At 73.1% G+C, this 56,594-nt stretch carries 49 protein-coding genes, 1 other RNA gene and 3 pseudogenes (1 of these 53 running past the window's edge); 23 read left to right on the top strand and 30 right to left on the bottom strand.

Annotation, left to right across the window (positions count from 1 at the left end; translation table 11 throughout):
* Positions 1-226, top strand: partial view of a MaoC/PaaZ C-terminal domain-containing protein gene (locus tag I003_RS0113020; protein WP_027771937.1) — the final stretch only. Its footprint begins 653 nt before the window's first position; only the last 226 of its 879 coding nucleotides appear in the window; its start codon lies beyond the left edge, outside the window; the stop codon is at positions 224-226.
* Between the two features lie 120 nt (positions 227-346).
* Here the strand turns inward: I003_RS0113020 and I003_RS32095 are convergent, their stop codons facing one another.
* Positions 347-1,603, bottom strand: a complete 1,257-nt coding sequence (locus I003_RS32095) for a hypothetical protein (RefSeq protein ID WP_486584201.1) — start codon at positions 1,601-1,603, stop codon at positions 347-349.
* Positions 1,604-2,006: 403 nt separating this feature from the next.
* On the opposite strand from I003_RS32095, the gene I003_RS0113010 reads away from it, so the two are divergent.
* From I003_RS0113010 to I003_RS0113000, 3 genes are read left to right on the top strand one after another with little or no spacing between them, the layout of a single operon-like run.
* Entirely contained in the window at positions 2,007-2,921 is a 915-nt protein-coding gene (locus I003_RS0113010) for a Nif3-like dinuclear metal center hexameric protein (RefSeq protein ID WP_027771936.1), read from the top strand.
* Positions 2,918-3,661, top strand: coding sequence for a CT398-like coiled coil hairpin domain-containing protein (locus I003_RS0113005; RefSeq protein ID WP_027771935.1), 744 nt, complete (start codon positions 2,918-2,920; stop codon positions 3,659-3,661). The genes I003_RS0113010 and I003_RS0113005 overlap by 4 nt, the downstream gene beginning before the upstream one ends.
* A complete protein-coding gene (locus I003_RS0113000; protein ID WP_027771934.1) occupies positions 3,661-4,923 on the top strand; it encodes a bifunctional RNase H/acid phosphatase in 1,263 nt (420 codons plus the stop codon). Before I003_RS0113005 ends, I003_RS0113000 begins: the two co-directional genes overlap by 1 nt.
* A gap of 175 nt (positions 4,924-5,098) precedes the next feature.
* On the opposite strand, the gene eda is transcribed toward I003_RS0113000, so the two are convergent.
* Positions 5,099-5,743 (bottom strand): bifunctional 4-hydroxy-2-oxoglutarate aldolase/2-dehydro-3-deoxy-phosphogluconate aldolase, encoded by a 645-nt coding sequence (eda, locus tag I003_RS0112995; protein WP_027771933.1) that lies wholly within the window; start codon positions 5,741-5,743, stop codon positions 5,099-5,101.
* Between the two features lie 88 nt (positions 5,744-5,831).
* Positions 5,832-6,629, bottom strand: coding sequence for a peroxide stress protein YaaA (yaaA, locus tag I003_RS0112990; RefSeq protein WP_027771932.1), 798 nt, complete (start codon positions 6,627-6,629; stop codon positions 5,832-5,834).
* A gap of 232 nt (positions 6,630-6,861) precedes the next feature.
* On the opposite strand from yaaA, the gene I003_RS0112985 reads away from it, so the two are divergent.
* Positions 6,862-8,805, top strand: coding sequence for a right-handed parallel beta-helix repeat-containing protein (locus I003_RS0112985; RefSeq protein WP_027771931.1), 1,944 nt, complete (start codon positions 6,862-6,864; stop codon positions 8,803-8,805).
* A 77-nt stretch (positions 8,806-8,882) separates the two neighbouring features.
* On the opposite strand, the gene I003_RS0112980 is transcribed toward I003_RS0112985, so the two are convergent.
* Positions 8,883-9,914 carry a chitinase gene (locus I003_RS0112980; RefSeq protein ID WP_027771930.1) on the bottom strand — a complete coding sequence of 344 codons (1,032 nt, stop codon included), beginning with the start codon at positions 9,912-9,914 and terminating at the stop codon, positions 8,883-8,885.
* Between the two features lie 161 nt (positions 9,915-10,075).
* A complete protein-coding gene (locus I003_RS0112975; protein ID WP_486584212.1) occupies positions 10,076-10,744 on the bottom strand; it encodes a chitinase in 669 nt (222 codons plus the stop codon).
* A 459-nt stretch (positions 10,745-11,203) separates the two neighbouring features.
* Between I003_RS0112975 and I003_RS0112970 the strand changes: the two genes are divergently transcribed.
* Together I003_RS0112970 and I003_RS0112965 are read left to right on the top strand one after the other, a co-directional pair.
* Complete coding sequence (locus I003_RS0112970) at positions 11,204-11,938, top strand: hypothetical protein (RefSeq protein WP_027771928.1); 735 nt, start codon at positions 11,204-11,206, stop codon at positions 11,936-11,938.
* A 284-nt stretch (positions 11,939-12,222) separates the two neighbouring features.
* Entirely contained in the window at positions 12,223-13,038 is an 816-nt protein-coding gene (locus tag I003_RS0112965) for an endonuclease (RefSeq protein WP_027771927.1), read from the top strand.
* Between the two features lie 172 nt (positions 13,039-13,210).
* Here I003_RS0112965 and I003_RS0112960 read toward each other — a convergent pair whose 3' ends face one another.
* Complete coding sequence (locus tag I003_RS0112960; protein WP_027771926.1) at positions 13,211-13,618, bottom strand: type II toxin-antitoxin system PemK/MazF family toxin; 408 nt, start codon at positions 13,616-13,618, stop codon at positions 13,211-13,213.
* Positions 13,619-13,830: 212 nt separating this feature from the next.
* Between I003_RS0112960 and I003_RS35540 the strand changes: the two are divergent.
* A pseudogene (locus I003_RS35540) lies at positions 13,831-13,952 on the top strand (IS701 family transposase); the annotation flags it as partial.
* Positions 13,953-13,980: 28 nt separating this feature from the next.
* Here the strand turns inward: I003_RS35540 and I003_RS0112955 are convergent.
* Entirely contained in the window at positions 13,981-15,357 is a 1,377-nt protein-coding gene (locus I003_RS0112955; RefSeq protein WP_486584200.1) for a hypothetical protein, read from the bottom strand.
* A 401-nt stretch (positions 15,358-15,758) separates the two neighbouring features.
* Entirely contained in the window at positions 15,759-16,124 is a 366-nt protein-coding gene (locus I003_RS0112950) for a metalloregulator ArsR/SmtB family transcription factor (RefSeq protein WP_037720764.1), read from the bottom strand.
* 159 nt (positions 16,125-16,283) lie between these two features.
* Between I003_RS0112950 and I003_RS0112945 the strand changes: the two genes are divergently transcribed.
* The 3 genes from I003_RS0112945 (at position 16,284) to I003_RS0112935 (ending at position 17,846) form a co-directional block, all read left to right on the top strand.
* Positions 16,284-16,739, top strand: a complete 456-nt coding sequence (locus I003_RS0112945; protein WP_027771923.1) for an ArsI/CadI family heavy metal resistance metalloenzyme — start codon at positions 16,284-16,286, stop codon at positions 16,737-16,739.
* Between the two features lie 182 nt (positions 16,740-16,921).
* Complete coding sequence (locus I003_RS0112940) at positions 16,922-17,215, top strand: hypothetical protein (protein ID WP_027771922.1); 294 nt, start codon at positions 16,922-16,924, stop codon at positions 17,213-17,215.
* 16 nt (positions 17,216-17,231) lie between these two features.
* A complete protein-coding gene (locus I003_RS0112935; protein ID WP_027771921.1) occupies positions 17,232-17,846 on the top strand; it encodes a hypothetical protein in 615 nt (204 codons plus the stop codon).
* Here I003_RS0112935 and I003_RS36430 read toward each other — a convergent pair.
* The 6 genes and pseudogenes from I003_RS36430 to I003_RS0112910 all read right to left on the bottom strand — a co-directional run bounded on the left by I003_RS36430 (position 17,807) and on the right by I003_RS0112910 (position 24,493).
* The gene (locus tag I003_RS36430; protein WP_078563976.1) at positions 17,807-18,583 is read right to left on the bottom strand and encodes a hypothetical protein; all 777 of its coding nucleotides are present in this window, start codon (positions 18,581-18,583) and stop codon (positions 17,807-17,809) included. The genes I003_RS0112935 and I003_RS36430 overlap by 40 nt on opposite strands.
* A gap of 35 nt (positions 18,584-18,618) precedes the next feature.
* Positions 18,619-20,028 (bottom strand): putative T7SS-secreted protein, encoded by a 1,410-nt coding sequence (locus I003_RS32085; RefSeq protein WP_051368220.1) that lies wholly within the window; start codon positions 20,026-20,028, stop codon positions 18,619-18,621.
* Between the two features lie 293 nt (positions 20,029-20,321).
* The gene (locus I003_RS0112920) at positions 20,322-21,791 is read right to left on the bottom strand and encodes an ATPase (protein WP_027771920.1); all 1,470 of its coding nucleotides are present in this window, start codon (positions 21,789-21,791) and stop codon (positions 20,322-20,324) included.
* A gap of 451 nt (positions 21,792-22,242) precedes the next feature.
* An RNA gene (gene rnpB, locus I003_RS34225) (RNase P RNA component class A) lies at positions 22,243-22,643 on the bottom strand.
* A 182-nt stretch (positions 22,644-22,825) separates the two neighbouring features.
* A pseudogene (locus I003_RS32080) lies at positions 22,826-23,542 on the bottom strand (DMT family transporter); the annotation flags it as partial.
* 120 nt (positions 23,543-23,662) lie between these two features.
* Positions 23,663-24,493, bottom strand: a complete 831-nt coding sequence (locus I003_RS0112910; protein WP_027771919.1) for an AraC family transcriptional regulator — start codon at positions 24,491-24,493, stop codon at positions 23,663-23,665.
* Between the two features lie 68 nt (positions 24,494-24,561).
* Here I003_RS0112910 and I003_RS0112905 point away from each other — a divergent pair, with 68 nt between their 5' ends.
* Positions 24,562-26,049: a pyridoxal-dependent decarboxylase gene (locus I003_RS0112905; protein WP_027771918.1), complete on the top strand. Its 1,488-nt coding sequence runs from the start codon at positions 24,562-24,564 to the stop codon at positions 26,047-26,049.
* Between the two features lie 62 nt (positions 26,050-26,111).
* Complete coding sequence (locus tag I003_RS0112900) at positions 26,112-26,984, top strand: MerR family transcriptional regulator (protein ID WP_027771917.1); 873 nt, start codon at positions 26,112-26,114, stop codon at positions 26,982-26,984.
* A gap of 898 nt (positions 26,985-27,882) precedes the next feature.
* Here I003_RS0112900 and I003_RS0112895 read toward each other — a convergent pair.
* Positions 27,883-29,664: an RNB domain-containing ribonuclease gene (locus I003_RS0112895; RefSeq protein ID WP_027771916.1), complete on the bottom strand. Its 1,782-nt coding sequence runs from the start codon at positions 29,662-29,664 to the stop codon at positions 27,883-27,885.
* Positions 29,665-29,780: 116 nt separating this feature from the next.
* A complete protein-coding gene (locus I003_RS0112890) occupies positions 29,781-30,326 on the bottom strand; it encodes an MOSC domain-containing protein (protein WP_027771915.1) in 546 nt (181 codons plus the stop codon).
* 141 nt (positions 30,327-30,467) lie between these two features.
* On the opposite strand from I003_RS0112890, the gene leuE reads away from it, so the two are divergent.
* Complete coding sequence (gene leuE, locus I003_RS0112885; RefSeq protein ID WP_027771914.1) at positions 30,468-31,154, top strand: leucine efflux protein LeuE; 687 nt, start codon at positions 30,468-30,470, stop codon at positions 31,152-31,154.
* Between the two features lie 144 nt (positions 31,155-31,298).
* Here the strand turns inward: leuE and I003_RS0112880 are convergent, their stop codons facing one another.
* A complete protein-coding gene (locus tag I003_RS0112880) occupies positions 31,299-32,456 on the bottom strand; it encodes a beta-1,3-glucanase family protein (protein WP_027771913.1) in 1,158 nt (385 codons plus the stop codon).
* Positions 32,453-33,406, bottom strand: coding sequence for a glycoside hydrolase family 16 protein (locus tag I003_RS0112875; protein WP_027771912.1), 954 nt, complete (start codon positions 33,404-33,406; stop codon positions 32,453-32,455). The genes I003_RS0112880 and I003_RS0112875 overlap by 4 nt, the downstream gene beginning before the upstream one ends.
* Before the next feature lie 143 nt (positions 33,407-33,549).
* Between I003_RS0112875 and I003_RS0112870 the strand changes: the two genes are divergently transcribed.
* Entirely contained in the window at positions 33,550-34,590 is a 1,041-nt protein-coding gene (locus I003_RS0112870; protein ID WP_027771911.1) for a LacI family DNA-binding transcriptional regulator, read from the top strand.
* A gap of 13 nt (positions 34,591-34,603) precedes the next feature.
* Here the strand turns inward: I003_RS0112870 and I003_RS0112865 are convergent, their stop codons facing one another.
* Entirely contained in the window at positions 34,604-35,077 is a 474-nt protein-coding gene (locus tag I003_RS0112865) for a DUF3574 domain-containing protein (RefSeq protein WP_027771910.1), read from the bottom strand.
* Between the two features lie 152 nt (positions 35,078-35,229).
* Between I003_RS0112865 and I003_RS0112860 the strand changes: the two genes are divergently transcribed.
* From I003_RS0112860 to I003_RS0112850, 3 genes are all read left to right on the top strand, one after another.
* Positions 35,230-36,402 carry a hypothetical protein gene (locus I003_RS0112860; protein ID WP_027771909.1) on the top strand — a complete coding sequence of 391 codons (1,173 nt, stop codon included), beginning with the start codon at positions 35,230-35,232 and terminating at the stop codon, positions 36,400-36,402.
* A 207-nt stretch (positions 36,403-36,609) separates the two neighbouring features.
* On the top strand, positions 36,610-36,867 hold the full coding sequence (locus tag I003_RS0112855; RefSeq protein WP_027771908.1) for a hypothetical protein: 258 nt from the start codon (positions 36,610-36,612) through the stop codon (positions 36,865-36,867).
* Between the two features lie 136 nt (positions 36,868-37,003).
* Entirely contained in the window at positions 37,004-37,750 is a 747-nt protein-coding gene (locus I003_RS0112850) for a DUF2382 domain-containing protein (RefSeq protein WP_027771907.1), read from the top strand.
* Between the two features lie 91 nt (positions 37,751-37,841).
* On the opposite strand, the gene ku is transcribed toward I003_RS0112850, so the two are convergent.
* Complete coding sequence (gene ku / locus I003_RS0112845; RefSeq protein WP_027771906.1) at positions 37,842-38,798, bottom strand: non-homologous end joining protein Ku; 957 nt, start codon at positions 38,796-38,798, stop codon at positions 37,842-37,844.
* A 31-nt stretch (positions 38,799-38,829) separates the two neighbouring features.
* On the opposite strand from ku, the gene ligD (I003_RS0112840) reads away from it, so the two are divergent.
* On the top strand, positions 38,830-39,753 hold the full coding sequence (gene ligD, locus I003_RS0112840) for a non-homologous end-joining DNA ligase (protein ID WP_027771905.1): 924 nt from the start codon (positions 38,830-38,832) through the stop codon (positions 39,751-39,753).
* Between the two features lie 265 nt (positions 39,754-40,018).
* Here ligD (I003_RS0112840) and ligD (I003_RS0112835) read toward each other — a convergent pair whose 3' ends face one another.
* The 3 genes and pseudogenes from ligD (I003_RS0112835) to I003_RS32075 all read right to left on the bottom strand — a co-directional run.
* Positions 40,019-41,023 carry a non-homologous end-joining DNA ligase gene (gene ligD / locus I003_RS0112835; protein WP_027771904.1) on the bottom strand — a complete coding sequence of 335 codons (1,005 nt, stop codon included), beginning with the start codon at positions 41,021-41,023 and terminating at the stop codon, positions 40,019-40,021.
* Between the two features lie 27 nt (positions 41,024-41,050).
* Positions 41,051-41,407 (bottom strand): group I truncated hemoglobin, encoded by a 357-nt coding sequence (locus I003_RS0112830; protein WP_027771903.1) that lies wholly within the window; start codon positions 41,405-41,407, stop codon positions 41,051-41,053.
* Positions 41,408-41,507: 100 nt separating this feature from the next.
* Positions 41,508-41,828: pseudogene (locus I003_RS32075) on the bottom strand (SHOCT domain-containing protein); the annotation flags it as partial.
* Between the two features lie 235 nt (positions 41,829-42,063).
* On the opposite strand from I003_RS32075, the gene I003_RS0112820 reads away from it, so the two are divergent.
* Positions 42,064-43,686, top strand: a complete 1,623-nt coding sequence (locus I003_RS0112820) for an alkaline phosphatase D family protein (protein ID WP_027771901.1) — start codon at positions 42,064-42,066, stop codon at positions 43,684-43,686.
* Here I003_RS0112820 and I003_RS0112815 read toward each other — a convergent pair.
* Genes I003_RS0112815 through I003_RS0112805 form a run of 3 tightly spaced genes read right to left on the bottom strand, consistent with a single transcriptional unit; the run spans position 43,607 to position 48,129 of the window.
* A complete protein-coding gene (locus I003_RS0112815) occupies positions 43,607-45,088 on the bottom strand; it encodes a hypothetical protein (RefSeq protein ID WP_027771900.1) in 1,482 nt (493 codons plus the stop codon). The two genes, I003_RS0112820 and I003_RS0112815, sit on opposite strands and share 80 nt — an antisense overlap.
* On the bottom strand, positions 45,089-46,753 hold the full coding sequence (locus tag I003_RS0112810) for an LPS biosynthesis protein (protein ID WP_027771899.1): 1,665 nt from the start codon (positions 46,751-46,753) through the stop codon (positions 45,089-45,091).
* Between the two features lie 47 nt (positions 46,754-46,800).
* The gene (locus I003_RS0112805; RefSeq protein WP_027771898.1) at positions 46,801-48,129 is read right to left on the bottom strand and encodes a glycosyltransferase; all 1,329 of its coding nucleotides are present in this window, start codon (positions 48,127-48,129) and stop codon (positions 46,801-46,803) included.
* Positions 48,130-48,250: 121 nt separating this feature from the next.
* On the opposite strand from I003_RS0112805, the gene I003_RS0112800 reads away from it, so the two are divergent.
* Positions 48,251-48,736, top strand: coding sequence for an adenylyltransferase/cytidyltransferase family protein (locus I003_RS0112800; protein WP_027771897.1), 486 nt, complete (start codon positions 48,251-48,253; stop codon positions 48,734-48,736).
* On the opposite strand, the gene I003_RS0112795 is transcribed toward I003_RS0112800, so the two are convergent.
* Positions 48,696-49,412, bottom strand: coding sequence for a CDP-alcohol phosphatidyltransferase family protein (locus I003_RS0112795; protein WP_486584199.1), 717 nt, complete (start codon positions 49,410-49,412; stop codon positions 48,696-48,698). The two genes, I003_RS0112800 and I003_RS0112795, sit on opposite strands and share 41 nt — an antisense overlap.
* Before the next feature lie 188 nt (positions 49,413-49,600).
* Between I003_RS0112795 and I003_RS0112790 the strand changes: the two genes are divergently transcribed.
* A complete protein-coding gene (locus I003_RS0112790; protein WP_027771895.1) occupies positions 49,601-50,584 on the top strand; it encodes an SCO2278 family lipoprotein in 984 nt (327 codons plus the stop codon).
* Positions 50,585-50,648: 64 nt separating this feature from the next.
* On the opposite strand, the gene I003_RS0112785 is transcribed toward I003_RS0112790, so the two are convergent.
* Complete coding sequence (locus I003_RS0112785) at positions 50,649-51,392, bottom strand: bifunctional DNA primase/polymerase (RefSeq protein WP_027771894.1); 744 nt, start codon at positions 51,390-51,392, stop codon at positions 50,649-50,651.
* 459 nt (positions 51,393-51,851) lie between these two features.
* Between I003_RS0112785 and ddaH the strand changes: the two genes are divergently transcribed.
* Positions 51,852-52,667, top strand: a complete 816-nt coding sequence (gene ddaH / locus I003_RS0112780) for a dimethylargininase (RefSeq protein ID WP_027771893.1) — start codon at positions 51,852-51,854, stop codon at positions 52,665-52,667.
* Positions 52,668-52,671: 4 nt separating this feature from the next.
* Here ddaH and I003_RS0112775 read toward each other — a convergent pair whose 3' ends face one another.
* Positions 52,672-54,096 carry a small ribosomal subunit Rsm22 family protein gene (locus tag I003_RS0112775; protein WP_199784291.1) on the bottom strand — a complete coding sequence of 475 codons (1,425 nt, stop codon included), beginning with the start codon at positions 54,094-54,096 and terminating at the stop codon, positions 52,672-52,674.
* A gap of 91 nt (positions 54,097-54,187) precedes the next feature.
* Positions 54,188-55,834 (bottom strand): hypothetical protein, encoded by a 1,647-nt coding sequence (locus tag I003_RS0112770; RefSeq protein WP_027771891.1) that lies wholly within the window; start codon positions 55,832-55,834, stop codon positions 54,188-54,190.
* Positions 55,835-56,594: the final 760 nt, after the last annotated feature.

The raw sequence follows: 56,594 nt of genomic DNA, 5'->3' as shown, positions 1-56,594 counted from the left end.
GGCGCTGAAGGCGGCGGTGGACACCGTGCTGGACGGGGACGCCGGGCGGGTGCGGGCGTATGCGACGCGGTTCGCGGGCGTGGCGTACCCGGGGGAGACGCTGCGGATCCGGATGTGGCCGGCGCCGGCGGGCCCGGCGGGCGGCGGGCGGATCCGGCTGACCGCGGGCGCCGTGGAGCGGGACGAGGCGCCGGTGCTCGCGGACACGGTGGTCGAGCACGACTGAGCCGACCGCGCGGCCCCGGCAGCGCCCCGCCCTCCCCCGCAGCGGCGCGGTGGCGTCGTGCGGGGGAGGGCGGGGCGTGCGACGCCGGGTGCGGTCGTCGCGGCGTGCCGCGTGGAAGCGTCACAGCGGGGCGTGCCGGAGCGGTACGGGGCGCGTGGCGTCCTCCTCGCCGGCGGCCCCGTCGGACGCCCAATCCCCCGCCGTCGCCTCTGCGTCCTGCGCCGGGTCGGGAACCGCGATCCGGGCCAGGCCGCAGGGATGCGCGGGCGTCGCGTACGGCAGCCGCAGCTCACCCCACTGTGTCCACAGCCCGCTGCCGATGATCCACCCCGGCAGCGGCGGCAGGTGGACGAGCCGCCGCGCCGCCGGGCGCCACACCCCGAGCCGGCAGCCGCCGGGCCCGTCGAGCCGCAGTGCCACCCCGCACTGCTCCGGCGTCAGTACCTGCCCCGGCTGCATCGCGAACGGCGTCACCGCCGTGTCCCGCGGGCACAGCGCCCCGGGGAACCGCACCGGCCGCCCGCTGCCCAGCACCCCCCACCCCAGCCGGTCGCACCCCGGGGCGTCGGAACACAGGAGCAGCAGCCCGCTGTCGGGGTCGGCCAGCAGCAGGCGGTCGTTGCTCTCCTCGGTGAGCTGGAGCAGCGGGCTGACCTCCACCCCGCCGTGCAGCCCCACCGTCACCGCCTTCGTCCGCCCGTCCAGCTCCTGGTCGACGGCCAGCGCCCGGCCCGTACGGTCCAGCCAGCCGCGGCCCGCGCACCGGCCCGGCAGTTCCCCGACCCGCTCCGGGTGCGCCGTGCCCGCACCCGCGAACCCGCCCCCGTACACCCGCCACACGGCGGTGGTCTCGCCGCCGGGGTCCGGAGGCGCCAGCGCGTACACCTCGACGCTCTCCGGCGCGGGGGGCACGAGCGCGAGCCGGGGCGCGGACACCGAACCGAGGGTCTGCTCGGTGGTGTCGGGCCCGGAGGGGTGCAGGAGGGAGAAGGTGTGCTCGGCGCCGCCGACGAGCCGGCGGATCAGCACCCGGCCGTCGGCCAGCGGCAGGACCGTGGTCCCGGGCTCCTCCGGCTGCGCGCAGGGGAGCGGAACCGTATACGCCTCGGGGCCGTGGAGGGTCCAGCGTTCGGGGAACCAGTTGCCGTCGGCGTCGGTGGCCAGACAGGCGCCGTACGTGCCGTCGGCGGTGAGGGTGAACCCGGCCCGGCCGACGGGGCGGCCGGGGGCCGCCGAGGGGGGAACGGAGGTGGGCGGGGCGGCGTGCCGGGGGGTCGCGGCGCGGGGTGAGGGAGGTGTCGTCGCGGTGACCGCCACGAGCGGTGGGGCCGCCGTCTTCTGCGCCTTGGCCGCCTTTGTCCTGGGCAGCGTCCCCACCCGGGTCCACCCCCCGGACCGGGACACCGGCCGCGCTCCCGCGGCGGGCGGTTCTCCCGTATCCGGCGGCTCGGAGCCCGCCGCCCCCGCCTCCGCGCCCCGGTCCGCCGTCCCCGGGCCCGCCACCGCATCCGCCGCCGTCGCGTCCACCGCCGCGGTCGCCGGGGCGGTCGTTGCCGCCGCCCCCGTGGTCGCTGACGGAATCGATTCTGCATTGTGCCTCATCCGGTCCCATCACCTCCGCACGTGAAGGTAGTTTTCGCACGTCAAAGCAATCGGCGCGGCGCCGGTCACTTCACACGTACGGGTGGCGGATCCGTCGTTCCGCTTCGCCGCGCCGCCGCGTTGTGCTTGCAGGTGGGCGCCGCGCCCGGCCCCTACCCGCGGAGGTAGCCTTGCCTCCGTGCCCGCACTTGCCGACGTCGTCGCCGCGCTCGAATCCCTCTGGCCCGCCGGCCGCGCCGAGCCCTGGGACGCCGTCGGCACGGTCTGCGGCGACCCGGACGCCCCGGTGGAGCGCGTGCTGTTCGCCGTCGATCCCGTGCGGGAGGTCGTCGAGGAGGCCGTCGGATCGGGCGCCGATCTGCTCGTCACGCACCATCCCCTCTACCTGCGCGGCACCTCGACCGTCTCGGCCGGCACGTTCAAGGGCCGCGTCGTGCACACGCTCATCAAGAACGACATCGCGCTGCACGTCGCCCACACCAACGCCGACCGCGCCGACCCCGGCGTCTCCGACGCCCTCGCCGGCGCCCTCGGCCTGCGCATCACCGGCCCGCTCGTGCCCGACGCCGACGATCCCGCTGGCCGCCGCGGCCTGGGCCGCCTCGGGGAGTTGGACGCCCCGTTGACGCTGCGGGAGTTCGCCGACCGCGCCGCCGCGTCCCTGCCGCGAACCGCCACCGGACTGCGTGTCGCCGGCGACCCGGGCGGCGAGGTCCGTACCGCCGCCGTCTGCGGCGGCTCCGGCGACGGGCTCTTCGACGCCGTGCGCGCCGCCGGCGTCGACGTCTACGTCACCGCCGACCTGCGCCACCACCCGGTCTCCGAGGCGCAGCAGCACGCCGCGCTCGCCGGCGGAGGCCGCCCGTACCTGATCGACGCGGGGCACTGGGCCACGGAGTGGCCGTGGTGCGAACAGGCCGCCGCGCAGTTGGACGCCATCTCGGACCGGAACGGATGGGGTCTGCGCACGCATGTCTCGCGTATCGTGACCGACCCCTGGACCACGCACTCCGCCGCGCCGACCGAGCGCCCCGCGCAGTCGCCGGCCCCCCACACCAGCCTTGACCCTACGAGCCCGGAGCAGCCAGCTTGAACGCCGCGCCCGCCGACCAGATCCGCCTGCTGGACGTCCAGGCCCTCGACGTCCGCCTCACCCAGCTCCGGCACCGCCGCCGCACCCTCCCGGAACACGAGGAAGTCGCCGGCCTGGAATCCGACCTCGCGCAGCACCGCGATCTGCTCGTCGCCGCGCAGACCGAGGAGAGCGACACCGGGCGCGAACAGGCCAAGGCCGAGAAGGACGTCGACCAGGTGCGCCAGCGCGCCGCGCGCGACCAGCAGCGGCTGGACTCCGGCGCGGTGACCTCGCCCAAGGACCTGGAGAGCCTGCAGAGCGAAATCGCCTCGCTGGCACGGCGGCAGAGCGACCTGGAGGACGTGGTCCTGGAGGTCATGGAGCGCCGCGAGACCGCGCAGGAGCGCGTGGCGGAGCTGACCGGGCGGGTCGAGTCGGTCCAGGCCAAGATCACGGACGCCACCGCGCGGCGCGACGCGGCGGTGGGCGAGATCGACGACGAGGTCGCCGCGGTCACCAAGGAACGCGCGGACATCGCCGGCGAGATCCCCGCCGAGCTGCTGAAGCTCTACGACAAGCTCCGCGAGCAGCAGGGCGGCGTCGGCGCGGCCCGGCTGTACCAGCGGCGCTGCGAGGGCTGCCGGCTGGAGCTGAACATCACCGAGATCAACGAGGTACGGGCCGCGGCCCCCGACACCGTCGTACGGTGCGAGAACTGCCGCCGGATCCTGGTCCGTACGCCCGAATCCGGCCTCTGATGCCCCGCCCGGCCCGGCGCGCCTTCGTCGTCGAGGCGGACGGCGGCTCACGGGGGAACCCCGGGCCCGCGGGGTACGGCGCCGTGGTGCGCGACGCGGACGGCGCGGTGCTGGCCGAGGACGCGGCGTACGTGGGGGTGGCCAGCAACAACGTCGCCGAGTACCGCGGACTGATCGCCGGGCTGCGGGCGGCGCGGCGGCTCGACCCGGACGCCGAGGTCCGGGTGCGGATGGACTCCAAGCTCGTCGTCGAGCAGATGTCGGGGCGCTGGAAGATCAAGCACCCCGGGATGCGCGAACTGGCCGCCGAGGCGGAGGAGGTCTTCCCGCCGGGGCGGGTGTCGTACGAGTGGATCCCGCGGGAGAAGAACAGGCACGCGGACCGGCTCGCCAACGAGGCGATGGACGCGGGCAGGCGCGGCGAGCGGTGGGACGCGGGGGCATCGCGCGCGGAACTGGCCGCGGGTGCGGGCGGGGCCGGTGCCGGTGCCGGTGCCGGTGCCGGGTCCGGGGCCGGGGCCGCGGAGGGCGCGGGTGTACCGGGCGAGGGTGCCGGCGTAGGGGCTGAGGACGGCGGCGCACGAGGTGAGGGCGTCGGGAGGTCCGCCACGCCCGCCGTGGGCTGGGGCACCGACCCCGGGGCGTCCACCACGTTCCTCCTGCTCCGCCACGGCGAGACGGACCTCACCCCCCAGAAGCGCTTCTCCGGTGCCGGAGGCAGCGATCCCGCGCTCTCCGCCATCGGCCGCGGCCAGGCCGCTGCCGCCGCCGGGCTCCTGGCCGCCCGCGGCACCGTCCAGGCCCTCGTCAGCTCCCCGCTGCGCCGCTGCCGCGAGACCGCGGACGTGATCGCCGGGCGGCTCGGGCTCGACGTACGGCTCGAAGACGGCCTGCGCGAGGCGGACTTCGGTGCCTGGGAGGGGCTGACGTTCGCGGAGGCGCGCGAGCGGCACCCCGAGGACGTCGCCGCCTGGCTGCGCTCCACGAAGGCGGCGCCGAGCGGCGGCGGGGAGTCCTTCGCCGAGGTCAGCCGCCGCGTCGCGGTCGCGCGCGACAAGCTCCTCGCGCGCTACGCCGGCCGCACGGTGCTGCTCGTCACGCACGTGACGCCGGTCAAGACGCTGGTCCGGCTGGCGCTGGGCGCGCCGCCGGAGTCGCTGTACCGGATGGAGCTGTCGCCGGCGTCGTTGTCGGAGGTGGCGTACTTCGCGGACGGGAACGCGAGCGTGCGGCTGCTGAACGACACGTCGCACCTGCGCTGAGTCTTCCTTCCGGAGTACGGCACGGCGACCGGGCCGGTGCGGGCCGCGCCGGGACGGGCGGGCCCGGTCGCAGGTGACGGTGGCGCTGACGGCGGCGAGGGCCGGGTGCGTCGCCGCGTCGCCGCCCGACCCCGCGCGTACGGTGTCCACGCCTGGCCGTGCCCGCGGCCCGCACTCAGTGCGTGCCGAGCGCCGCGGCCCCGGCGGCGAGCTTCTCCACCGTCGCCCAGTCCTTCGCCGCCAGCGCCGCCTTCGGCAGCATCCATGTGCCGCCCACGCAGCCGACGTTCGGCAGCGCGAGGTACCGGGGCGCCGACTCCGCCGTGATACCTCCCGTCGGGCAGAACCGGGCGCGGGGCAGCGGGGAGCCGAGGGACTTCAGGTACGCGACGCCGCCCGACGCCTCCGCCGGGAAGAACTTCATCTCCGTCACGCCGCGCTCCAGCAGGCCCATCGCCTCCGACACCGTCGACACCCCGGGCAGATACGGCAGGCCCGAGTCCTCCATCGCGGTCAGCAGCCGGTCCGTGGTGCCGGGGCTGACGAGGAAGCGGGCGCCCGCCGCGGCGGAGGCGGTCACGGCCCCGGCGTCGAGCACCGTGCCGGCGCCGACCACCGCGTCCGGCACCTCGGCGGCGATGGCACGGATCGCGTCGAGCGCCGCCGGCGTGCGCAGGGTCACCTCGACCGCGGGCAGCCCTCCGGCGGCCAGCGCGCGCGCCAGCGGCACGGCGTCGGCGGCGTCGTCGAGGACGACGACGGGGATGACGGGCGCGAGGGCGAGAACGGAGGAGCGCGCGGAGGCGGGATCAGCGGTCACGCGGTCATCGTGCCTTCGCGACCACGGTGGTGCAACGCGCGTTGCGTACCGTGCAATGCCGTGAGGGTGCCGGCGACGGAACCGCCGGCTACAGCTCCGTCACCACCACGTCCAGCTCCCACGGCTGCCCCGCCCGCAGCGGCTCCTCGCCCTCCACCCGGTACCCCAGGTCGCGCAGCGTCGTCAGCAGCGCCGCCGGGGTGCGGGGCTTCGCGCCGGAGGTCAGGAGGTCGCGAAGCAGCCGGCCCTTCGTCGCCTTGTTGAAGTGGCTGACCACCGAACGCTTTTCGACCCCGTGCACCACCGTCGCGTGCAGGACCCGCACCGCCGCCGTGCGGGCCGCCAGTTCGCCGCGGGGCCGCCAGGCCGTCGCGTACGCGGACGAGCGCAGGTCGAGGATGAGCCCGCGCCCCGCCGCCGCCGGCAGGGCGGCGTCCAGCGGGCCGCGCCAGTACGCGCCGAGCGCGCCGGCGGCGGGGAGGCGTACGCCCATCGAGCAGCGGTAGGCGGGGATGCGGTCGCCGATGCGGACGGCGCCCCACAGGCCGGAGAACACCAGCAGCGACGCCGACGCGCGCCGCTTCGCCGCGGGGTCGAGCGTGGCGAGGCCGAGCGCGTCGTAGAGGACGCCGGTGTAGATCTGCCCCGCGGGGCGGGTGGGCGCGGTGCGCAGCCGGGCGTTACGTGCCACCTCGCCGCGCAGGCCCTCGGTGAGGCCCAGCACGTCGGCGGCCTTCTCCTCGTCGGCGGTGCAGAGTCCGACCAGCTCGTCGAGGACGGCTTCGCGGGCGGCGGTGAGGCCGGGCAGGGAGAGCGAGTCGAGCTTCAGCGGGGCTCCGCGCCTGCCCTCGGCCTTGCCCTCGGACGGTGGCAGCAGTACGAGCACGAGTCCTCCCGCGGTGACGTTTCCGGTTCCCTCCGCCCTCCGGCAGCCTACCCGCGCGGCGCCGGGGGTCCGGACAGGACGGCGTGCGCGGGCCATTGACAAACCCGCGACCTGCCTCAAAACTCTGACTGCCAAACAGCAAGACATCGACTCGGTTACGCAAACTTACGTTAATCTCTTGCAAGAAAACAGCATGCGCACTCTGTCAGCCCCCCACAGAACAGAGGACACCATGAAGTGGAAGCAGCTCAGACGGCGCGTGGCCGTCGGGATACCGGCGCTCGGCCTGCTCGCGATCGGGGTCCTGCCCCTCTCCGGCCCGGCCTTCGCCGGCGCCGCCCCCGAGGAGGGCGGGGCCGGCTCCGCCGGGACCGGGGCGGTGGCCGCCGCCGCCGGCGCGGAACTGCCCTACGTCGCGTACGAGGCCGAGGCCGGCACGTACGACGGCACCCTGCTGGAGGCCGACGCGAAGCGCACCTTCGGGCACACGAACTTCGGCTCGGAGTCCTCGGGCCGCCAGTCGGTGCGGCTGGAGAACACCGGTCAGTACGTCGAGTTCACCTCGACCGCCCCGACCAACTCCATCGTCGTCCGCAACTCCATCCCCGACGCACCGGGCGGCGGCGGCCAGGAGGCCACCCTCAGCCTCTACGCGAACGGGGAGTTCGTGCAGAAGCTGGACCTGTCGTCCAAGCACAGTTGGCTCTACGGCACCACCGACGACCCGGAGGGCCTGACCAACAATCCGCAGACCGACGCCCGCCGGCTCTTCGACGAGTCCCACGCGCTGCTGGAGCAGAGCTACCCGGAGGGCACCACCTTCCGCCTCCAGCGCGACGCCGACGACAGCGCCGCGTTCTACGTCATCGACCTGATCGACCTGGAGCAGGTGGCACCCCCGGCCGAGAAGCCGGCGGAGTGCACGTCGATCACCGAGTACGGCGCCGTGCCCGACGACGGCAACGACGACACCGAGGCCCTGCAGGCGGCCGTCACCGCCGACCAGAACGGCGAGATCGCGTGCGTCTGGGTCCCGCCGGGCCAGTGGCGGCAGGAGCAGAAGATCCTGACCGAGGACCTCGCCGGCGGCCAGTACAACCAGGTCGGCATCAGTGACGTCGACATCCGCGGCGCCGGTATGTGGCACTCGCAGTTCTTCACCCTGACCCCGCCGCACGAGGCCGGCGGCATCAACCACCCGCACGAGGGCAACTTCGGCTTCGACATCGACAAGAACACCAAGATCTCCGACCTCGCCATCTTCGGCTCCGGCACCATCCGCGGCGGCGACGGCGGCCACGAGGGCGGCGTGGGCCTCAACGGCAGGTTCGGCGTCGGCACGGAGATCACCAACGTGTGGATCGAGCACGCCAACGTCGGGGTCTGGGTCGGCCGCGACTACTCCAACAGGCCGGAGCTCTGGGGACCGGCCGACGGGCTGAAGTTCAGCGGGATGCGGATCCGCAACACGTACGCCGACGGCATCAACTTCACCAACGGCACCCGCAACTCCGAGGTCGTCAACTCGTCCTTCCGCACCACCGGCGACGACGCGCTCGCCGTCTGGGCGAGCAAGTACGTGAAGGACCCGGCGACCGACATCGGCCACGACAACCACTTCAGCAACAACACCATCCAGTTGCCCTGGCGTGCGAACGGAGTCGCGATCTACGGCGGCTACGGCAACACCGTGGAGAACAACCTGATCTCGGACACGGCGAACTACCCGGGCATCATGCTGGCCACCGACCACGACCCGGTGCCCTTCTCCGGCGAGACGGTGCTCTCGGGCAACTCGCTGTACCGCTGCGGCGGCGCGTTCTGGGGCGAAGCACAGGAGTTCGGCGCCATCACGCTCTTCCCGGCGGGCCAGCCGATCCCGGGCGTGACGATCAAGGACACCGACATCCACGACTCGACGTACGACGGGATCCAGTTCAAGACGGGCGGCGGTGAGATGCCGGACGTGACCCTCTCGAACGTGTCGATCGAGAAGTCCGTCAACGGCGCCGGCATCCTCGCCATGGGCGGAGCCCGCGGCAGCGCGAACCTCACGAACGTCACCATCAGCGACTCCGCGGAGGGCGACGTCGTCGTCGAGCCGGGTTCCCCGTTCGTGATCAACGGCTGGCCGGGTGCGGAGAACGGCACGCCGGCGCGGGGCAGGGAGAACTGACCGGCGCGGAAACGGGGGCGGGACCGGCCGGGACGAGAAGTCCCGGCCGGCCCCGCCGTTCGTCGTCGTTCCCGCGCCTACGGCAGCTCGTCGACGTGCGGGCCCACCGTGTTCGACCAGCCGTTGCCGTTGCTGGCGTCCCAGTTGGTCGACCAGGTCATCGCGCCGCGCAGGCCCGGGTACGTCTTCTCCGGCGTGAACGAGCCGCAGCCGGTGCCCCGCGTCAGGCAGTCGAGCGCGTCGGTCACCACGCCCGGGTCCACGTACCCGCCGCCCGCCGCCTGCGGCGAGGCGGGGGTGCCGAGGCCGACCTGCGAGGGGTCGAGCCCGTTCTCCAACTGGATGCAGGCCAGGGCGGTGAGGAAGTCGACCGTGCCCTGGGAGTAGACCTGGCCGTCGCAGCCCAGCATGGAACCGCTGTTGTAGTACTGCATGTTGACGACGGTGAGGAAGTCCTTGATGTTCAGCGCCGTCTTGAAGTACTCGTTGTCGGGCGACTGCATGTCGATGGTCTGCGGCGCCATCGTCACCACCAGGCCGTCGCCGGCGCCCGCGTGGACCGCCTCCAGGGCCTGCGTCATGTACTGGGAGTTGAGCCCGTTCTCCAGGTCGATGTCGACGCCGTCGAACCCGTACTCCTCCATGAGCGACAGGATGCTGGTGGCGAAGGCGTCCGCGGACGCCGCGTCGTTGACGGCTACCGCACCGCGCTCGCCGCCGACCGAGATGACGACGGACCTGCCGGCCTCCTGCTTGGCGGCGATGTCGGCCTTGAAGGCGTCCTCGGTGTAGTCCAGCGCCGGGTCCAGGGTGAAGTCGACCTGGCCGGGGGTGCCGGTCGCGTCGGCGAAGGCCACGGCCACGATGTCGTACGCCTCGGGGACGTCGGCGAGGGTCTGGACGGTGGCGCCGTTGTCGAAGTTCTGCCAGTAGCCGGTGACGGCGTGCGCGGGCACCGCGGCGGCGCCGTGGGTGACCGGCTCGGGGTCGGCGGCGGCCTCGGTGACGGCCACGGCGGCGAGCCCGCCGGTGGCGAGCGACGCGGCGGCGAGGGCGCCGACGAGCCGTTTGCGGGTCTTTTTGATCTTGTGCCTGCGTAGGCGTGCCACGAATGCCTCCGGTGGGGGTGTGGGGGGTGGTTGCTTCGGGGGACGGCCGGGCGCGGTACCCGCCCCGGGAAGGGCGGGAACGGGCCCGCGCCCGGCCGCGCTCGACCGGACCGGCCCGGATCCGGGCGGCTCGGGTCAGCGGCTCGGGCCGGCAGCCCGGGTCAGCAGCTCAGGTTGTCGCCGGGGGTCGTGCCGAGGATCTGCACGAACTGCGTGTACTTGTCGATCCGGCTCTGCACCTGACCGGGGTTGCCGCCGTTGCACTCGATCGACCCGTTGATGGCCCGGATGGTCTCGCCGAACCCGTGCCCGCCGACGATCGCGTCGTGCGCGGGCATCGACCCGGGCCCGGACTGCGTCATCCAGTACCAGATCCCGGTCTTCCATGCGACGGCGGCGTTCCGCTCCACCTGCCAGGGGTCGTTCAGCAGGTCGATGCCGAGGGCGTCGCCGGCGGCCTTGTAGTTGAAGTTCCAGCTGAGCTGGATGGGCCCGCGCCCGTAGTACGCGGCCTGCCCCGCGGGGCAGCCGTAGGACTGGTTCGGGTCGCAGTAGTGCGGATAGTTGTCCTGGTTCTGCTCGACGATGTGCACGAGCCCGCCGGTCTCGTGGCTGACGTTCGCGAGGAAGGCGGCGGCCTCGCGCTTCTGCGTGGTCTCGTCACCGGTGGTGGCGAACGCGGGGTACGCGCTGAGCGCGTCGGTCAGCCCCTGGTACGTGTAGAAGGCGTTCCGCCCCGGGAACATCTGGTTGAACTGCGCCTCGCTGACGATGAACGCGGCGGCCGACGCCTCGTCCTCGCTCTCGCCGGCCGACGCCGTCACGGGCACGACGACGGCCAGCGCCGCCGCCAACGCCCCGATCGCGAGCAGGGCCTTGACCTTCGTTCCGAGTTTCCTCAGCACCTCATCACTCTCCTGGTGGGGGGTCACCGGCGCGGGAACGCCGGAGTTGGAGCTTGACGGGCCGCAGTCAATCACTTTGGTCTGCACCAAGGCAAGGTGTAGACCAATGGCTTCTGGCCAGGTCGACATGTCGCTGTATCAGTTCGCCGGAAGGCGGAGGGGGTGTGCATGAGCAGTCCGACTCCTTGGCATCCGGCTGCGGCGCCCGGGCCGAAAACCGGTGGGCGGGACGCGGTGGCCGCTGCTACCTTCGCGGAGGCCGTGCGAGAGAGCGAGGAGGTGGTACCCGTGAACGTATCGACATGGGTGCTCTCCTCCGGGGTCACGGTCGGGCGATAGGTCGTCCGGGAGCGCCGTTCAAGCGCACTCCCGAAAGGCACGACCGTGGACCTTCACTTCACCTCCGAACAGCGCCTCGACGACGGCGTCCGCGAGCGCACGTTCACCCTCGGCGGGATACCGGGCATCCTGTGGACGCCCGCATCCGCACCGGCGCCGCTGATCCTGCTCGGCCACCCCCCGCTCGGACTGCACGCGATGTACCCGCGGCTGGCCGCGCGGGCCCGGCACGCCGCGGCGGACGGCTTCGCCGCGGCCACCATCGAGCTCCCCGGAAGCGGCGACCGGCCCCGTTGGGCCGCCGCCGAGCAGGCCCGCGCCGACCTGCGCCGGGCCAGGGAGAACGGCGAGCCGGTCAGCGCCGAGATCATCGACGCCCTCATCCTCCCGCTCGTCGACAAGGCGGCCCCCGAATGGCAGGCCGCCCTCGACGCCCTCCTGTCGCTTCCCGGCATCGACGGCCCGGTCGGGTACTCGGGGGGAGTGATCTCCCTCGGGATCCGGCTCGCGGTGGTCGAGCCGCGCATCGTCGCCGCCGGTCTCTTCGCCGGGAGTTACGTGCCTCGCGCCGTCTTCGACGAGGCCCGCCAGGTCACCGTTCCGCTGCACGTCCTGCTGCAGTGGGACGACGAAGGCAACGACCGGCAGGCGGCCCTGGACCTGTTCGACGCCCTGGGATCCGAGGAGAAGTCCCTGCACGCCCATATGGGCGGGCACACCGGCGTCCCGCAGTACGCGGGGGAGGGTGCGGCCCAGTTCTTCACCCGGCATCTGAAGTGAGGCCGGGTCAGGGGAGTCCCGTCGGGCCGGTGTAGGGGACGACCTGGACGACGGCGGCGCGGCGTCGGGCGACGTTCTGGCCCGGCGCCGGTCCGGGAGGTGGCTTCTGCCCCGATCGGTCCCTGCCGGTCATCAGGTCTACGCGCGGCCACCTGCGGCGACGTACTTGTAGCCAACTGCCGCTGCTGTCACGCTCAATGAAGGTCCGGCACCCGGCCGGCCCACGTGCCGTGCCCCCCACACCCGGCAGCGGCAGGTGTCTACCCCCGGAGAGAGGTCCTTCCGTGGACACGTCCCGAATATCGCGCGCCGCGCTGATCTCCGCCGTGGCTCTGGCCGCGGCGGCCACCGGTACGCTGCCTTCCCTCGCGGCAACGCCCGCCGGACCTGCGACGTCCTCCGTCGCCGCGTACGACGACACGTACTACCAGGACGCGCTCGGCAAGGAAGGAGACGAACTCAAGAGCGCCCTGCACACGATCATCAGCGACCAGACCAAGATCTCGTACAGCCAGGTCTGGGACGCACTCATGAAGACCGACGAGGACCCGGCGAACCCGGACAACGTCATCCTCCTCTACAGCGGTTACTCGCAGAGCAAGGACTCCCACGGCGGCAACGCCGACGACTGGAACCGCGAGCACGTCTGGGCCAAGAGCCACGGCGACTTCGGCACCGCGACCGGTCCGGGCACCGACGTGCACCACCTGCGCCCCACCGATGTGACGGTCAACAGCACCCGCGGGAACAAGGACTTCGACAACGGCGGCAGCCCGGTCGACCAGGCCCCGGAAAGCTACACCGACAACGACTCCTTCGAGCCCCGCGACGAGGTCAAGGGCGACGTCGCCCGCATGATCCTCTACATGGCCGTTCGCTACGACGGCGACGACGGCTTCGCCGACCTGGAGCCCAACGACCAGGTCAACAACGGCTCGTCGCCCGCCATGGGCAGGCTCTCGGTCCTCAAGGAGTGGAGCGCCGAGGACCCGCCGAGCGATTTCGAGAAGAACCGCAACCAGGTGATCTTCGACCAGATCCAGCACAACCGGAACCCGTTCATCGACCATCCGGAGTGGGTCGACTCGATCTGGCCGTAACGATTCGCCACGCCGTGACCGTGCGGTAGCGGCCCCGGCAGCAGGCGCGGTTGCCGCGCTCTGGCGTAGAACACGGCCCTGCCCCGGGCAGACGCCCGGGGCAGGGCCGTGGGCGAACGAGTCGCCGTCTCTCGGTCATCGACGGAGTCGAGTCGGGCAGCAGAGGCGTCCGCTACTCATCGAGTCTTCCGCGACGGCGGGCGTCCTTGATCTCGTGGAGTCTGGCTGCGGCCATCGGGGTCCACTCCCTGCTCTGTCCAGCGGCATGGAGGGCTTCTCCCACCTCGCTGAGCTTCGCGGGGGACAACACGCCAGCCTGTTCGATCAGGTCGTCCCGGGTCACGGTGGTCAGCCATGTGCAGGGAGTGAAGCCCGGACGCGGGAACGCGACCCGCAGCACGCCTTCGAAGGGCACTCCTTCCAGGGCGCCTACGGCCACTTCAACGCCAAGGCCGCTGACGTCGACGCCCGCTGGAGCGACGACCTGCATCGCCTGGAACCCGGATGACTCCTCGTCCGACAGCAGCACGACCGGGCGTCGCTCGTCGAAGTCGACCCACCAGACTTCGCCGCGTTGCATGTCTCCTCCTGGCACGAGCCGACGGGTGAACCTGCGTGCCCCGAGTGGCACACGGAAGGAATCCGGCCCCGGCTTCGCACGACGTGACCGAGGCGCGGTGAAGACGGGGGCGGCCAACGGCGATCATCGGTGTGTGAAGACTGAAGATCAAGCGGTGACTGCAGGTCACAGCGTAGCCCCCTGGCCGCCGGCAGGAGGCGTACGAGGTGCTGATGGGCCGGGTAGCGGGCCGGTTCGGACGGGTTGAGCCCCGGCGCCGGGCAGGGGATTTGGTGCTGGGGCTGCTGTCGGACCTGACGCGCAAGAACTGCTGTTGCGCGCCGAGTGGGCCGGTGCAAGGCTCTGGTCGGACCAATAGCAGGTCAGCGGGCTCCTTTTCTGCGGACGGGCAGAATACTCAAAGCCATGACGCTGCCGTCGGGCTGGAACGAGACGGGCCCGTTCCAGCCGCTGAGGGGGTGGTTCCCGCGTCGGGACGGGCGCAGCTCATGGGCCAGCTTTCGGTACTCCTCCACACGCCCTTCCTTGAGCAGCTCGTACAGATTCCCGGCCATGCCGGAGAACGCCTCGACACGGAGGGTTCCCATGCGGAAGACGTGGTCTGTGCCCACGAATCTCGTATCGCCGATCTGGATCTCCGCGTCGTCGGTGATTGATGTGGCGGCGAAAGTGCGCACGTCGTAGTGCTTGCGACCTTGGCGGGGGGTGAGGTAGCGGGCGGTGTTCTGTCCTCCGCCGGAGAATGCGGTCAGGCCGGCCGCAGCGGTCCGGGCCAGGAGTTGGCCGAACCACCTGAGGTTCTTCTCGCCCACCTGGAAGCCGTCGACGGTCCGTGTTCGCCTGCCTTCCCGTGCCGGTATGCGGATGGCGTTGGGGTAAGGGATCCCGGACTTGTCCCTGATTTCCTCATCGGCGTTTCCGGGGGCACCCGGGACACGGAGGGGGAGGAGAGCCTCACCCGGTGACTGAAGCACGTTGATGACGACGCCGCCCTGCCCCATCAGTTGGGTGGACATCATCAGGCAGGGGACGCTGTTCCAGGGGCCGATCTGCATGCCCTCAGTCCGCTCGGCGCCCTTGACCAGTTGCCCGATAGAGATGCTGCCGACTCGGCCGGAGCGTCTGCTGGGCCGCTGATGGTTCCCACGGCAGGCTACGAGTGTGATTTTCGATGGCTCACCGGGCTTCCACGCCTCGATGAGGTAGTCGGGCCGGGGCCGGGCGGTTTTCTTGCGTTGTGAGACGCTCGGGGGCCAGCCGGCTCGCAGCACCGTGTTCGTGTCCACCACTGAGACGACGTGGTCCGGATAGCGCTCCTGCACGATGCACTCCGCCGCGGCCAGCCCGAAACCGACCGCCAGTTCACGGGCCTGCATGGACTTGTACCAGCGCTCCGGGATCCGGCCCTTCTCCGTGAGATCCATCGCGCCGCTGCGGTTGGCGTCGAGCGCCTCGCAGTAGTTGAGGCTCAGCCAGTGCTCCGCGAGGCCGCGGCCGATTCCCTGGCCCGCCGGCACGTAACCGCGGGACAGTGCGTGCAGTACCTGCCAGGGTGTCAGCTCGATTCTCCGGTCTGCCCGTGCCAGCTCGACTGGTTGTAGTTCGGGTTTCCTGCGCAGGGGTTCCGGGGACTTTTTGTAGCGCTTCTTGTCGATAGCTGCCGCCGCGGACTGGACCCGGGCGACGAGTTCGGCGGTTGAGTGGACGTAGACGCTCGTCGAGCGGCCCAGCGCGTCCATGGTCTGTCTCGCACTTCTTGCCATATGTCTCCCTCCACGAGGTCTGCCTGACATGCCGGCACGCTGAGCCTCATTCGGGGGATCCAGGCGCACGCAAGTGCGCATGCTGCGCCGGCGTGTGCAGGTGCGGGACGGAGTGCGGCCATAGCCAAGTCGCCACGACTGTTCTGGGGATACCGCAACTGATACGGAACCTCAGCCGCCGCAGCGTTTCGCCTCACCAGCCTCGTTCGAGCCGCCCGCTTCCTCGATCCGGCCGGATCGACACCGGAGGCTGGAGAGGCTCACCGCCTACCGGCGTGCGCCGGTGCTGCCCCGAAAAAGTGTGGCGCAGAGGGCTGAGGGCAAGGGTGAGGCCGGGCTGGGCGGGCAGGTGGAGCCGGTCTCGGTCTTCGGCTCGGTCAGGCGGCCTGTGCGGGGGCGGGAGTGAGGAGGCGGCCCATGGCTGCCAGGACCGCGGGCTCGACGCGGTAGTAGACCCACGTTCCGCGGCGTTCGGACGCCAGGAGGCCGGCTTCCTTGAGCTTCTTCAGGTGGTGGGAGACGGTGGGCTGGGAGACGCCGACATCGGCGATGTCGCACACGCAGGCTTCGCTGTCCGGGTGGGAGGCCACCTTGGAGAAGAGGCGGAGTCTGACGGGGTCGCCAAGGGCCTTGAACATCGCGGCGGTGAGTTCGGCTTCCTCCGCGGTCAGTTCGCGTTCGGTCAGGGCGGGGCAGCACGGTTCGGCCGGGAGTGCCGCCACCTTCTCCTGGAGTTTCGACATGTCTCTATGTTGACACCTGTCGAATCACTTGCCAAGGGGTGTGCGTGTGTCGAGCTGCCGCTCCGGCGTGCGGATTAGATGATTCTCTATGTTGACGACTGTCGATTCCGGGTGCATGCTGGGCGGTATCGAAGAGCATCGAATCAGGAGGAGTGGCTCATGTCCCGGATACAACTCGCCCTGCGCGTCCCCGACCTGCAAGCATCGATCGACTTCTACAGCAGGCTGTTCGGCGCCCAGCCGGCCAAGCTCCGTGACGGCTACGCCAACTTCGCCATCGCCGAGCCTCCCCTCAAGCTGGTCCTCATCGAGGGAAAGGAGGGAGAGGACACCCGCCTGGACCACCTGGGAGTGGAGGTGGCGTCAAGCGAGGACGTCCGGCAGGCCACGGCCAGACTGGGCCGGTCCGGGCTGGACACCGTCGAGGAGAACGACAGCACCTGCTGCTACGCCGTGCAGGACAAGGTCTGGGTACAAGGCCCGGGCCGGGAGCCGTGGGAGGTGTACGTCGTCAAGGCGGACGCGGACTCCCTGACGAAGGAGCAGAACAGCACCTGCTGCACTCCCGCGGCCACTGCAACAGAGCAAGCACCTGCGGCCGCTGGCTGCTGCTGACCGGTCGGTGAGCACCGGCACGCGCGGGGACACGGCCGCGGCCGTTCCGCGACCGCGCCCCTGCGCCGCCCGCAACCGGCAGGACGACCGCTGCGACGGGCGGTTTCGTCGTAGAAGGGCGTACACCCCCCGCTGGTACCGTGGTGGGAGGTTCTTCGGTGAGGCCGGAGGGGGAGCGTTCGGTGTCGTTTCTGAGGTTCGCCTACGACGAGGTCAGGGAGATGGCCCGCACCCTGGAGGAGAGCGGCAGCCGGATGAAGAGCGCCTCGAAGGAGATGACCCGGGCCGATGCCACCAGGATCGGGCACGAGGAACTCCACGCCGCGTGCGACGACTTCGCCGGATCATGGGACTACGGGTTCAGCCAGCTCTCGAAGATGACCAAGGGCGTGTCATCGTTCACCCACACGGCGGCCGACGAGTTCGCCAAGCTGGACGAGAAGCTCTACAACGAGCTGATGGGCAAGGGCGGCTGAGCGGGGGCGTCATCGGATGCGACGATACCTGCGCACAATGCTGGAGGAGGGCGACGCGCTCGGGGAGTTCAGCACGCCGATCCCGTGGCCGTCGGTCTGGCTCTTCGCCAAGTTCGCCTACTGCGCGGAGCAGTTCGGCTACCGCTACGCCGGGCTCGCCACCGGCGTCCCCGCCGATCTGCGGCCACCGCTGCACACGTTCCGCCGTCTCCCCGATGCCGGCCGCCGTGCCGAGCGCACGGCCCGTGACTATCCGCGCGCGTTCCGGGGCGGCCGGCTGCCCGGCATGTACCCCTGGCCCGTACCGCTGATCGCCCGCGGGCCCGCGCGGCGTGAGGTGCGGCTGCTGCACGCGCGGATCAAGGCAGACTACTTCGGTGTGGTGGGCCGGGAGCCGGTGCGGGGGCTGGCTTTCAAGGTCTTCGCGGTCGTGATGGTGGCCGTTCTGGTGAGCGGGGGAGTCGGGGAGCCGCTGGTGTTCGTCGCCGCCGGCGGGCTCGCCGCGGCGCTGATCCTGCTGATCGTGTTCTCGAAGGCGTTCATGCGCAGGCGCCGCGCGTCGTACCTCCGGCTGCTGGCCCGCGAGGGGATTCAGTGGCCTCCTCCGGTATCGGCGGCGCCGGAGCGCTGAGCCGCCTCGTTCTCCTCGTCGTCCCGCTCTTGCACGCTGTCGAAGGAGAAGGTCCGGCCGATGGCGGAGAGCCGCTCGGTGTACGCCGTCAGCAGGTCGACGCAGGGCGTGGAGACCGTGATGTACACGACGTAGTCGTGAGGTGCCGGGATGATGAGCTGGAGGGCGGCGAGGGAAACGGTGTCGGGCACCATCGCCGGGCTGCCGGCCGGTGGTGCGTCACCGTTCTGCAGGGACGCGGCTATGTCCGCCGACCGGACCGCGCGCACTGACGCCGACATCACCCCGGGGCCGCAGGGCAGGTGCACGGCGAGCAGCGTGTCCTTCGCTCCTTGCCGGCCCTTCGCCCGCGGGAGGTCGATCTCGGTCAGGTCCCGTTCCCCGGCGAAGAGGGCCTGCTCCTTGGCCCGGTAGATGCCCTCCGCGGCCAGCAACCGGTCGCCGTGCCGGCTCGGGCGGGCGGAGACGGCCAGCAGGCCCTGGGAGAGCCGGTAGCCGTCGTCGGAATCCTCGATCCCCAGGCACACCGCCACGTCCACGAGGGTCTCCTCGGCCACGAGCACAGTGGGCAGGCTCCGCAGCATCTGCCGGGCGTACTCGGCCCGTTCCACCTCGTCCGCCCCGGGGAGCAGCTCGACGGCCGCCTCCTGCCAGGCATCGAGCCGGATCGGGTCCCGGACGTGTACGAACGCGCCGGGGAGCTCGTAGCGGAAGGCGTAGCGGACGTTCTCCGGCATGGGCCCTGACGGGGCCGGCTTGACCCGCACGGCTGTCACCCCCCTGCCCGGGGCGATATGCCGTTGTCGAAGGCGGTGCCGGCAGAAGCGAGGGGCTGGCTGAGATCCCGGTCGGGCTCCACGAAATCCCACACCTTCGGCGCCGTGCCGACCAGGGGGATGTCCCCCGTGTTCCAGTCTCCGTACCAGGGCGCCCCGTCCTCGAAGAAGTACCGGCCGTTGATGTTGGAACCACCGGACAGGCCGACGCCGCCCTGCGTCCACCTCAGATCCTTCAACCGCCCCGACGAGATCATCGACTCACCCTGGCGGATCATGCTGTTCCCCTTGCTGATCCAGCGGTACGACTGGCGCATCTCCCGAAACGCCTGCAGGGAGTTCTGCGCGCCGGTACGCAGCCCCTGGAGCCCATCCTTCACCTTCCACGGCTTGCGCATGAAGCTGGACGCCATGGCCTTGAAGCCGGCCGTGTTCTTCAGGGTCCTGGCCGCGTTGAGGCTGTCTGTTCCCAGGGTCCTGATGGCGGTGCCGGCGCTCTTGAGGTCCTTGCCCGCCTTCGCCAGCCGCATTCCCTTCACCGCACGGAGGCCCGCGAAGAGCCCGGCCGCGTCCCAGGCGAGAGTCTGCCACCCCACGTCCTCCGCGCCGCCGAGGAAGGCGGCCCCGTGGAAGAGCAGCGCACCGCCCGCCAGGGCGAGGCCGATCCAGCCGAGCCCGGGGACGCCGAGGAGAGCCAGGATGCCGACGATCATCGCGGCGTCGGCCAGGAAGTCCCCGATGGCCTTCCAGAATTCGGGGTCCGTGATCGAGGCGAAGGCGTTCTCCAGCATCTTGCCGAGATCGTTGATCCGCCGCTCGAACCAGTTGGGCTTCGGTGGCGCGTCGTCCGCCGCGTCCCGCAGTCTCCTGGCGGCGTACCGGGCTTCGGTGTTGAACTCGCCGTTCAGGGTGCGCGCACGGGTACGGATGGCGTCCAGCTCGCCCTGCGCATCGCTCAGCGCCCGCTTCTTACCCTTGCTGTCCCGCTCGTGCTCTTCCTTCTCCCGGTCGGACATGCCCTCGGTGTCGTCGGGCAGCCCGTCCACCGTCCCCTGTGCCGTGCTCACCCGCCCGGCGGCCTCCGCGGCTTCGCTTTCCAGGCGGCGGGCCGCGGCCTGAAAGCGGGACAGAGTCGTGTGCCACGACGAGAGCGCTCGGTGTGCCTCGTCGAGGGAATCCAGCGCCTTCTTCAGGTAGGGCGGTATCTCGGAGACGCTCTCACTGAACTTGTTGGCGGCCTTTCCCACCCAGATGCCGTCCGAGGCGCCGATCTTGTTGACCTCGGTGTGTGCGGAGTTGCCCTCACCGCTCACCCGGCCCACCAGCGACACCAGAGTCGACAGGTCCTGGAGATCACCCGGGGCCGGGTCGAAGCCCAGATGGGGGAAGTCCCTCTCGATACTCACATGCCCTCCCAGCAGTCACCGCCTGAACAGAGCTGTTGCCTCGGCGAACAGCACGCTGCCATCGCCGGTTCGGTTCCACGTCGGGGACGATTCTTGCAAGTGATGCTCGCTGTGGTGGCTGCGTTGCGTCCGGGTGCCGCTTCCCCTCTCAGCAAGCCAGGCCGGGCCACGGACCCGCGGCTGCACCAGACCCATGGTGGGGCGGGCGCCGGCATGAGCGCGGAGAGGTCCTGATCCGTTTCGGCGACGGCGTTGCACATCCCGTGCACAGGGTGACGAGATCCGAGCGTTGATCAGTCGCCGTGGTAGAGGCGTTGCGGCTCGATCAGTTGGAGGGTGGGGTCGCTTTCGGCGCGGAGGCGCAGGTCGTCGGTGAAGCCGGCGGCGCTGTAGCAGTGCAGTCTCGTGGCCTCGGTAGCGATGCCGCGCGCCATGAGCAGGGAGCGGATGCGCTGGAGGCGGTCCAGATGTCTCTGTCCCATGACGTCGTTCCACTTGACTTCACCGATGGCCAAAAGCCCCTCGACGCCGTTGCCGGTCTCGCCGTGGACGGCGACGTCGACCTCGTGGCTCGTCTTCGCGGCGGGGTCGTTGACGGTGCCGCTCGCCACTCTGGTGGCCACCCCGTTGAGGGTTTCGGCCGAGGCGTGCCAACGGGCCCACTCGCGGCAGACCTGCTCGAAGTGCGGGCCGACGACTCTGCTGCGGAACGTGGCCTGGGCGCGGCGCCACACCGCACCGGCGCGCCCGGGGCGCTCCAGGTCACCCCAGGCAGGACGCATGACTGCGTGGTAGAAGGCGATGAGGGGTTCGGCGATGCGGTAGGCGGAGCGGTTACGGCGGAAGGCGTCAGCCTCGTGCGTGATCATGCCGACGTCCTGAAGGACGCTGAGCGGGTGGGCGAGATCGGTGGACTTACGGCCGAGGTAGTCGGCGATGCCGCCGCGGGCGGTGTTTCCGGCGGCGATGGCGGCCAGGACCGAGTGGTAGAGGGCGGTGTCGTGGAGTTCCGGCTCTTCGGCGAGCAGATAGCGGGCTTCCCGGAAGAGCGGGCGGGCAGGATTGAGCACTGCGCGGACGACCCAGGCGTCGAAGTCGTCGGGGCCGACGGGGGCGTCGCCTTGGGTGAACTCGCGGCGATAGGCGGGAGTGCCGCCGACGATGGCGTGGGTGAGCAGCGCGGTGCGCGGGTCGGCGATCTCCCAGAACTCGGCGGCGAGACGGAAGTCCAGAGTGGGGACGACAAGCTCCAGGCCGGCACGGCCGCGCAACGGGGCGTTTCCGGCGAGGAGCTGTCCCATGAAGGACAGCGCGGAACCGCACAGCAGGAGCCGCACGGGAGTATTGATGCGCTGGGCCGTCGGATCGAGGGCACGCTGGATGATCGACGGGAGAGCCGGGGACGCCTTCGCGACGAAGGGAAACTCATCGATGACCGCCGTGACGGGGCTGCCCCCGTCCGCGAGACGCATGAGCTCGGTGACAGCTTCCCCCCAGTCGGCGAAACGGAAAGGCGTTGGCTGATCGCGGTAGTGAGCGAGAGCCTCGCCGAACTGACGCAAGGCGTCGGCTTCCGTGGTCTCCGTAGCGGTGAACATGAACCCGCCGGTCGCGCGGACAAGGGCGTCGAGCAGGAAGGTCTTGCCCTGGCGGCGCCGTCCGGAGACCACGCCGAGGGCGGCCCGGAATCCTGGCAGGGCTGCGAAGCGAGCCAGTTCCGACCACTCGAAGTCGCGGTCGAACATCTCGGCGGGTTTGTCCATGGAGGCACGCATCCCTCGGGAAGTATAATTGCGCCTATTATAACTGCAACTCTTACAAGGTGCGCTCCCGGCCGTACAGACCACTGTGCAACCGGGGACGAGGCGAGGTCGGAGCGAAGACGAACGAGACCGCGCACTGCCGGCGCCTGCGGATGTCCGTCCATGGGCCCGGCCATGAGGTGGGGCGGGCGGGGCCGCGCCCGGGAGGACGCTGAGGCTCAACCCGGCGTGGCTGAGGGCCCAGTTCGGGCTCGGGAGTAGGCCCGTGGCGATTCTCAGCGCTGTCCAGCTACCCTCCGGCCTCACCGCTGCCCCGACACCAGGATCGCGTTACACGTCCCTTGCGCGAACGCGCGGGAGCTTCCGGGAAACCGCAGGTGGAGACGTGACGCATCGTGGTGTGGAAAACGGCCCTGACCCCGGGCAAAAGCCCAGGTCAGGGCCGTGAGGGCGGACGAGTCGGCCTGTACGCCGGGTTCTGTCTCCCGCGGGCCTTGCGGTCCGCGGGGAGGCGGTCATCCATCTGGGACCGGTGTTGCCACCGGCCTCGTGCGGTCTACCCGCGGACTCGGGCGGGCCGCCCTCGGTCGTCCGCGCAGGGCCGCTTGCGCGGCCCCTCTTGACCTTGCTCCGGGTGGGGTTTACCTAGCCGCCCGGGTCACCCCGGGCGCTGGTGGTCTCTTACACCGCCGTTTCACCCTTACCGGGAGCCGTGGCTCCCGGCGGTCTGTTTTCTGTGGCACTGTCCCGCGGGTCACCCCGGGTGGGCGTTACCCACCACCCTGCCCTGTGGAGCCCGGACGTTCCTCGGCGGTCCCTGGAGGGGACCGACGCGACCGCCCGGCCGGCTCGTCCGCCGTGGAGCCCATGGTAGTCGCAGCGAAGGGCTCCGCGCCGCCGCCCGGGTCCTGGTCGGGATCCGGGGCCGGATCCCGGTCGGGAGCCGGGACGGTGGTGGCGGTGGCGGTGGCGGTGGCCAGGAAGGAGCCGGCCAGGATGAGGACGAAGGCGGCGGCGATGGAGGCCGTCAGGGGTTCGCCGAGGAAGGCGACGCCCGCGGCGACCGCGACCGCGGGGTTGATGTACGTGAAGACCACCGCGCGCGTCGGGCCCACCTCGCGGATCAGCTCCAGGAAGACCACGAACGCCAGCGCCGTGCACAGCACCCCCAGGCCCACGAGCGACGCGAGTACCTTCCCCGACGGGGTCGTCTCCGGCCAGGAGGCGATGCCGGCGGGGGCGTAGACGATCGCGGCCAGCAGCAGGCAGGGCGCGATGAGCTGCAGCGTCGGTACGTCCTTCAGGCGGCGGGCGATGATCAGCGGGGCGGTGGCGTAGCCGAGGGCGGTGAGCATGACCTCCGTGATCGCCCACGCCGAGCCGCCGCTCAGCTCCGGTGCCGCCAGCACCGCGACGCCCGCGAGGCCCAGCCCGAGGCCCAGCCAGCGGCGGCGGCCCAGGCGCTCCTCGTCGCCGAGGAGGCGGGCGAGGATCACGCCGATCGTGGGTACCGCGGCGATCAGCAGGCCGGCCATGGCGCTGGACAGCTTCCGCTCGGCGTCGGTCAGGGTCCACCAGGGGCCGATGATCTCGATGCAGGCGAACGCCAGCATCGGCGCCCAGTGCGTCCGCACGGTACGGAACAGCCCCCCGCCGCGCAGCGCGAGCGGCAGCAGGACGAGCGCGCCCAGCGCGCACCGTACGAAGACGACCCCCGACGGCGACACCGCGTCCACCGCCACCTTGATCATCAGATACGGGACTCCCCAGATGACGCCCATGAGGAGGAAGAGAACCCAGCCGCGTGCAGTCATACCGGCCAGCGTCCGCGCCCCGGCGGCCCGTTGTCTTGAATGCCGTTGCGGCCGGGCCTACGTCCGTACGCTCCGGCGGTACGCCGCCGGAGTCGCCCCCAGCACCCGCCGGAACCACCGCGTCAGATGCGCCTGGTCCGCGAACCCCACGAGCCCCGCCACCTCCGCCGGCCGGTGCCCCGCCTCCAGCAGCCCCCGCGCCCGCTCCACGCGGTACTGCGCCAGCCAGGCGTACGGGGGCATGCCCATGGTGTCCCGGAACGCGCGCAGCACCTGGTAGCGGGAGAGCCCCAGGTCGCAGCCGATCGCCGCGAGCGACGGCGGGTCCGTCAGCTCGTCCGCCAGCCGGTCCCGTACCGCGCGGGCGACGCCGCCCCCCAGCGCCGCGATGGCCTGAGGGCGGGCGGCCCCGTGGCGGCGGGCCAGCGCGGCGAGCAGCCACGGCAGCCGTGATTCCGCCTCAAGCGGCTCCGCGCCGCGATCGACCGCCGCGTGTGCGGCGCGCAGCGCGCCGGCCAGGCCCGGGTCGTCGATGACGGGCTCGGCGAAGTGGGCGTCGGTGCAGGCGCCGTCGGTGAGCAGCGCCATGGAGGGGTAGAACGCGCGGTACCCGTAGCCCTCGTCGCCCAGCGGGCCGCCGGTGTGGGCCTCGCCGGGGGCGAGGACGACGATGCTGCCGGGACGGGCGCGGATCCGGTCGCCGCGGTAGTCGATGACCTCGGCGCCGTGCGTGCACACGCCGACGGCGAACTCGTGGTGGGCGTGCGGCGCGTAGCGGTGGGCGGTGAAGCAGGCCGTCATCAGGTAGAGGGACTGGCCCGCGCCGAGCGGCGTCCGCGTCCAGCGGGCGTACTCCTCGGCGCCCCTCGTGCCCCCCTTGCCGCTCATGCGTCGCATTGTGCTCGATGTCCTCGGGCTCTTGCCAGCGGGATTCCTGGGGTGCCTAGCATGCGCAGATGTCGCAGCGAGATCTGTCCCCGGAAGAATTCCGCGAGCTCGGCCACGCCTACGTCGACTGGATCGCCGACTACCGCGCCCGCGTCGGCGACCTGCCGGTGCTCCCCGGCGTCGAGCCCGGCTGGGTACGCGACCGGCTGCCGGCGACGCTGCCGGAGGAGGGCGAGCCGCTGACGGCGGTCCTGGCGGACATGGACCGGGTCGTGGTGCCCGCCACCACGCACTGGCAGCACCCCGGCTTCTTCGCGTACTTCCCCGCCAACGCCTCCCTCGCCTCGCTCCTCGGCGACATGCTCTCCACCGGCCTCGGCTCCCAGGGCATGCTCTGGTCGACGTCCCCGGCCTGCACGGAGCTGGAGCAGCACCTGCTCGACCAGCTCGCCGGCGCCATGGGGCTGCCGGCCGCTTTCACCTTCGCCGGCGGTGGCGGCGGCGTCATCCAGGACTCCGCGTCCTCGTCGTCGCTGGTGGCGCTGCTCGCCGCGCTGCACCGGACCTCCGGGGGCGCGTGGCGGACGGCGGGCCGGGACGGGCGCGAGGTGCTCTACGTCTCGGCGCACACGCACTCCTCGCTGGAGAAGGCGGCGATCGCCGCCGGGCTGGGCGCGGACGCCGTACGGATCGTGGCGGCGGGAGGGGCCGGCCAGGCGATGTCGCCGGAGGCGCTGGCCGCCGCCGTACGCGAGGACGTGGCCGCCGGGCGCCGCCCCGTGATGGTCTGCGCGACGATCGGCACCACCAGCACCGGCGCCGTCGACCCGGTGCGCGCGATCGCCGCGGTCTGTGCCGAGTACGGCGTGTGGCTGCACGTCGACGCCGCGTGGGCCGGCGCCGCCGCGCTCTGCCCCGAGCACCGTGCGCTCTTCGACGGCGCCGGGCTGGCCGATTCGTACAGCACCGACGGGCACAAGTGGCTGCTCACCGCCTTCGACTGCAACCTCTTCTGGACCCGCGACACCGCCACCCTCACCGGCGCACTGACCGTGCTGCCGGAGTATCTGCGCAACGCCGCCAGCGAGTCCGGCGCGGTCGTCGACTACCGCGACTGGCACCTGCCGCTCGGCCGCCGCTTCCGCGCCCTGAAGCTGTGGACGGTGCTGCGCCGCTTCGGCCTCGAAGGTGTACGGGACCACGTGCGCCGGCACGTCGGGCTGGCCGCGGAGCTGGAGTCGTGGGCGGTGGCCGACCCGCGGTTCGCGCTGGGGGTGCCGCGCAGCCTGGCGCTGGTGTGCCTGTACGTCGCCACCGGCCGCGGCACCGACGCCGACAACGCCGCGACGAAGGCGGCGCTGGAGCGGGTCAACGCGGGCGGACGGTCGTACGTCACGCACACCGTGGTCGACGGCCGCTACCTGCTGCGGGTCGCGATCGGCGGGCTGGAGACCGGGGAGCGGCACGTACGGGCCCTCTGGGACGACCTGTGCGCCGCGGCCGACACCGCAGGTCCCGCGGCAGGCGCCGCGGAGGCGGGGGAGCGCGCCGGCTGATCCGCCGCCTCCCCGGGGACGTCGCTTGACCTTGTCGCGACGTCAACGTTTCTACTGAGGCCATGCGAATCGGAGAGCTCGCCGCGCTCGCCGGGGTCACCACCCGCACGGTGCGGCATTACCACCGCATCGGGCTGCTGCCCGAGCCCGCCCGCCGCGCCAACGGCTACCGCGTCTACACCCTGCGCGACGCCGTCGAGCTGGCCCGGGTCCGCCGCCTGACCGAGCTGGGCCTCAGCCTCGACGAGGTGCGCGACGTGCTCGCCGACGACGCGGGCAGGGAGCTGCACGAGATCCTCGCCGAGCTGGACGCCGACCTCGCCCGGCAGGAGGCCGCCATCCGGCAGCGCCGCGTCCGCCTGGCCGAGCTGCTGCGGCACGCGGAGAGCGGCGGGCTGACGTCCGAGGGGCCGGTGTCGCCGGAGCTGGCGGCGGTGTTCGCCGACATGTCCCGCGCCTCCGCCCGGCTCGGCGTCCCGGAGCCGGCGAGCGCGGCGAAGGAGCGGGAGCTGCTCGCGCTGCTGGACACCACCGCGGACGACGCGCACCGGCGGTGGCTCGACGGGCTGCTGCACGCCCTCAGCTCCGACCCGGAGGCGATGACGCGCGCGTACGGCATCTACGCCCGGCTCGACGAGCTGGCCGACGCCGAGGCCGGCGACCCGCGCGTCGAGGAACTGGCGCGCGACGTGGTCGCCGCCCTGCCGGACCGGGCGCGGGAGATGGTCACCGCAGGGCCGGACGCGGCAGCCGGTGCCGGGGCCGGGGACGAGAGCGGGGAAGCCTTCGCGGAGATGTTCTTCGCGGACTTCCCCCCGGCGCAGGCCGCGGTCATGCGCCGGGCGATGGCCCTGCTCGGAGAGCGGTCGGGCGGGGCCGGCGAGACGGGCGGGGCCGGGCACGCGGACCGGCGGCGCGGGGAGAGTGCGTCGTGAACGCGCTGCGCCGTACGGTCCGCTGTGCCCTGGCCTCGCTCGTGCCCGGCGAGCTGGTGCTCGTGCTCTGTCTCGCCTCGGGCGTCCGCATCCCGGATCCCGTGCTGCTCGCCGTCGAGGCGGCCGTCCTGCTGGTCACCGCGGCCCTGGTCACGCTGCTTGCCGCCGACTACCGCCGGCATCGCGGCGCCGGCCTCGCGCCCCGCGCCGCGGGCCTGGAGGCCGTACGGGACGGCGTCCCGGCCGCCGTCCGCAAGCTGACCGTGCACGAGGTGAAGCTCTTCACCGCCACCCTGCGCTGGCTGGCCCGGCGGCCGAAGCACGGCGTCGGCCCCGGCGACACGCCCGTCCCGTACGCCTCCGGGCAGTCGTTCACGTTCTACGGCTTCCTCTTCGTCTCGGTCATCGAGACCGTGGCGCTCGCCCTCGTCATCCCCTGGCCGATGGTGCACGCCGTCGTTCTGGTCCTCGATGTGTGGGGCCTCTACTTCATCCTCGCGCTCCAGGCGGCCTGCGTGGTCCGGCCGCACGTCGTCGGCGCGGACGGCTCGCTGCGCGTGCGCTACGGGGTGCTGCTGGACATCCCCGTACCGGCCGGACTGATCGCGAACGCCCGGCTGGAGCGCCGCTTCCCCGACGCAGGCGGGCTGCTGCGGCTGGACGCGGACGGCACGGCGGACCTCGCCGTCGGCGGGCAGACGACGGTGACCGTCGAGCTGACGGAGCCGGTGTCCTTCGTCCGGCCGCTGGGCAAGCGGGCCGAGGCGCGGGTGCTGCGGTTCTACGCGGACGACCCGCGGCCGGTGGTCGACGCCCTGCGCCGGGCGTGCGCGGCGCGCGAAGGGGAGCGGGAGCGGGCGGGGGAGCGGGGGGACTCCGGCGGTGCGCCGCTGCCCGCTCAGAGTTCCGGCGCGAAGAGCACCGGGGACACCCCGGGCTCCGCCGCCGTCACCCGCACCCGCACCCGGCGGCCGAGCGGCAGCGGCTCGCCGGGGGCGGGCCAGCCGCCGACGGTGGGCTCCGCGCCGGCGGGCTCGGTGGAGTCGGCGGGCTCGGCGCCGAGAGCCAGCTCCGCGCCGAAAGCCAGCTCCGCCTCCAGGGTGGGCTCCGCGGAGAGAGCGGGTTCCGCTCCGGCGGCGGGCTCGGCGCCGGCAGCGGGCGGTGCGACTGCGGCGGGCGCGTCACCTTCCGGGCCCTGCCCGCCCGCAGCCGACTCCCCGCCATCCGCGGCCCTCCCACCGTCCGCGCCCTCCGCGTCCCCCGCGTCTCCCGCGCCTTCCGCGCCCTCCCCGGCCGCCGGCGGCGCCGGCGCGCCCGCGGGGTCCTCCGACACCACGTGGCCGAGGACGGCCGGCTCGTAGAGCTGGACCGTGCCCCGCGTCGGCCGGTGCGCGTCGACCTCCACCACGTGCCCGTCGAAGACCTCCCCGATCCGGCCGCTCATGAGCGCCGCCCCGACCAGGTCCACACACTGCCGCTCCAGCCGCTCCGCCCGCGCCGCGCCCCCGGCCATCAGCTCCGGGAGGCCGCCCAGCGCCTCGCGCACCCACTCCGGCGCCGCCTCGCCGGCCGACGCCGCCACGCACAGCTCCCCGGCGTACCGGTCGGCCAGCCGCCGCAGCGGTGCCGTGCAGTGCGCGTACTCGTCGCCCACCGCGGCGTGCGTCACGTCCTGCCGCGCCGGCGACCGGCCGTCGAAGACGGTGTACCCGGCGCCGCCCAGCAGCGACGTGCACTCCTGGAGGAACGCCGCGTGATTGGCCATCTGCGGGTTGAGGGAGCGGATCAGCTCGGGGTAGTCGAGACCCTCGGGCCAGTCGACGTCCAGCGCGCGGGCCACCCGGTGCAGACGGGTCAGCGCGCGGCGCCGGGCGGGCGGCAGCGTACGCAGGATGCCGGTGCCGGAGGAGAGCATCAGCTCGGCGGCGGCCATCCCGGTGAGCAGGGACACCTGCGCGATCCAGCCGTGGGCCGGCAGCGCGGCGCGGTACTCCAGCGTGTAGCCCCCGTCCCGCCGCAGCAGCTCCTGCTCCGGTACGCCGAGCGAGATCCCGCCGCGCTCGCGCTCCATCTCCTCGCGCAGCAGCCCGATGTCGCGCAGCAGCGCCACCGGCTCCTCCGCCGTGCCCTCGTCGATGGTCTGCTGTACGCCGCCGTAGTCGAGCCGCGCCCGGCTGCGTACCAGCGCACGGGTGACGGTGGCCTCGGCGATCTGCCCGCTGGAGTCCAGGTCGATCTCCCACAGCAGCGCGGGGGCCGGCTGGTCGGGCAGGAGGCTCGCGGCGCCCTCGGAGAGCTGTGCGGGGTGCAGGGGCACGTGGGTGTCGGGGAAGTAGAGCGTCGTCACGCGGCGGCGCGCCTCGTCGTCGAGGGCCCCTCCGGGGGTCACGAACGCGGCGACGTCGGCGACGGCGTAGCGGATGCGGTACCCGCCGCCTCCCCGGCGCGCGACGTGGAGGGCCTGGTCCAGATCGCGGGAGTCGGCCGGGTCGACGGTGTAGAGCGGGATGTCGGTCGCGTCCCGCTCGGGCAGCCGGGGCGCCTTCGCGGCGCGGTCGGCCTCGGCGAGCACCTCGGGCGGGAAGGCGGCGGGTACGTCCTCCGCGGCGCGCAGCCGGCGCAGGGCGGCGCGGAGCGGGGCGTCCTCGGCGTCGGCGGTGTGCAGGATGCGTTGGGGCACGCATAGCAGCCTAATTCGGGCAGCCATCCCGGGCGCGCCGCCGCGGCCGGACTGTCGCCCCCTCGTCCCGCGAGTGACCGCTCCGCCACCGGCCGGCCGGTGACGTGACCGGCGTGTCAGACCCTCTGCAGCGGGCGGTGCGGGGCATCCGGCAGCACGACGGCGACCGGGTCCCCGGGACGTACCACTCCGCCCGTCAGCACCACGCTCATCACGCCCGCCTTGCGCACCACGCGCCCCGCCGCGTCCCGGCCCGTGACCTGCTTCAGCAGCCCGTTCTGGAAGTCGTCGATCTGGTGGCAGGGGTTGCGCAGCCCGGTGACCTCGACGACCGCCTCGGCGCCGAGGTGCAGCAGCGTGCCGGTGGGCAGGCCGAGCAGGTCGAGGCCGCGGGTGGTGATGTTCTCGCCCAGCTCCCCGGGGCGTACCGGAAAGCCCGCCGCGGCGACCTCGGCGAACAGTTCCTCGTGGATCAGGTGTACCTGGCGCAGGTTCGGCTGGGAGGGGTCGCGGGCGACCCGGGAGCGGTGCTTGACCGTGACACCGGCATGCACGTCTCCCTCCACCCCGAGGCCGGCGAGCAGGGTGATCGACTCGCGGACCGGCTTGTGGAAGGTGTACTCGCCGCTGCGGCAGACCGCCGTGACTCTTCCCTCGTCCATGCCCTACGGGCCCCCTCCGCCGTTGACCGGTGATCCGCCACGAGCCTAACCGGACGGTGCAGAGGGCCGCTCCTGTCCGGCATGCGGGACCGCGGCTTATCCGTTCGTACGAACGGGCGGGCGCATGGCAGCCTGACCCGCATGCTTGGAGTCACCGATCTGTCGACGTACCTCGCCGGACTGGCCCTGATCATCCTGCTCCCGGGGCCCAACTCCCTCTACGTCGTCTCTGTCGCCGCCCGCCGCGGCGCCCGGGCGGGCTACCGCGCGGCCGGCGGCGTGATGTGCGGCGACATGGTGCTCATGGTGCTCTCCGCGGGCGGCGTGGCCTCGCTGCTGGAGGCCAGCCCGACGGCGTTCGCCGTCGTCAAGTTCGCGGGCGCCGGCTATCTGACCTGGCTGGCGGTCGGGATGCTGCGCGGGGCGTGGCGGATGTGGCGCGAGCGCGGGGCGCGGTCCGCCGTCCGGGCGGAGGGCGGCCCGGCGCCGGCGGAAACGGCGCGGGCGGAACCGGTGCGCGAGGAGATGGAGCGCCCGTACCGGCGGGCGTTCGTCGTCAGCCTGCTCAACCCGAAGGCGATCCTCTTCTTCGTCTCCTTCTTCGTGCAGTTCATCGATCCGGCGTACGCGCATCCGGAGCTGACGTTCCTCGTGCTGGCGGCCTGGGCGCAGGTGTTCAGCATCACGTACCTGACCGCCCTGATCTTCAGCGGCACGCACCTCGCGGCGCTCTTCCGCCGCCGGCGGCGGCTGACGGCCGGGATGTCGGCCGCGGCGGGCACGGCCTTCCTCGGCTTCGCCGCCAAGCTGTCGGTGAGCAGCGCGTAACCTCGCGGAGGCGGGGCGCGCCGCCGCGCCGCCGGCCGTGGGCTGCCCGGCCCTGACCACCGGACAGCCCCCGGCCCGCCGCGGTTTCCGCGGCCCCGCGGGAACCGGCGGGCTCCCGCTGCCCCCCGCCGGCTCCCGTGGGCGTCAGAAGGGCGTCAGCGTCAGCGTGAGCTGCTGCGGCGCCCGGTCCTCGATGTACGACGCGAAGCCGGAGACGTCGTCGAAGGCGAACCCGTACGCCCGCCCGTCCTGCGAGACCTCGTGCATCACCCGCGCGTAGTGGTTGGTGAGGTCGGTGCCGTAGAAGGCGGACGCGTCGGTCACCGGCTGGTCGGCGTGGTCGCGCAGCGTGGTGCGGTTGAGAGCGGCGCCGAGGATGGCGGCGACCGGTCCGGTGGTGCCGTCGTTCGGGGCGGCGAGCTTGCCGTCGCAGAACAGCACGTCGCGGGTGGGCGGCCGGTCGAAGGCCACGTCGGCGGGGCCGGTGAAGGACAGCCGGTCGCCGGCGACGCGTCCGGTGAAGGTACCGGCGTTCGTGGTGACCTTCAGATCCTTGCCCGCGTACGCCGACCACACCTCGTCCACGTACCCGTCGAGATAGGCGCCGTCGAACAGCCCGCCGTCCAGGCCGTGCCCGGGGGCGATGACCCGGAGCCCGTCCGCGTCCACCAGCCGGTCGAAGCCCTCGGTGCCCGCCAGGGTGTCGAACACCTGCGTGCGGGCGCCGTCCTTGAGCGTCCCGGTGGTCTGGTCGGCCTCGCCCGTCAGGTGGATGGACATCGGGACGCTGAACATGTCGACCATCGTGGTGTTGCAGAACATGCCGGCGTCGTTGAGCGTGAACTCCATGCAGTCGTGCACCACCGGGTAGTTGGGGTCGGTGGCCACCCAGCCGGCGGGGTAGGCGAGCGCCGCGTTGCCGGCGCCGTCCGTGACCGCCTTCATCTTCAGCTTGCCGCCGAGGGCGACGTAGAGGCGACCGGACATGTTCGGCAGCGTCAGGGACGTGTCGCCGCTGCCGGCGAAGGGGATCGCGTAGTCGGTGTAGCCGTCGGCGCCGTTGTCGTCGAGCGATATGGGCGCGAGGGTGCCGTCCGGCGTGAGACGGACCTGCCGGCCGCCCTCGTTGCCGACGACGTAGATGCTGATGGAGGAGTTCTCGTACGCGCCGGTCTTGTTGACGACGGTCACGTCGAGGGCCGCGGCGGCGCCGCCCGCCCGCGCCGCGGAGAGCACCAGAGGTGTCCCCGCGGCGGCGGACGCGACGGCCAGACCACCCAGCAGCCTGCGTCGCGAGATCATTCGGCGGTACCTCCGGACTGTTCGACGGACACGTAGTCGACGACCATCGGCACGCCGGGCCGGGTGGCGTCGGTGGGGGTGGCGTGGCCGGCGACGCCGTCGGGGAAGGCACCGCCCATGGCGACGTTGAGGAGGAGGAAGTGGCCGTGGTGGGCGAGGTTCGCCCAGGTCTCGGCGCCTACCTGGTCCGCGTTGACGGAGTGGTACTGCTGGCCGTCCACGTACCAGCGCAGTTCCTCGACGGAGCCGGTGCGGTCCAGTTCCAGGGCGTACTCGTGGAAGCCGGACTGGCACGTGCCGCCCGGGCAGGCACGGGAGGCGCCGAGGCCGTCGTTCTCGTTGCACGGGCCGCCGGGCGCGGTGCCGCAGTGCAGGACGCCCCAGACGCTGTCGATGCCGTTGACGTTCTCCATGATGTCGAACTCGCCGATGCCCGGCCAGTTCCAGTAGTTGCCGCGGTAGGCGTCGCCCAGGGTCCAGAACGCGGGCCAGTAGCCGAGGGCTTCGTCACCCGTGATGTTCGGCATCTGGATACGGGCCTCGATGCGCATCAGACCTCCGGCGGGGGCCTGGAAGTCGGTGCGCTGGGTCTCGATCCGCGCCGATGTCCAGCCGCCGGAGCCGTTGCGGCGGGGGGTGATGGTGAGGTTGCCGTTGCCGTCCTTCTGGAGGTTGTCCGGGCTGTCGGTGTACGTCTGGATCTCGCCGGTGCCCCAGTTGGCGGGGCCGCCGGGGTAGGACGTGCCGGTGTCGGTGATCCAGTTCGCGGCGTCCGGCGGGGAGCCGGCGGCGCCGTCGAAGTCGTCGCGGAAGACCTCGGCGAGAGGCGCCGGATCGTCGCCGCCGTCCTCGCCGGCCGTCGCGGAGGGCAGGGTCAGGGCGCTGATCGCGGCCAGGGCGGCGACCGCGCAGAGCAGGATCCTGCGCCACCGTAGTCGTGTTGCGTGCATGTCTGGCAGCTCCTCGGAGTGTGGGGGGATGAGGAGTTCTCCCCTGGGGATGCGCGTGTTTGAGAGCGCTCTCAGGTTGTGTTGAGGCACACTGCCGAGTGAGCGGGCTACTGTCAAGGCCCATCGAGCGAAGAGGAGTTGACGTGTCCGGGAACCGCCCCACGCTGGAGGCCGTGGCCGCCCGTGCCGGAGTGTCGCGGGCCACGGTGTCGCGCGTGGTCAACGGCGGCACGGGGGTCCGCGAGCCGCTGCGCGAGCGGGTGCACCGCGCCGTGGCCGAACTGGGCTACGTACCGAATCAGGCCGCGCGCACGCTCGTCACCCGGCGCACGGGCGCGGTCGCCGTCGTCATCGCGGAGCCCGAGAGCCGGGTCTTCGCCGACCCGTTCTTCGCCCGGCAGTTGCGGGGGATCAGCGGGACGCTGGCCGCCGCGGACACGCAGTTGGTGCTGCTGTACGTCGCGGACCGGGAGGACTATCCGCGCATCGGCCGGTTCCTGGCAGGCGGGCACGTCGACGGCGCGCTGATGTTCTCGCTGCACCGCGACGACCCGCTGCCGGGCATGGCCGCGGAGGCGGGCCTGCCGGTCGTCTACGGCGGCCGGCCGGGCTGGCCGGGGGCCGCGGCGGAGCAGGGGCTGCTGTACGTGGACACGGACAACCGGGCGGGGGCGGAGCTGGCGGTCCGTCACCTGCTGGACCGGGGGAGGCGGCGGATCGGGCACATCGCGGGGCCCCTGGACCAGACCTCCGCGGTGGACCGGCTGGCGGGGTACAGGGCGGCGGTGGGTGCGCACGGGGGTCCGTACGATGCCGGGGACGGGCCCGGACTCGTCGCGGAGGGGGACTTCACCCCGGCCGGCGGCGAGCGCGCGATGGCCGAACTGCTGGCCCGCGCGCCGGACCTCGACGCCGTGTTCGCCGGCTCCGACCTCATGGCCACCGGCGCCCTGCGCACCCTGCGCGCGCACGGCCGCCGCGTCCCGGCGGACGTCGCGGTCGTCGGCTACGACGATCTGGATCCGGCCACCTGGACCGAGCCGCCGCTGACGACCGTCCACCAGGACGTCGAGGGGATGGGCCGCCTGATGGCCCGGCTGCTGCTGCGCAGCCTGGGCGGGGGTCAGGAGCGCCAGGAACCGGTGGTGACGGTGCCGCGGCTGGTGGTCAGGGAGTCCGGCTGACGGGGGATTCCGTTCAGAAGCCGGCGCGGGCGGGTTCGTCGATCCGGGCCACCGACTCCTGCGCGAACCGCGCGGTGTAGGCGTCGCGGATCTCCTCGATCCGGGCGTCGTGCCGCCGCGCCCCGGCCTGCGGGTAGAGCAGGCAGACTTCGTACGAGCGCTCCCGCTCGATCGTGCCGTGCCGGTCGCGGTACTGGCCCCGTACCTCGTCCACCGTCAGCCCCGCCGGGAAGCGCGGCGTGACGACCTCGTCGACGCACGCGTGGAACTGCCGGTCCGTGACGTCAGGGCCGCCGTCGGGCCGCACCGTGCCGAACATCAGATGCGTCTGCACGTACGGGTCGAGGCCCGCGGCCTGCGACAGCGCGGCCGGCTGTGCGGCGTCGCCGTCCGCGAGGGCGGCGGGGGCGGCGGCCGCGGCGGCGCCGGCGAGCGCCGCGGCGAGGACGAGGGCGGCGAGCCGCAGGCGCGGCTTCGTCGGGTTCACGTTCACGACCGGGGCAACGAGCACCCGGACCGAAAGTTGCGCGGCCGGGCCGGGGGCGGTTTGTTCGCCGGTTGTTCGGCTTCCCCTCACCGGCCGGTGACCACGCCGTCGCAGAATCGGGGACCTCCTCCGGAACCACGAAAGGCCCTTCCATGCGGGAAGAGCAAGGCGCCGCGCCCACACCGCCGGGCACGCGGCTGCTCCACATCGGCCCCCACAAGACCGGCACCACCGCCCTCCAGGCCGCCTTCCACCACGCCCGCCCCGCCCTGCGGGAGCACGGCGTCGTCTACGCCGGGCGGGGCCGCCAGGCGAAGGACCCGGCCGTCGCGATCGCCAGGGAGGACCCGACGGCGGCCGAGCGGGAGCCGTGGGAGGCGTTCTGCGCCGAGGCGGCGGAGGCGGGCGACATGCGGTTCTTCGCGAGCAGCGAGTTCTTCGCGACGGCGTCCGCCGGCGCCGCACGGCAGGCGGTGAAGGAGCTGGCGGGCGGTCGCCCCGTGCACGTCGTCGTGACGCTGCGCCCGCTGCAGAAGATCATGCCGTCCCACTGGCAGCAGTACGTCAAGCACGGGCTCTGCGAGTCGTACGAGACCTGGCTCGACGGCATGCTGCGCAGGGCCCCGTACGCCGAGCCGACCCCGGACTTCTGGCATCTGCAGCGGCACGACGAGCTGATCGGGAGGTGGGCGGCGGCCGCGGGGCCGGAGAACCTGACGGCCGTGGTGGTGGACGAGGCCAGGCCGCTGTGGCAGTTCCGCGTCTTCGAGCAGTTGCTCGACCTGCCGGAGAGGGTGCTCGAACCGCAGCAGAGCGGCGGCAACACGTCGCTGACGCAGAGCGAGGCGGAGCTGCTGCTCCAGCTCAACCGCAAGCTCCGGGACCGCAACTGGAGCGCGTGGCGGCAGGGCAAGGTGATCCGCGAGGGCGTGGTCCCGCGGCTGCAGTCGCTGGAGCCGGCACCGGACGAACCGCGGATCACGACCCCGCCGTGGGCGGAGGCGGAGATCGCGGAGGTCGCGGAGCGCGTGGTCGCGGGGGTCGCGGCGTCGGGAGTCCGGGTGATCGGCGACCTGGCCGCCCTCGCGCGCCGGCCGCGCACGGCGGCGGAACCGGTGGTGGCGAAGGAGATCCCCACGGAGGCGGCGACGGAGGCGGTGCTGGGCGGGATACTGGCGTCCGCCGCCCTGGCGGCGAAGGCCGCCCCGCCGCCCCCGGCGCCGGAGGCGACGGGAGCCGTGGAGGACAGGCCGGTGCGGAACGTACCGGTCAGGGACCTGGTCCGGGTGGTTGCCCGCCGCGCGGTGCGCCGCATGCGGGGGTGACGGGCGGGGCGCCGCGCGTACGGGGCCCGCCGCCGGTTCCGCTGTGCGATGCCGCACGGACCGGCCCGGGGACCGCCCGGCCCCCGGGGCCGGCGTGTCCTGCGTTCGACACGCCCGTTCGCCCGCGTTTTCATGGAACTGTCGGGCTTCCCCCGATCCGTTCCCCCGGGGGAGGCGTATCCCCTGTTTCCGGGGCGGGAGGCATCCGTGCACACCACCGGCAAGCGTCCGACCGGCGGCTCCGGCCGCGACGGCGGTACGGGGCGCGAGGGTCACGGGCGTCCCGACGGCGACGAGCGCCGGGGTGAGTCCGCGCCCCCCGAGGCCCCTCGGGACGCGTACGACGACGAACAGGAACAGGCCATCGATCCCGACCCGCAGCTTCGCGAGGTCGGCCGCGCCAGGTTGCGCAAACGTCCGGGGCGGCGCGCCGGGGACGACCAGGGCGATGACGCGCGGCGCTGAGCCGCGTGCGAGCCGCTGATTACTCCCTCCGGTCGACACCTGAACGGCGGAGGCGTTACATGGTGGTATGTCGGTTTCGTCGACCGAGTCGGCGGGCCGCTTCTATCCCTGCACGCACCATCCAGCGGGAGGAACAGTGCAGACCCACAGGAACACAGCCAGTGGCGGCAAGAGCAAGGCCGCGAACGCCGCGGGGGTAGGGCGCGAGACCGACGCCGCCGCCGCGGCGGGCGGCGGCGACACGGGCGAGCAGATGGGCCAGTCCGGTCAGCAGCCTGAAAGCGCGCCGCAGGGCAACGCGCCGCAGGGCGATGCGGCGGAGGCCCAGCGCGTCGTCGCGTACCGCGAGCGGCTGCAGGTCGAGCCGGTCGAGCGGCGGCAGCCGATGGGCGAGGCCGAGGTCTCGGTCCGGGTGCGGGAGACCCCGCAGCGGTTCGAGGTCACCCGCGGCCACGACGAGTGCATCGTCCGGCGCAGCGACGTGGACGGCAAGGAGAGCAATCTGGTCCCCGGCGAGCACCACGAGTTCGTGGAGCGCAGCGTGAGGGTGCCGCTCTACGGCGAGGACGCCGAGGTCGTCGTCCACAAGGTGTCCGAGCCCTACGCCGTCGCCGACATCGGCACCCGGCGGATCGAGGACACCCAGACGTTCGAGACCGTCCTCAAGTCCGAGGAGATCGTCGAGAACATCCCGGCCGGCTCCAGCTCGTCGATGACCGTCCGCGAGGTGCAGGAAGGCTACGACCTGGGCGAAGGCGCCCGCCGCGAGCAGCGCGAGGAGAGCAGCGGCTCTCCCGGCCACGCCGCCGCGCCCGAGAGTGCCGACACCCCCGGCGCCGCCGAGGACATGGGGCGCGGCAAGCGGCGCGGCCGCTGGTTCTGACCGCCTTCCCGCCCTGCCTCCAGCGCGGGGGTCCGCCGAGGGGCGGGCCCCCGCCCTGTGCCGGCTCCGGGGTCCGGGGCCCCTGCTCCCCTCAGGCGGCCTTGCCCGGCTTCTTCGCCGTCTTCTTGCCCGCCGTTTTCTTCGCCGCGGCGGTCTTCTTCTTGCCCGCGGTCTTCTTCGCCGCCGGTGCCTTCTTCTCCGTCGTCGCCTTCTTCTTCGCGGCCGTCTTCTTCGCCGGTGCCTTCTTCTCGGGCCGGGCCGTGCCGCCGCGCTTGTCCCGCGCCGCCTGGACGCTCGCCTCCAGCGCCGACATCAGGTCGATGACCTGGCCCTTCTCCTCGCCCGCCGCCTCCTTCGGCAGCGGTGCAAGGCCCTCCTTGCTCGCGACGAGTGCTTCGACCGCTTCGCGGTACTCGTCCGTGAACTCGTCCGGGTCATAGCCGCCCAGCGCGTCCATGAGGGAGTCGACCATGTCCAGTTCCTGCCGGCGCACCGTCACCTTCTCGTCCGGGGCCACCGACTGTGCCGAACGCACCTCGTCGGGCCAGAGCATGGTGTGCAGGACGAGGACGTCCTCCTCCTCCAGCACCCGCACCAGCGCCGGCGCCTCGCGGTTGCGGAGCGCGACCTTGACCACCGCCACCCGCCCCGAGCGCTTCAGCGCCTCGCGGAGCAGGACGTACGGCTTGGCCGCCGCGGCGTCCGCGGCCTTGACGTAGTACGCGCGGGAGAACTGGATGGGGTCGAAGTAGCCGGCCTCCTCGAAGCCCACCACGTCGATGATCTTCTTGCTCGGCAGGGGGAGCTGGGCGAGATCCTCGGGGGTGAGCACGACGAGCTCGCCGTCCGCCGTCTCGTACGCCCTGGTGATCTCCGCGTACTGGACCTCGCGGTCCTCCAGCTCGCAGAACCGCCGGTAGCGGATCCGGCCGCCGTCCTCCGCATGGACCTGGCGGAAGGACACCCCGTGCTCCTCGGTGGCGGAGTAGAGCTGGACCGGAATGCTGACCAGCCCGAAGGAGATCGCGCCCTTCCATATAGATTTCATCCATATGTCCTCTCTCCCGGAGGTTCAGCATATGACGGTCACCGAGGTCGAAGGGCGCCGCCTGAAGCTCAGCAACCTCGACAAGGTGCTGTGGCCCGAGCACGGCTTCACCAAGGGCGAGGCGCTGCACTACTACGCCCAAGTCGCCGACGTCCTGCTGCCGCACGTACGCGATCGGGCCGCGTCCTTCCTGCGCTTCCCGGACGGCGTGGAGGGGCAGCGGTTCTTCGCCAAGAACGCCCCCGCCGGCACCCCTGAATGGGTGAGGGTCGTCGATGTCGAGCTGACCCGGAGCACCGTGCACCACGTCCTGGTCCAGGACCTGCCGACCCTGCTCTGGGCGGCGAACCTCGCCGCGCTGGAGCTGCACGTGCCGCAGTGGCGGGCGCAGGACCCCGGCGGGAAGAAGGAGAGGCGGGTCCGGGCCGGCGAACGGCTCGCCGACCGGATCGTCTTCGACCTCGACCCCGGCCCGCCCGCCACCGTCGTCGAGTGCTGCCGCGCCGCGCTGTTCGTGCGCGAGGAACTGCGCGCGGACGGGCTCGACGCCTGGCCCAAGACCTCCGGCTCCAAGGGGCTGCACCTGTACGTGCCCCTCGCCCCCGCCTCCGCGGAGGACACCAGCGCGTACGCGAAGTCCCTGGCGCGGAGGCTGGAGCAGGAGCATCCGGAGCTGATCCTGCACCAGATGGCCCGGAAACTGCGTCCGCGGAAGGTCTTCGTCGACTGGAGCCAGAACTCCCGGGCGAAGACCACCGTCGCCCCCTACGTGCTGCGCGCCAAGGCCAGGCCGACCGTGTCCACCCCGCTGACCTGGGACGAGGTGGAGAGCTGCACCGACCCCGACGAGCTGGTCTTCCTCCCCGGCGACGTGGTGGAGCGCATCGACGCGCACGGCGATCTCCTGCGGTCGCTGCTCGACACGCACTTCGACCTGCCGGATATGACCGATTAGTCCATTCGTGGGACAGTGGAAGGGAGCGGCGCGGTCATGGTCACGCACCACCGCGACCGTGCCGGGGCGAGGCGAAGCAGGACGACTCCGCGGGCCCGAACGGCGCGGTGCGCGCCGCAACCGCGGAGAGCGAACGATCCCGCCGCCGGATGGCGGGCCTTCCGCCCGGCCGTCCGCCGGCGCTGCGCGCGCGCCCCGGCGGTGTGCCCGGCGCGCTCGGGGCGCCGGGCACACCGGGCGTCGTGCGGTACGGGGCGGACGTCCGCTACGCCTCCGGCCTCCTGGCCTCCTCCGGCGACTTGTCCGGGCGCAGCCCCCGCCACACCGGGTGCCGCAGCACGCCCGTCTCCGTCCACTCGCCGTACGCCACCTCCCCCACCAGCTCCGGCTCCGCCCAGTGCACCGCCCTCGCCGCCCGCACGTGCCGGTCCGCGACCGGGCCCGCGAAGGGGCTCGTCTCCCGCGCCAGCGGCGCCAGCCTCTCCCGCAGCACCTCCAGCGTGTGCCGGGAGAAGCCGCTGCCCACCGTGCCCGCGTAGGCCAGGTCCCCGTCCTGCGTCCACACGCCCATCAGCAGCGCGCCGATCGCGTCCGACCTGCTGCCCGCGCCCTCCGTCCAGCCGCCGACCACGACCTCCTGGGTGCGGACGTTTTTGATCTTCAGCCAGAGTCCGCTGCGCCGGCCCGGCAGGTACGGCGACGACAGCCGCTTGGCGAGCAGCCCTTCCAGCCCGTACCGCCTGGTCATCTCCCACGCCTCGGTGCCGTGCCCCTCCCAGTGCGGGGGAGTGCGCCAGCGCGGTCCTTCCAGGTGCAGGCCGGTGAGCAGCGCGCGGCGTTCGCGGTACGGCAGGCGCAGGGTCGATTCGCCGTCGAGGTGGAGCACGTCGAACACCATGTAGTCGACCGGCACCTCCGCGGCGAGGCGCGCGATGACGGCGCCGCGGGTGAGGTTCATGCGGCGCTGCAGCGCACCGAAGGAGGGGCGGCCGTCGGAGCCGAGCGCGACGATCTCGCCGTCGAGCACGCAGGCGTGCCCGGCGGCGGCGACGGCCGCGCCGAGCGGGGCCAGCTCGGGGTAGCGGGCGGTGACGTCGTTGTCGTTGCGCGTCAGCAGCGTCAGCGCGCCGTCGCCCGGGGCGTACGCGACGGCGCGGATGCCGTCCCACTTCAGCTCGTACGCCCACGAGGGGTCCGCGGCGGCCGTCGGCAGGCTGCCGGAGACCGCCAGCATGGGCGCGACGTGCGGCAGCCCGCCGAGGTCGGTCATGCGGGCAGAGTAAGTTCCGGGCGCGCGCTACGCCTCCTGGACGATCTCCCCGCGCAAGGGCTCCAGGGACTCCCCGATGGTCTTCACCGTGTCGTCCGGTACGCCCAGGCCGATGAGGGTGGCCGCCAGGTGGCCGACGACCCGCTCGAAGTGGGCCGTCGTGATGCCGAGCCCCTCGTGGGCCTTCCGCATGCCGCGGCCGTTGTAGCCGCCGGGACCGCCGAGGGCGGCGCCGATGAAGGCGCGCTGGTGGCGCTTGAGGCGCTGGACGTCGATGCCGTCGAAGAACGGCTTCAACTCCGGGTCGTCGAGCACTCGGTCGTAGAAGTTGTCCACGGCGGTCGAGACCGCCGCCTCCCCGCCGATCGAGTCGTAAATAGTCATGGGGCCCGATTATTGGGGCCAGTGGGGCTGGAGTGAAGAGCGTTGAAGGTTTAATTCCGGCCCAAGTTTTCGCCAACGGGGGACCGGGAGCCGCGCGTGGTCAGCGGTTACCGCCCATGCGCTGCAGAATCGCCCGCTTTGCGGCTGCGAATTCCTCGTCCGTCAGCACCCCGGCGGCGTGCAACTCGCCCAGCTCGCCCGGCCGGCGCAGCACCGCGTCGTGGTCGTCGCCCGGGACCGCGGACCCGGAAGCCGCGCCCACCGCCTCCGGCTCCTCCTCCGGCTCCTTGCGGAACTTCACCGGGACCGCGCCCGCCGGCTCAGCCCGGGGCGGCTGCGGCGCCGCGGGTTCGTGTCCGGGGCCGCCGGGCACGGCGTCCGCCGGCGCGTAGGGGTGCGGCAGCGGCACGGTGACCTCGCCGACCAACTGCCGCAGTTGGTGCACCTCTCGGTCGCGGCCGGGGATGATCCGTATGATCTCGCCGTCGAACTCCCCGGCCCCGTCCTTCGCGATCACCTCGGCCATGCCGTGAGTCTATGGCGCGACCACGTGAACGTCAGTTCGCCTCGAAACCGCCCTAGACGTCAACGCACTGTCACCCTGCCGATGCACAGGGTATGGACAGCGGTTGCCCCCGGCCCTTCCAATACCGCGCATGACTCCTCCTCATCCGCAGGACGCCCTGCGCGCCGCCGCCGCACACGTGACACGACGCCGCTTCCTCACCGTCACCGGTGCCGCCGCCGCGCTCGCCTTCTCCGTGGGTCTGCCGCAAGCCCACGCGGACGAACCGGCGGACCCGGCAACGGTCCGCCTGGAGCCCTTCACCCTCGGCGTCGCCTCCGGCGACCCGACCCCCGACGGCGTGGTGCTGTGGACCCGGCTCGCGCCCGCTCCGTTCGAGCCCGACGGCGGCATGCCGCCCCTCCCGTTCCTCGTCCACTGGGAGGTCGCCCACGACGAGAGGTTCCGCCGCATCGCCCGGCGCGGGCGGGAGTTGGCCCATCCCGAGTTCCACCACACCGTGCACGCCGAAGTCGACGGCCTCGCCCCGGGCCGTCGTTACTACTACCGCTTCAGACTCGGCGGCTGGACCAGCCCCGTCGGCCGTACGAGCACCGCGCCGCCGCACGACGCGCGCAACTCCGCCCTGCGCTTCGGCGCGATCGCCTGCCAGAACTACCCGGGCGGCTACTTCACCGCCTTCAGGCACCTCGCCGAAGAAGACCTCGACGTGGTCGTCCACCTCGGCGACTGGATCTACGAGGGCGCCGTCTCCTCCACCGGGGGCAGCCGCGCGTACCCCGCCGGCACGCTGCCCGACGTCTTCAACCACGAGACCGTGACGCTGGAGGACTACCGGCTGCGCTACGCCCTCTACCGCAGCGACGCCGACCTGCGCGCCGCCCAGGCCGCCCACCCCTGGATCCTCACCTGGGACGACCACGAGGTCGAGAACAACTACGCGGGTGCCGTCTCCCAGGACAACCTGCCGCCCGAGGAGTTCCTCGTCCGCCGGGCCGCCGCCTACCGGGCGTACTGGGAGAACCAGCCGCTGCGCAGGCCGCAGCGCCCGCGCGGCGCCGATCTGCGGCTGTACCGGCGGCTGCACTACGGCACGCTGGCCCAGTTCGACGTCCTCGACGGCCGGCAGTACCGCAGCGACCAGGCGTACGGCGGCATGTGGGCGCCGCCGGGACCGGACGCGGACGACCCGGCGCGCACGATGCTCGGCGAGCGGCAGGAACAGTGGCTCGCGGACGGCTGGCGCGACTCGCGTGCGCTGTGGAACATCGTGCCGCAGCAGGTCGTGATGGCCGAGCGGCGCAGTGAGCCGATCGAGGCGTACAACGTCAGCATGGACGCCTGGGACGGCTACACCGCCGCCCGCACCCGGTTCCTGGACGCGGCCGAGGAGGCGGGGGTGGAGAACCTCGTCGTCCTCACCGGCGACGTGCACGTGCACTACGCGATGGACGTCAAGCGCGACTACGCCGACCCCGGCGCACCGGCCGTCGCCGGCGAGATCGTCGCCACCTCCATCAGCAGCGGCGGCGACGGCGCCGAGCGGCCGGCGAACTACGACCGGCTCACGCAGGCCAACCCCCACATGCGGTTCTACGACGGCCGCCGCGGCTACGTGACCGTCGCGCTGGACCGGCACCAGTGCCGCGCGGACTTCCGCGTCGTGCCGTACATCACCACCGAAGGCGCCCCGATCGCGACCGCGGCTTCCTATGCGACCGAGGCCGGGCGGCCGGGACTGCACCGGGTGTGACGGCCCCGCCGGTGCCGGGCCCTGCGGTGCCGCCGGACGCCGCGGTGCCGGAACCTGCGGTGCCGCCCGGGCCGGCGGCGCCGGCCGAGCGGCTGACGGCCGCGACCCTGAGCCACAGGGCCGCGGCCTTCAGCGCCGAACCGGCGCACAGGCCCCAGGCGGCGCCGAGCACGCCCCCGGCGGCGTAGCCGGTGAGCATGCAGCCGACGGAGAGCAGGGAGAACACGACCTGGATCGGCAGCGTGCTCTCCGGGCGCAGCACGCGCAGCGTGAGCAGCGCGCTGGTGCCCAGGGCGATGCCCGCGTACTGGCTGCCCGTGGCGGGCAGCAGCGAGGACGCCGACGCCCAGGTGTCGCCGAGGAGTTCGCGGCCGGCGGAGTCCGGCAGGAAGACCAGCACGGTCGTCCAGGCGACGGCGGTGCCGGCGAGCAGGACGGCGAGGGCGGCGGCGGACCGGAGCTTGCCGCGCAGGTTCGGGATGCGGTTCATCACCGGCGGGCCGAAAGAAGTCGCGGAGTTGTACAGGACGTTCATCGGCCCGTACAAGGTGGTGGCGCCGCGCAGCGCGCCGACCGCGAGCTGGCTGGCGACGAGCCCGAGACCTATCACCGACAACTGCGTCGCCCCGTTGCCCACCGCGAACTCCACCACGAACCGGTGCCCGAGGTGCCCCCGGCGCAGATAGCGCCGCCAGTCGCCGCGGGCGCCGCGCAGCCGGTACCCGGCCAGCGCCAGGCAGAGCAGCAGTGCGGGCAGCGCGGAGGCGCCCCACACCGCGACGAGCCGGGCCGGGGACGAGCCGTCCGGCTGCAGCACGAGCGCGGGAACGGCGACGAGGAGCCGCACCAGGTCGGCGAGGAGCGCGTGGTGCGGCAGCCGGAGCGCGGAGAAGCAGTACCGCAGCACGTCGTGCAAGAGCACGACGGGGAGCACCACGCCGAGCATGGCCAGCCCGTGCGCCAGTTCGCCGGGCACCAGCGCGAGCAACAGCGCCGCCGTCCCGCCGAGCACGGTGGACGACAGCGCCGAGAACGTCACCGCCGACCGGCAGGCGGACGCGACGCCGGTGGCCGGCGGGCGCGGCGCGTCGGGGTCGGGCTCCGCCCAGGACGGGATGACCGGCCCCTCCGGCGCCGTGTCGTCGGCCGCGTCGGATCCCACGCCCGCGCCGCCCGCACCGGACCTTCCGCTCCCGCCGCCGTCGCGCTCCAGCACCAGCGCCTGGCCCACGAAGCTGCTCTGCACGCCCAGCACGACGGTGAACGTCATGTAGACGATCGAGAAGACCGCGAAGCCCTCCGCCGACGACTCCCGCGCCGCGACCACCAGCACCGCGATGTTCGTCAGCGCCGCCACGCCCTGGTCGGCGACGGAGGACGCGATCGCCCAGCGGGCGCGCATCTACCGCCGCGAGGAGCGCACGGCCCGGCTGTCGGCCGGGTAGTCCGCCCCCGTGGCCTCGGCCGGCGGCGCCGGCGCCGCCGTGCCCGCACCCGCCCCGGCGCCGCGCCCGTCGCGGCCGGCGCCTCTGCCGGACCGGCCGCGTCCGCCCGCGTCGGGCTCGCCGCTGCCGTGCGTGTGCAGCACCGCGCCGAGCACCGTGCCGCCCGCCCCCGATATCAGCTCGCGGATACGCGCCAGGTCCTCGCGGTGCACCTGCCGCGGGTCGCAGACGACGAGCACCCCGTCGACCCGGTCGGCGAGCGCCAGCGCGTCCGCGTACGACAGCACGGCCGGCGCCAGCACCACCACGACCGACCCCGGCGCGTCCGCCTCCGCGATCACCTGCGTGGCCGGCGCCGAGGTCAGGGCCCGCGCCGCGTTGCGCACGCGGGTGCCGGGGATGAGGTCGAACGCGCCGGACTCGCCCGCGTCGATCGGTATCTGCAGGCCGGTCGGCCAGCCTCCGTCCCCGCGCGAGGGCGTACGGGCCCAGCCCGGCCGCACCCCGTCGGCGGCGCTGAGCCGCGCCGACAGACTCGGGGTGCGCAGGTCCGCCTCCACGAGCAGCACCTCGTGCCCCATCTCCACGAACGACGCGGCCAGGTTGACCGAGACCGCGGCGGGGATGTCTATGCTGCCGCGCGGCGCCACCACCAGCAGCCGCCGCCGGTCGGCGAAGCGCTGGTCGTACGCCAGCCGGAAGGCCATCGAGCGGTACTCCTCGGCGACCCGGCCGGTGGCCAGCAGCCCGCCGGGCCTGCGGGTGCGCGGCAGGGTGCCGAGCACCGGCGCGTGCAGCGCCCGTACGACGTCGCTCTCCGAGCGCGCCGTGGGGTCGAAGACCAGCCGCACCCAGGCGACGAGCAGCCCGAGGCCCACGCCGAACGCTGCGCCGAGGCCCAGCAGCATGAGGATCCCCGGCCCCGCGGGCTCGGCGGGCGGCGTGGCGTCCCGCACGACGTGCCCCGGGGTGGTGTCGAGAGCCTGCAGCCTGGCGCGGTCGGCGGTGATCTGGCCGATGCTCTGGCTGAGCGAGGAGCGGGCCGACAGCGCGGACTCCAGCGCGCGGCCCTCGCCGAGCGACTCGATCTCGTCGTCGAGCGAGTCCCGCTCCGCGATCAGCGGTTTGACCTGGTCGTCGTAGGCTTCGACCATGTTGTCGATCGTCCGCTTGCTCTTGTCCTCGCGGTAGGCGAGATAGGCGGCGGCGAAGGCGTTGGAGCGCTCGGCGGCCGTCTCGGCGTCTTCTGCGCTGTAGTCGAAGCGGAGCACCAGCGTGTTGGGCGGGTTGGTGACCTGGAGGCCGTGCTGCAGCTTCTCGCCGTCCTCGGGATGGCCGATCTCCTTGGCGACGATCCTGGCCACCGCGTTGCTCGCGGCCGTCTGCCGCTCCGTGCCGATGTTCTCCTTGATGGCCGTGGCGTCGCTGCCGGAGGAGAAGGGGTCCAGGCTGACCTGGCGGAGCGTGACCTCGCTGGAGGCGATGTACTCCTCGCCGGAGGCGAGGGCGATCCACCCGCCGCCGAGCAGCCCGAGGACGACGCCCAGGACGATCATCCCGCGGTAGCGCAGCAGTTGCCGGAACTGGTCGCGCAGCAGGTCGGGCTCGTCCGGCGGCTGCATCGCGTGGCTGTCGCCCGGTACGTGCTGTGACATGGTCTCGGCCCCCCTCAACCGGTCTTGTCAGTATGCGCGACGGGCCCCGCGGCCTGCCCCCCGGCCGCCTTCCGCCTGTGGATAACCGGCCGGTTGTGGACAACCGGGCCTCCGGAGGAGCCCGGGGCTGCGTCCAGGGCTTCGTCCAGCAGCGCCGTGATCCTGCCCAGACCCGCCTCGCTGCTCAGGTGCGCCCGCACGTACACCGGCCCCCTGGCGCCCAGCGCGCCGGCCTCGCGCGGATCGCCGGCCAGCGTACGCACCGCTTCCAGCAGGGCCGCCGGATCCTCCGGCGGCACCACCACCCCCGCGCCCGAGCGCCGCATCTCCTCCGCCGTACCCCCGCCGTCGGCGACCGAGGCGACCACGGGCCGGCCGGCGGCGAAGTAGGAGGTGAGCTTCGACGGCACGCTCATGTCCAGCACCGACGCGCGCTGGGTGACCGCCAGCACGTCCGCCGCGGCCAGCACGTCGGTGAACTCCCCGGCGTCCGCGGGCGGCAGGAAGTCCAGGTTCGGCAGCCCCGCGCCCAGGGCGGCCAGGTGCTCGCGCTGGTTGCCGTCGCCCATCAGCACGACTCGCAGCGACGGATCCTTGCGGGCCGCCTCGACGAGCACCTCCAGGCCCTGCTTGAGGCCCATGTTGCCGGAGTGCAGCAGCACCGTCTGCCCGTCGCGCCACCCCAGCCGGGCGCGCATCTCCGCGCGCGGCCGGGTGGGTTCCGCCACGTGGGACCAGTTGGGGACGACACGTATCTGCTTCTCGGCCACGCCCATCGCGGCCACGCGGGGCACGAACGTCTCGTGGATCACCCCGACCAGGGACGCCCGCCGCAGCACCCGGGCCTCCACCGCGCGCGCCGCCGCGGCGGCGCGGCTCCCCCCGCGGATGCCGCTCTGTGCGGCGGCGGCGCCCATCAGGTCCTGCACGACGGGGACGTACGGCACCCCGTGGCGGCGGGCGAGCCGGGCGCCGAGCGCGCCCCCGGCCAGGCTCGGCACCTGGGCGACGACCGCGTCCGGGGCGGCCATCCGGGGCGGTGCGACGATGCCGTGGGCGAGGATGGACGCCTCGTACAGCGCGCGCCGTACGGCGGTCTGCCGCGCGGGTACGGAGTGACGGCGGCGGTGCAGACGGACGCCCGCCAGCTCCTCCTCCGTGCGCCAGACGCCGCGGTAGCCGTCGGCGACGCGCCAGTTCGGGTAGTGCGGCATGCCGGTCAGCACATGCACCTCGGCGTGACCGGTCCCGGCCCAGTGCTCGGCGATCTGCGTCGCGTACGGCCCGATCCCCGCCTGTTCCGGCGCGTAGTTGGTCGAAACCAGCAGTACCCGCGTCACCATGCCATCCCTCGTCCGCCTTCCCGAAGCCGGGTTGCACCTTATCCGTACCTGCCCGTTATGGTTGACACTCCTGGCGCGCAGGGGGTTGCGCACATATCAGGGGGAATACTTGGGGGGTGCCGTGGCGCACACGGTCGGCTATGCACCGGGGGTCTACGACCTCTTTCACGTCGGACACCTGAACATCCTCCGGCACGCGCGCAGCCGCTGCGATTATCTCGTCGCGGGCGTGGTCTCCGACGAGATGGCGCGGCTGGCGAAGGGCCGCGACCCGGTCGTACCGCTGGTCGAGCGGCTGGAGATCGTCCGCAGCATCCGGCACGTGGACGCCGCGTTCGTCGAGACCGTGCCCGACAAGCTGGAGACCTGGCAGCAGGTCCGGTTCGACGTGATCTTCAAGGGCGACGACTGGCGAGGCACGCCCAAGGGGGACAAGCTGGAGGCCGACTTCAGGACGGTGGGCGTGGAAGTGGTGTATTTCCCCTACACCGTGCACACGTCGAGCACCCAACTGCGCCGCGCGCTCGACGCTCTCGCCGACCGCGGCCCCCGTGGCGAGGCCCCCCTCAGCCCGCCGCAGACAGCTCCCGGAACCATTTCGCCGTAAAGGCGATCAGGAACAGCGCCGCCGCCGCGGCCAGCGCCGTATAGCCGGCGAGAAACGCGGTCTCGCTGCCCAGCAGCAGGAACACCGTGCAGAAGACGCCGTAGTCCACGGGCAGGAGCGCCACCGCCCGCAGCCGCGAGGGCGGCGGTGCGGGCGCGGGGCTCTGCCCGGGGGGCGGCTTCGGCTTGAGCTTGTCGGCCAGCAGCCCGCCGCAGAAGATCAGCACGGCGGCGAACTGGAAGCCGAGCGGCAGCAGCAGCCAGGCGTCGGAAGAGAGGTCGAAGAAACGGTGGAAGGAGACGAGGACGGCGGCGTGCACCGCGGTGACCTTCCCGCAGTCCACCACGTGGTCCAGCCACTCGCCGGCCGCGCTCGACTCCCGGCGCAGCCGCGCCAGTTGGCCGTCGGCCGAGTCGAGGGCGAAGCCGATGACGAGCAGTGCGTACACCGCGGCGGCAAGCCCCCAGCCGGGGCGTACCAGCGCGACGGCGGCGATCCCGCCGCCGGTGAACGCCGCGCTGAGCAGCGTCACCTGGTTCGGCCGCAGCCCGAGGACGTACGCGCCCGCCGCGCACACCCGCCCCAGCGGCCGGTTGACGTAGCGCGAGTAGAGCGAGACGCCCTTCGCCGCTTTCTGAGCTTTGCGCAACTCGCTCAGTGCCGCCCCGAATGTCATGCGCAGCATGATGATCGCTCGGACCCGTTCCGGGGAAGGGTTTCGGCCCTGCGGAGGCGAATGAGAGCCGAATCACCGTCCGCTCCACCGCCCGCCGGGCAGGATCCGGTCCCGGGCCGGTGGCCCACCGCAGAACCGGTAAGGTGACGCCGTTCCCAGCCCCCCGCGCAGGAGTCGGAGAAGAGATCATGCCGATACGCCGCTTCCGGGTGACCGTCACCGCGGTGCCGTTGCTGGCGGCGCTCCTGCTGACGCTCACGGGCTGCGTCACGGTCCACGGCGAGGAGGTGCTCCAGCCGGCCGTCAGCGAGGACGAGGCGGGCCGCGTCCTCAACCGGTTCGGGGAGCTGAACAACAAGGCCAACGAGGACTACGACCTCGACGTCAACTCCCGTATCGAGGCCGGCGGACTCCGGGAGATCGACCAGGCGGGCCTGAAGGTGCGCAAGGCGGACTACCCGGAGGGCAACCCCGACTACGAGCCGCTGGAGTTCAGCGACAGCCGGTATCTGATCCCCCAGCAGCGCGGCTGGCCGCGGTGGTTCGTCGCCGACACCCTGACCAACCGCAACGAGCTGCGCTGGCTCCTGGTCTTCGTCAAGGAGGGGCCGGAGGCACGCTGGCACGCCACCCACCTGTCATTGCTCGACGAGTCCGAGGCGGCGGCCATCGGCGAGTTCGCCGAGGACGAGGACGGCCACGTCCGCCGCGTGCCGCTGGGCGCGTCCGCGGGCCTGACCGTCGCGCCGGGGCAGTTGGGCAAGACGTACGCCGCGTATCTCAAGAACGGCGAGGGCGACGACTTCGCGCCGGGGCAGCACACCTCCGAGCGGCTCGGCTCGCGCGAGCAGTACCGGCGCACGCCCGAGTACGTCACGCAGTACGTGGACGAGGCCACCCCCGAGTACCCGCCGGTGGCGCTGCGGCTGGCCGACGGCGGGGCACTGGTGCTCTTCACCACCCGGCACTTCGTCAAGCAGACCGTGGCGGAGGGCCGCGAGGTCGAGGTGCCGTCCGCGGCCGAGCCCCTGATGAAGGGCACGCCGGAGAAGTCGCTGACGATGGAGCGGGTCTCGCAGCAGGCGGCGGTGGTGCCGCCGCGCGACGACAAGGGGGACGGGATCGTCTTCTACAACCGCCTGGAAGGGGTGGTGGGCGCCGAGGGAAGCTGACGGGCGAAGCCCGGGGTACGCCTCGGGCCCCCGGCCCGGCGCACGTCCGGCGCGGCGTGCCCGGTCAGCTCAGCGGCCAGGCCGCCTCGCGCTCCCGCTCCGCGCCCGCGTACGCCGCGCACGCATCCGTCAGTGCCTCCAGCAGCGTCAGCGGGTCCGGCAGCGGATGCTCGGGCCCGCGCAGCCAGGTCACGCCCTCGTCGCCCGGCAGCCGCGCGGGCGGAACCAGCACGTAGCTGCCGCGGCAGTGCCAGCGCAGCCCCGGGTGCTCGTCCATGGTCTCCGGGCGGCAGTCCAGCTCGCACGGCCACCACTCGTCCTCGTCCTCCGGCGTGCCCCGGGTGGAGGTGAAGAAGAGCATCCGCCCCGGCCCCGGCGCCTCCGGGCTGACCGCCACGGGACCGACCGCGACGCCCGCCGCCTCCAACTGCTCCAGCGCCCGCGTGCCCGCCTCCAGCGGCACGTCGAGCACGTCGTGGCTGCGGCCCGTGGCGGTGATGAAGTTGGCCTCCGGCTGGGCGGCGAGCCACCGCTCGACGCGCTGCGCGTCGGCGCTGGCCTGCGACTGCCAGGCGAAGGAGACGGGGTGGCGGCCGGGGGAGGGACAGCCGATGCGGTCACAGGAGCAGCCGTAGCCCTCCGGGTACGCGGCGGGGGCCAGCGGCAGGCCCGCGTCGGCGGCGGCGAGCAGCAGTTCCCTGCGCTCCGCGGCGGCCGCCTGCAGACGCTCGGCCGCGGCGGCGCTGCCGCGCGTCCGGCCGCGGCGGGTGCCGGGAAGCCACTGCGGAAACCTGCGTGCCCGTGCCATGCGTCCCCTCACCTCGGCCCGTCGTCCCTGGGGCCCGATCCTCATGCTGCCACCGGAGCGGGTGCCTGTAGGCCGATACTGTGCCACGGTATGCCATCCGGTCCGCGAGCCGCCCTCCGGTACCGAGGCGCCGGACTCCGCCGCCGCGGCCGGCCCGCTGTCCCGCCCGGACGCCCGGACCTGCGCGGATACGGCCGATCACGGGCCAGGGGGGCGCCGGGTGCCCGGGGCCGTACGCGATGAAAACGTTACCACCGCTCACGTGTGCGTATCCTGCTAAATGCACCTTTGGCGGCCCGCGGACCCCGTACGCGCTCCCGCGCCCCGCGCCGTGACCCCGCCCACCTGTGCCGCACTACTGCGCGCCCGGCCCTTCACCGGGCACCATTCGGTTACGTGCGTCGGCGCGCGCGATCCGCGGGCCGGCGCTTGGACGTCAGCAGTGAGGAGCCCTCGTTGTTGCGCACAGCCTCGGCGCGCCGGTACCTGATGTGCCCACCGGCACACTTCGCCGTCACGTACTCCATCAACCCGTGGATGGATCCCGCCAAACCCGTCGACCTCCAGCTCGCGCTCGCGCAGTGGGAGGACCTGGTCGCCCGGCAGCGCTCCCTCGGTCACACCGTGGAGCTGCTGGAACCCGACCCCGCCCTGCCGGACATGGTCTTCGCCGCCAACGGCGCGCTCGTCGTCGACGGCCGCGTGCTGGGCGCGCGCTTCGCGTACCCGCAGCGCACCGGCGAGGCGACCGCCCAGCGCCGCTGGTTCCGCGCGCACGGCTTCACCGACTACCACCTGCCGGAACACGTCAACGAGGGCGAGGGCGACTTCGCCGTCACCCGTTCCTGGATCCTCGCGGGCCGCGGCTTCCGCAGCAGCCCCGAGTCGCACGCCGAGGCGCAGGAGTACCTGGGGCGCCCGGTCATCGGCCTCGACCTGATCGACCCGCGCTTCTACCATCTCGACACCGCGCTGTGCGTCCTGGACGACTCCACCGACAGCGACGTCATGTACTACCCGGCGGCCTTCTCACCGGGCAGCCGCGACGTCCTCGCCCGGCTCTTCCCCGACGCCATCCTGGCGGGGGAGGAGGACGCGCTCGCGCTCGGCCTCAACGCCGTCAGCGACGGCCGCCACGTGCTGCTGCCGCAGGCGGCGGCCGGACTGGTCACGCCGCTGCGGGCGCGCGGCTTCGAGCCGATCCCGATGGATCTGACGGAGCTGCTCAAGGGCGGCGGCAGCGTGAAGTGCTGCACGCTGGAGCTGCGCGACTGAGCGGCTACGCCCCGTCGTGGCCGCCGTCCCCGGGCGGCGGCCACGCATCGCCCCAGCGCACGTCCCGGGCGGCGCGGTAGCGGGGGCCCTGCCGCTTGGACACCGCCGTACGGGCCAGGCCCTCGGCGGCCGTGCACAGCTCCAGCAGCACCAGGCCCTTGCGGAGCTGCGGGTGCCGGACGACGCGGCCGGCGGCCGGCGCGGTGCGGGGCGCGCCGGTGGCGTCCGTCGCGCCGGCCCCGCTCATGGCGCCGGGCCGGGCGGCGGCCACGTAGGCGAACTTCTCGTCCTCGTGCCCCAGCTCGCCGCCCTTGACCCGGCGGTGCAGCGCGGAGCGCTGCACGCGGGCGGCGAAGTGGCACCAGTCGGCGGTCCCCTCCATGGGACACGCCGCGCTGTGCGGGCACGGGGCCAGCACCTCGAACCCGGCGTCGACGAGCTGCCGGCGGGCGTCGAGCACCCGGCGGTATCCCTCGGGCGTTCCCGGCTCCACGACCACCACGGCGCCGCCGTGCGCGCTGCGCGCCGCGTCCGCGACGACGTCGCGGCGGGCGTCCGGGGGCAGCTCCCCGAGGACGTACGAAACGGTGACGAGCCCGGCCGGTGCCCACCGGGAACCCGCGGACCCGCCCGCCGGACCGCCCACGGGGCCGCTTGCCGGACCGGCCACGGGGTCGCCGTCGGAGCCGCTCGCCGAGCCGCTGCCGGGGTCGTTCGCCGAGCCGCCCTCGGGACCGGCCGGTGAGCCGGCCGCATGGCCGCTCGCCTGGTCGCTCGTCGGACCGGCCGCCTGGTCGCTCGCCTGGCCGCTGCCGGGCTCGTTCGCCGGGCCGCCGGCGGGTCCGGCCGGTGGGCCGTCCGGTCGGCCGGGCCGGGGGGCGTCCGCGGATCGGGTCCGGGCCCGGCCCGGGGCCGTGCCCAGGGCCTGGCGGCGCCACTCCGCGGCGCGTACGGACGGCGCCGCCGCGCCGGCCGCCAGCTCGCGGCCGAGCGCCAGTGCCGGTTCGGCGTGGTCGACGACGACGGTCGGGCGCGGCCGTGGCGCTCCCGGCCCGTCTCCCGGCTCTCCCGGCTCGTCTCCCGGCCCTCCTGGTCCGTCTCCTGGCCCTCCCGGCCCGTCTTCCGGCCACACGGCCGCCGCCGCCCAGACCGCGGCGCCGGTCCCGCCGCCCACGTCGAGGTGGCTGTCCGGCGCCCAGCCGGGCGCCGCGTCGGCCAGCGCGCCCAGCGCGGCGCGTACGGCCTGGAACGTGGCGGGCATCCGGTACGCGGCGTACGCTGCCACGTCGTCCCGGTCGCGCAGCGCCGGGGCGGGGCCGCCGCCCCGGTAGCCGGCGATGAGGCGGTCCACGGCCGCCCCCGCGCGCCGGGTGCCGACGCCCTCCAACTGCCGTTCGACCGCGCCCCGAAGATCATCCTCGACATCCACGCCCCGAGCCTACGGCCCGCCGCACCCCGCTGTGACGCGCCATGGGCCCCGCCCCTCACCCGCCCCCGTACCCGCCGGAAGGCGGTCCGCCTCAGCGCAGCCGCCTGCGTTCGTCCGGCCGGAACGTCGTCACCAGCGCCAGGCACAGCACCGCGATCCCGATCCGCCCGGTGGCCTGGAGCAGCGGCCCCCGCAGCAGGATGAACGAGTACCCCGCGATCAGCGGGACCACGGTCGCCATCACGTTCCCCGGGTCCCGCGACATGTGGCCGGACTCGGCGAACCTCCGGTCCGTACGCGCCGCCGCGTACCCCACCAGCAGCAGCCCGCCCGCCATGCCCAGCGGCCCGAAGTCGAGCCACAACTCGGTCCACAGCGGCGAGGACAGGTTGACGTTCGTCATCCCCATCCACGTGCCGACCTTGACGCCGGTGTCGAGCTGCTTGCCCTCCCAGACCGACCGGGGGACGAAGAAGAACACCGACGACGCCAGTTGCTTGCCGTACGTGTGCCCCGTGCCGGAGTCCACGTAGGAGATGGTGTTCGCGAACATCACCGTCTGGTCGTAGTCCTTCATCACCAGCGGCTCCAGCACGGAGCCCGACTGCGTCTGCTTCCGCCCGCCCTCGTCGTAGCGGAACTTGTCCGCGAACGGGAAGAGCAGCACCGCCATCGCCACGCCCCCCGCGAGCGCCGCCCGGTACACCACGGGACTGCGCGGGAAGGCGGTGAACAGCAGGGCGAAGGCGACCGTGAGGAACCAGTACCGCGGGTTGGAGATCGGGTTGTTGACGATCCCGTTGATCACCAGGAGCCCCGCCCACGGCAGCACCACGGACGGCTGCCGCCGGGCCCGCCGCGACATCACCAGCCAGCGCGTCAGCATCAGCAGCGCCAGCAGCGCGGGAACCGTACCGAAGCCGCGCAGGAACGCCGAGCCGACCTGGGAGCCGGACGTGCCGCCGCCGGTCAGCTCGTCGCTGATCGCCTGGCGGCTGCCGAAGAACGGCGCCGGTCCGCCGAAGGACGCGATGAGCAGCCCGCTGCCGGCGTAGGCGAGGATCACCAGCAGGTACAGGCGGCGCTTGTGGACCGAGGCCGCCGGGCGCGGCCGGCTCAGCCGCGCCTCCGAGGCGTGCCGCGAGAGCAGCGCGCCGACGTCGAAGGCGACGAAGCCGGCCAGCACCAGCGCCACCGCCATGGTGAAGTCGCCGCGGGTGCCGACGGTCGGAGTCGGGGTCTGCTCCAGCACGATCTGCGCCAGCGGCGCGACACCCATCGCGACATAGCAGAAGAGCCAGACCGTGCCCTGGATGAGGCGGCGGCGGGTGGTGAGGATCATCGCGGACAGGCGGGCCCCCGCGTAGCAGGTGGTGGCGAGCTGGAGCCAGAACACCGCGTCGCGCACGTCGGGCTGGGAGCGGCCGGCGACGGCCAGCGGCAGGACGAAGACGAGTGCGATGACGAGCGGGACGGCCAGCGCGCGGGAGAGCACGGCGCGGGGGGCGGGGCTCTTGGGGATGACGAAGGGCGCGAACGGGCGGCGCACGCGGGCGGCGGCGCCCGGTCCCGTACCAGCGCCGGGGCCCGGGTCCGTTCCCGTGTCGTCGCGGGCGCGGACGCGGCGCGCGGCCTTTGCGGCGAGCGGCGCCATCCGGATCTGCACGGTCTCGTCGAGCGGGACGCGGCTCCCGCCGTCGCCCCCGCCGGACCGCAGCCCGTCCGTTTGGTCCGCCATCGCCCCGGACTGCCCCCGCCCCGTATCGTCCCGTATCGCCGTCCCGCAACCGAAGACAGTCTAAAGAGGCGGAGGGTTGTGCCCCGGTGAGGAGGCTGCCTTTGGTTGCTCGGTGGCTCTTCACCAAGTGGGGTGTGGCGGGGGTCTGAATGCGCCGGGGCCTGTCAGGATCCGCGCCGGCGAGATGCCGACGGCAGCGCGGCCGGACCATCCCGGCGCGGGATGCCGGGAGTGCCTTGTATGGGCGTCGGTACGTCCTTCGCCGAGGCCGAGCTGGTCATGGGGCTGCTGCTTCGGGGCTGCGTAGTTCGTGGAGGGTGTGGTTCGTAGCGGGGCATCGCGAGGAGCAGGCCGGCGCGGTGGCGGACGAGACGGAGGAAGGGCCTGGGGCTCGGCGGGGGAGGCGGTGCCGGGGGTCGGCGCAGGGGTGTTCGTTGCTGTCCTCGGCCCAGGCGCCGGGACACCGCGCCCAAGGGTATGCGCCCGCTCTGACACTGGGCCCGGTCACCGGCGTCGGCGGCTGGCCGTGGTGTGCGTGGAGCGGGTCCGGGGGGTACGCGCCGGGCGGACGGTGGTTCGCCGAGCGGACCGGGGTGCGGAGGTACGCGCCGGGGCGAATGGCGGTGCGCGGGGTGGGCAGGCCCTGGGGCCGATGCCGTGGGCGCCGTTGTTCGCCCAGACCCCCATGTCCCCTCACACCCGCCCAAGGGTATGCGCCCGTACTGACAGTGGGCCCGGGTCGCCGGTGTCGGCGGCTGGC

It is taken from the genome of Streptomyces sp. CNQ329, from assembly GCF_000482585.1.
The sequence above is the reverse complement of the archived record's forward strand: the minus strand, read 5'-3'. Positions and strand labels throughout refer to the sequence as shown.

Bases quoted from the DNA above. Each gene is read 5' to 3' on its own strand.
- I003_RS0112860 (WP_027771909.1), top strand. From the start codon at position 35,230: ATGCGGGAAGAGCAAGGCGCCGCGCCCACACCGCCGGGCACGCGGCTG.
- ligD (WP_027771904.1), bottom strand. From the start codon at position 41,023: ATGACCGACCTCGGCGGGCTGCCGCACGTCGCGCCCATGCTGGCGGTC.
- I003_RS0112945 (WP_027771923.1), top strand. From the start codon at position 16,284: ATGTCCCGGATACAACTCGCCCTGCGCGTCCCCGACCTGCAAGCATCG.
- I003_RS0112810 (WP_027771899.1), bottom strand. From the start codon at position 46,753: ATGCAGCCGCCGGACGAGCCCGACCTGCTGCGCGACCAGTTCCGGCAA.
- I003_RS0112950 (WP_037720764.1), bottom strand. From the start codon at position 16,124: ATGTCGAAACTCCAGGAGAAGGTGGCGGCACTCCCGGCCGAACCGTGC.
- I003_RS0112820 (WP_027771901.1), top strand. From the start codon at position 42,064: ATGACTCCTCCTCATCCGCAGGACGCCCTGCGCGCCGCCGCCGCACAC.
- I003_RS0112960 (WP_027771926.1), bottom strand. From the start codon at position 13,618: ATGCAACGCGGCGAAGTCTGGTGGGTCGACTTCGACGAGCGACGCCCG.
- I003_RS0112935 (WP_027771921.1), top strand. From the start codon at position 17,232: ATGCGACGATACCTGCGCACAATGCTGGAGGAGGGCGACGCGCTCGGG.
- I003_RS0112805 (WP_027771898.1), bottom strand. From the start codon at position 48,129: ATGGTGACGCGGGTACTGCTGGTTTCGACCAACTACGCGCCGGAACAG.
- I003_RS0112880 (WP_027771913.1), bottom strand. From the start codon at position 32,456: ATGATCTCGCGACGCAGGCTGCTGGGTGGTCTGGCCGTCGCGTCCGCC.
- ku (WP_027771906.1), bottom strand. From the start codon at position 38,798: ATGAAATCTATATGGAAGGGCGCGATCTCCTTCGGGCTGGTCAGCATT.
- I003_RS0112910 (WP_027771919.1), bottom strand. From the start codon at position 24,493: ATGAGCGGCAAGGGGGGCACGAGGGGCGCCGAGGAGTACGCCCGCTGG.
- ligD (WP_027771905.1), top strand. From the start codon at position 38,830: ATGACGGTCACCGAGGTCGAAGGGCGCCGCCTGAAGCTCAGCAACCTC.
- I003_RS0112830 (WP_027771903.1), bottom strand. From the start codon at position 41,407: ATGACTATTTACGACTCGATCGGCGGGGAGGCGGCGGTCTCGACCGCC.
- I003_RS0112790 (WP_027771895.1), top strand. From the start codon at position 49,601: ATGCCGATACGCCGCTTCCGGGTGACCGTCACCGCGGTGCCGTTGCTG.
- I003_RS0112985 (WP_027771931.1), top strand. From the start codon at position 6,862: ATGAAGTGGAAGCAGCTCAGACGGCGCGTGGCCGTCGGGATACCGGCG.
- I003_RS0112905 (WP_027771918.1), top strand. From the start codon at position 24,562: ATGTCGCAGCGAGATCTGTCCCCGGAAGAATTCCGCGAGCTCGGCCAC.
- I003_RS0112900 (WP_027771917.1), top strand. From the start codon at position 26,112: ATGCGAATCGGAGAGCTCGCCGCGCTCGCCGGGGTCACCACCCGCACG.
- I003_RS0112785 (WP_027771894.1), bottom strand. From the start codon at position 51,392: ATGGCACGGGCACGCAGGTTTCCGCAGTGGCTTCCCGGCACCCGCCGC.
- leuE (WP_027771914.1), top strand. From the start codon at position 30,468: ATGCTTGGAGTCACCGATCTGTCGACGTACCTCGCCGGACTGGCCCTG.
- I003_RS0112920 (WP_027771920.1), bottom strand. From the start codon at position 21,791: ATGGACAAACCCGCCGAGATGTTCGACCGCGACTTCGAGTGGTCGGAA.
- I003_RS0112795 (WP_486584199.1), bottom strand. From the start codon at position 49,412: ATGACATTCGGGGCGGCACTGAGCGAGTTGCGCAAAGCTCAGAAAGCG.
- I003_RS0112890 (WP_027771915.1), bottom strand. From the start codon at position 30,326: ATGGACGAGGGAAGAGTCACGGCGGTCTGCCGCAGCGGCGAGTACACC.
- I003_RS0112955 (WP_486584200.1), bottom strand. From the start codon at position 15,357: ATGGACGCGCTGGGCCGCTCGACGAGCGTCTACGTCCACTCAACCGCC.
- I003_RS0112875 (WP_027771912.1), bottom strand. From the start codon at position 33,406: ATGCACGCAACACGACTACGGTGGCGCAGGATCCTGCTCTGCGCGGTC.
- I003_RS0113000 (WP_027771934.1), top strand. From the start codon at position 3,661: ATGCCCCGCCCGGCCCGGCGCGCCTTCGTCGTCGAGGCGGACGGCGGC.
- I003_RS36430 (WP_078563976.1), bottom strand. From the start codon at position 18,583: ATGCCGGAGAACGTCCGCTACGCCTTCCGCTACGAGCTCCCCGGCGCG.
- I003_RS0112770 (WP_027771891.1), bottom strand. From the start codon at position 55,834: ATGGCGGACCAAACGGACGGGCTGCGGTCCGGCGGGGGCGACGGCGGG.
- I003_RS0112815 (WP_027771900.1), bottom strand. From the start codon at position 45,088: ATGCGCGCCCGCTGGGCGATCGCGTCCTCCGTCGCCGACCAGGGCGTG.